57 protein-coding genes (2 of these 57 cut by a window edge) are annotated in these 57,671 nt (G+C 46.5%); 17 read left to right on the forward strand and 40 right to left on the reverse strand.

Translation table 11 applies throughout. From position 1 onward, the window contains the following. Positions 1-273, reverse strand: the start of a protein-coding gene (locus BGO59_RS10380) for a GH92 family glycosyl hydrolase (protein WP_293683554.1). Its footprint begins 2,064 nt before the window's first position; the window shows 273 of its 2,337 coding nt (coding positions 1-273); the start codon lies at positions 271-273; the stop codon falls past the left edge of the window. A gap of 126 nt (positions 274-399) precedes the next feature. Between BGO59_RS10380 and BGO59_RS10385 the strand changes: the two genes are divergently transcribed. Continuing rightward, on the forward strand, positions 400-819 hold the full coding sequence (locus BGO59_RS10385) for a hypothetical protein (RefSeq protein ID WP_293683555.1): 420 nt from the start codon (positions 400-402) through the stop codon (positions 817-819). A gap of 35 nt (positions 820-854) precedes the next feature. On the opposite strand, the gene BGO59_RS10390 is transcribed toward BGO59_RS10385, so the two are convergent. From BGO59_RS10390 to BGO59_RS10445, 12 genes are all read right to left on the reverse strand, one after another. Next, a complete protein-coding gene (locus BGO59_RS10390; protein ID WP_293683556.1) occupies positions 855-2,447 on the reverse strand; it encodes a glycosyl hydrolase family 28 protein in 1,593 nt (530 codons plus the stop codon). Between the two features lie 6 nt (positions 2,448-2,453). After that, the gene (locus BGO59_RS10395) at positions 2,454-4,154 is read right to left on the reverse strand and encodes a hypothetical protein (RefSeq protein ID WP_293683557.1); all 1,701 of its coding nucleotides are present in this window, start codon (positions 4,152-4,154) and stop codon (positions 2,454-2,456) included. A gap of 158 nt (positions 4,155-4,312) precedes the next feature. Further along, positions 4,313-5,686, reverse strand: a complete 1,374-nt coding sequence (locus tag BGO59_RS10400; RefSeq protein WP_293683558.1) for a DUF1080 domain-containing protein — start codon at positions 5,684-5,686, stop codon at positions 4,313-4,315. A 316-nt stretch (positions 5,687-6,002) separates the two neighbouring features. Further along, entirely contained in the window at positions 6,003-7,874 is a 1,872-nt protein-coding gene (locus tag BGO59_RS10405) for a RagB/SusD family nutrient uptake outer membrane protein (protein ID WP_293683559.1), read from the reverse strand. Between the two features lie 27 nt (positions 7,875-7,901). Continuing rightward, positions 7,902-11,243: a TonB-dependent receptor gene (locus BGO59_RS10410; protein ID WP_293683560.1), complete on the reverse strand. Its 3,342-nt coding sequence runs from the start codon at positions 11,241-11,243 to the stop codon at positions 7,902-7,904. 99 nt (positions 11,244-11,342) lie between these two features. Further along, on the reverse strand, positions 11,343-12,443 hold the full coding sequence (locus BGO59_RS10415) for a FecR family protein (RefSeq protein ID WP_293683561.1): 1,101 nt from the start codon (positions 12,441-12,443) through the stop codon (positions 11,343-11,345). A gap of 40 nt (positions 12,444-12,483) precedes the next feature. Beyond that, a complete protein-coding gene (locus BGO59_RS10420) occupies positions 12,484-13,152 on the reverse strand; it encodes an RNA polymerase sigma-70 factor (protein ID WP_293683562.1) in 669 nt (222 codons plus the stop codon). 492 nt (positions 13,153-13,644) lie between these two features. Then, positions 13,645-14,070 carry a response regulator gene (locus BGO59_RS10425; RefSeq protein WP_293683563.1) on the reverse strand — a complete coding sequence of 142 codons (426 nt, stop codon included), beginning with the start codon at positions 14,068-14,070 and terminating at the stop codon, positions 13,645-13,647. A 101-nt stretch (positions 14,071-14,171) separates the two neighbouring features. Then, positions 14,172-14,654 carry a response regulator gene (locus tag BGO59_RS10430; protein ID WP_293683564.1) on the reverse strand — a complete coding sequence of 161 codons (483 nt, stop codon included), beginning with the start codon at positions 14,652-14,654 and terminating at the stop codon, positions 14,172-14,174. Between the two features lie 250 nt (positions 14,655-14,904). Further along, entirely contained in the window at positions 14,905-16,320 is a 1,416-nt protein-coding gene (locus BGO59_RS10435; RefSeq protein ID WP_293683565.1) for a HAMP domain-containing sensor histidine kinase, read from the reverse strand. A gap of 100 nt (positions 16,321-16,420) precedes the next feature. After that, entirely contained in the window at positions 16,421-17,098 is a 678-nt protein-coding gene (locus tag BGO59_RS10440) for a response regulator transcription factor (protein WP_179950501.1), read from the reverse strand. Positions 17,099-17,596: 498 nt separating this feature from the next. Then, positions 17,597-20,695, reverse strand: coding sequence for a CusA/CzcA family heavy metal efflux RND transporter (locus BGO59_RS10445; protein WP_293683566.1), 3,099 nt, complete (start codon positions 20,693-20,695; stop codon positions 17,597-17,599). Between the two features lie 257 nt (positions 20,696-20,952). On the opposite strand from BGO59_RS10445, the gene BGO59_RS10450 reads away from it, so the two are divergent. Both BGO59_RS10450 and BGO59_RS10455 read left to right on the forward strand, forming a co-directional pair. Further along, positions 20,953-21,162: a heavy-metal-associated domain-containing protein gene (locus tag BGO59_RS10450; protein ID WP_293683567.1), complete on the forward strand. Its 210-nt coding sequence runs from the start codon at positions 20,953-20,955 to the stop codon at positions 21,160-21,162. 4 nt (positions 21,163-21,166) lie between these two features. Further along, complete coding sequence (locus tag BGO59_RS10455; protein WP_293683568.1) at positions 21,167-23,452, forward strand: heavy metal translocating P-type ATPase; 2,286 nt, start codon at positions 21,167-21,169, stop codon at positions 23,450-23,452. 95 nt (positions 23,453-23,547) lie between these two features. Here the strand turns inward: BGO59_RS10455 and BGO59_RS10460 are convergent, their stop codons facing one another. From BGO59_RS10460 to BGO59_RS10475, 4 genes are all read right to left on the reverse strand, one after another. Continuing rightward, entirely contained in the window at positions 23,548-24,111 is a 564-nt protein-coding gene (locus BGO59_RS10460) for a 50S ribosomal protein L25/general stress protein Ctc (protein WP_293683569.1), read from the reverse strand. A gap of 91 nt (positions 24,112-24,202) precedes the next feature. Then, positions 24,203-25,144, reverse strand: coding sequence for a ribose-phosphate pyrophosphokinase (locus BGO59_RS10465; RefSeq protein WP_293683570.1), 942 nt, complete (start codon positions 25,142-25,144; stop codon positions 24,203-24,205). Positions 25,145-25,239: 95 nt separating this feature from the next. Then, positions 25,240-25,695: a hypothetical protein gene (locus BGO59_RS10470; protein ID WP_293683571.1), complete on the reverse strand. Its 456-nt coding sequence runs from the start codon at positions 25,693-25,695 to the stop codon at positions 25,240-25,242. Then, complete coding sequence (locus BGO59_RS10475; RefSeq protein ID WP_293683572.1) at positions 25,692-26,999, reverse strand: DUF3696 domain-containing protein; 1,308 nt, start codon at positions 26,997-26,999, stop codon at positions 25,692-25,694. Before BGO59_RS10475 ends, BGO59_RS10470 begins: the two co-directional genes overlap by 4 nt. A gap of 89 nt (positions 27,000-27,088) precedes the next feature. Between BGO59_RS10475 and BGO59_RS10480 the strand changes: the two genes are divergently transcribed. Next, positions 27,089-28,585 carry a glycine--tRNA ligase gene (locus BGO59_RS10480; RefSeq protein ID WP_293683573.1) on the forward strand — a complete coding sequence of 499 codons (1,497 nt, stop codon included), beginning with the start codon at positions 27,089-27,091 and terminating at the stop codon, positions 28,583-28,585. 292 nt (positions 28,586-28,877) lie between these two features. Here the strand turns inward: BGO59_RS10480 and BGO59_RS10485 are convergent, their stop codons facing one another. From BGO59_RS10485 to BGO59_RS10590, 22 genes are all read right to left on the reverse strand, one after another. Beyond that, positions 28,878-30,143, reverse strand: coding sequence for a GTP-binding protein (locus BGO59_RS10485; protein WP_293683574.1), 1,266 nt, complete (start codon positions 30,141-30,143; stop codon positions 28,878-28,880). After that, complete coding sequence (locus BGO59_RS10490; RefSeq protein WP_293683575.1) at positions 30,144-30,587, reverse strand: HepT-like ribonuclease domain-containing protein; 444 nt, start codon at positions 30,585-30,587, stop codon at positions 30,144-30,146. It lies immediately after the preceding gene. Next, positions 30,571-30,858: a nucleotidyltransferase domain-containing protein gene (locus BGO59_RS10495; RefSeq protein WP_293683576.1), complete on the reverse strand. Its 288-nt coding sequence runs from the start codon at positions 30,856-30,858 to the stop codon at positions 30,571-30,573. Before BGO59_RS10495 ends, BGO59_RS10490 begins: the two co-directional genes overlap by 17 nt. Before the next feature lie 61 nt (positions 30,859-30,919). Beyond that, positions 30,920-31,822 (reverse strand): sulfate adenylyltransferase subunit CysD, encoded by a 903-nt coding sequence (gene cysD, locus BGO59_RS10500; protein WP_080056804.1) that lies wholly within the window; start codon positions 31,820-31,822, stop codon positions 30,920-30,922. Between the two features lie 72 nt (positions 31,823-31,894). After that, positions 31,895-32,629, reverse strand: coding sequence for a phosphoadenylyl-sulfate reductase (locus tag BGO59_RS10505; RefSeq protein WP_293683577.1), 735 nt, complete (start codon positions 32,627-32,629; stop codon positions 31,895-31,897). 34 nt (positions 32,630-32,663) lie between these two features. Next, complete coding sequence (locus BGO59_RS10510; protein ID WP_293683578.1) at positions 32,664-33,872, reverse strand: aminotransferase class I/II-fold pyridoxal phosphate-dependent enzyme; 1,209 nt, start codon at positions 33,870-33,872, stop codon at positions 32,664-32,666. A 76-nt stretch (positions 33,873-33,948) separates the two neighbouring features. After that, positions 33,949-35,016 (reverse strand): sulfite exporter TauE/SafE family protein, encoded by a 1,068-nt coding sequence (locus BGO59_RS10515; RefSeq protein WP_293683579.1) that lies wholly within the window; start codon positions 35,014-35,016, stop codon positions 33,949-33,951. Positions 35,017-35,260: 244 nt separating this feature from the next. After that, entirely contained in the window at positions 35,261-36,460 is a 1,200-nt protein-coding gene (locus BGO59_RS10520) for a S8 family serine peptidase (protein WP_293683580.1), read from the reverse strand. A 169-nt stretch (positions 36,461-36,629) separates the two neighbouring features. After that, complete coding sequence (locus BGO59_RS10525; RefSeq protein ID WP_293683581.1) at positions 36,630-38,480, reverse strand: hypothetical protein; 1,851 nt, start codon at positions 38,478-38,480, stop codon at positions 36,630-36,632. A gap of 351 nt (positions 38,481-38,831) precedes the next feature. Then, positions 38,832-39,200, reverse strand: a complete 369-nt coding sequence (locus BGO59_RS10530; RefSeq protein WP_293683582.1) for a hypothetical protein — start codon at positions 39,198-39,200, stop codon at positions 38,832-38,834. After that, entirely contained in the window at positions 39,197-39,415 is a 219-nt protein-coding gene (locus BGO59_RS10535) for a hypothetical protein (RefSeq protein ID WP_293683583.1), read from the reverse strand. Before BGO59_RS10535 ends, BGO59_RS10530 begins: the two co-directional genes overlap by 4 nt. Positions 39,416-39,530: 115 nt before the next feature. Next, complete coding sequence (locus BGO59_RS10540) at positions 39,531-40,238, reverse strand: PD-(D/E)XK nuclease-like domain-containing protein (RefSeq protein ID WP_293683584.1); 708 nt, start codon at positions 40,236-40,238, stop codon at positions 39,531-39,533. Further along, on the reverse strand, positions 40,235-40,741 hold the full coding sequence (locus BGO59_RS10545) for a YopX family protein (RefSeq protein WP_293683585.1): 507 nt from the start codon (positions 40,739-40,741) through the stop codon (positions 40,235-40,237). The genes BGO59_RS10540 and BGO59_RS10545 overlap by 4 nt, the downstream gene beginning before the upstream one ends. 4 nt (positions 40,742-40,745) lie before the next feature. Continuing rightward, the gene (locus BGO59_RS10550; RefSeq protein ID WP_293683586.1) at positions 40,746-40,946 is read right to left on the reverse strand and encodes a hypothetical protein; all 201 of its coding nucleotides are present in this window, start codon (positions 40,944-40,946) and stop codon (positions 40,746-40,748) included. Beyond that, a complete protein-coding gene (locus BGO59_RS10555) occupies positions 40,946-41,149 on the reverse strand; it encodes a hypothetical protein (RefSeq protein ID WP_293683587.1) in 204 nt (67 codons plus the stop codon). The genes BGO59_RS10550 and BGO59_RS10555 overlap by 1 nt, the downstream gene beginning before the upstream one ends. Positions 41,150-41,457: 308 nt before the next feature. Beyond that, positions 41,458-42,423, reverse strand: coding sequence for a hypothetical protein (locus tag BGO59_RS10560; RefSeq protein WP_293683588.1), 966 nt, complete (start codon positions 42,421-42,423; stop codon positions 41,458-41,460). Between the two features lie 58 nt (positions 42,424-42,481). Continuing rightward, a complete protein-coding gene (locus BGO59_RS10565) occupies positions 42,482-43,135 on the reverse strand; it encodes a hypothetical protein (protein WP_293683589.1) in 654 nt (217 codons plus the stop codon). A gap of 76 nt (positions 43,136-43,211) precedes the next feature. Then, on the reverse strand, positions 43,212-43,631 hold the full coding sequence (locus tag BGO59_RS10570; protein WP_293683590.1) for a hypothetical protein: 420 nt from the start codon (positions 43,629-43,631) through the stop codon (positions 43,212-43,214). A gap of 192 nt (positions 43,632-43,823) precedes the next feature. Continuing rightward, entirely contained in the window at positions 43,824-44,087 is a 264-nt protein-coding gene (locus BGO59_RS10575; RefSeq protein ID WP_293683591.1) for a hypothetical protein, read from the reverse strand. Continuing rightward, the gene (locus BGO59_RS10580; protein ID WP_293683592.1) at positions 44,087-44,443 is read right to left on the reverse strand and encodes a hypothetical protein; all 357 of its coding nucleotides are present in this window, start codon (positions 44,441-44,443) and stop codon (positions 44,087-44,089) included. The genes BGO59_RS10575 and BGO59_RS10580 overlap by 1 nt, the downstream gene beginning before the upstream one ends. A gap of 92 nt (positions 44,444-44,535) precedes the next feature. After that, on the reverse strand, positions 44,536-44,781 hold the full coding sequence (locus BGO59_RS10585) for a hypothetical protein (RefSeq protein WP_293683593.1): 246 nt from the start codon (positions 44,779-44,781) through the stop codon (positions 44,536-44,538). A 59-nt stretch (positions 44,782-44,840) separates the two neighbouring features. Beyond that, positions 44,841-45,131: an SH3 beta-barrel fold-containing protein gene (locus BGO59_RS10590; RefSeq protein WP_293683594.1), complete on the reverse strand. Its 291-nt coding sequence runs from the start codon at positions 45,129-45,131 to the stop codon at positions 44,841-44,843. A gap of 147 nt (positions 45,132-45,278) precedes the next feature. Between BGO59_RS10590 and BGO59_RS10595 the strand changes: the two genes are divergently transcribed. Both BGO59_RS10595 and BGO59_RS10600 read left to right on the forward strand, forming a co-directional pair. Continuing rightward, positions 45,279-45,887, forward strand: a complete 609-nt coding sequence (locus tag BGO59_RS10595; RefSeq protein WP_293683595.1) for a terminase small subunit — start codon at positions 45,279-45,281, stop codon at positions 45,885-45,887. A 154-nt stretch (positions 45,888-46,041) separates the two neighbouring features. Beyond that, entirely contained in the window at positions 46,042-47,331 is a 1,290-nt protein-coding gene (locus BGO59_RS10600; protein WP_293683596.1) for a terminase large subunit, read from the forward strand. Positions 47,332-47,344: 13 nt separating this feature from the next. Here the strand turns inward: BGO59_RS10600 and BGO59_RS10605 are convergent, their stop codons facing one another. Continuing rightward, positions 47,345-47,605: a hypothetical protein gene (locus tag BGO59_RS10605; RefSeq protein ID WP_293683597.1), complete on the reverse strand. Its 261-nt coding sequence runs from the start codon at positions 47,603-47,605 to the stop codon at positions 47,345-47,347. Positions 47,606-47,811: 206 nt separating this feature from the next. Between BGO59_RS10605 and BGO59_RS10610 the strand changes: the two genes are divergently transcribed. From BGO59_RS10610 to BGO59_RS10660, 11 genes are all read left to right on the forward strand, one after another. After that, on the forward strand, positions 47,812-48,435 hold the full coding sequence (locus tag BGO59_RS10610; protein ID WP_293683598.1) for a hypothetical protein: 624 nt from the start codon (positions 47,812-47,814) through the stop codon (positions 48,433-48,435). Between the two features lie 56 nt (positions 48,436-48,491). Continuing rightward, positions 48,492-48,698: a hypothetical protein gene (locus BGO59_RS10615; protein WP_293683599.1), complete on the forward strand. Its 207-nt coding sequence runs from the start codon at positions 48,492-48,494 to the stop codon at positions 48,696-48,698. A gap of 6 nt (positions 48,699-48,704) precedes the next feature. Beyond that, positions 48,705-50,543, forward strand: coding sequence for a hypothetical protein (locus BGO59_RS10620; protein WP_293683600.1), 1,839 nt, complete (start codon positions 48,705-48,707; stop codon positions 50,541-50,543). Between the two features lie 587 nt (positions 50,544-51,130). Then, complete coding sequence (locus tag BGO59_RS10625) at positions 51,131-52,042, forward strand: hypothetical protein (protein WP_293683601.1); 912 nt, start codon at positions 51,131-51,133, stop codon at positions 52,040-52,042. A gap of 143 nt (positions 52,043-52,185) precedes the next feature. Then, entirely contained in the window at positions 52,186-53,190 is a 1,005-nt protein-coding gene (locus BGO59_RS10630) for a hypothetical protein (RefSeq protein WP_293683602.1), read from the forward strand. Between the two features lie 81 nt (positions 53,191-53,271). Next, complete coding sequence (locus BGO59_RS10635; protein ID WP_293683603.1) at positions 53,272-54,528, forward strand: hypothetical protein; 1,257 nt, start codon at positions 53,272-53,274, stop codon at positions 54,526-54,528. Positions 54,529-54,533: 5 nt separating this feature from the next. Beyond that, complete coding sequence (locus BGO59_RS10640) at positions 54,534-54,980, forward strand: hypothetical protein (protein ID WP_293683604.1); 447 nt, start codon at positions 54,534-54,536, stop codon at positions 54,978-54,980. 181 nt (positions 54,981-55,161) lie between these two features. Next, positions 55,162-55,716 (forward strand): hypothetical protein, encoded by a 555-nt coding sequence (locus BGO59_RS10645; RefSeq protein ID WP_293683605.1) that lies wholly within the window; start codon positions 55,162-55,164, stop codon positions 55,714-55,716. A 257-nt stretch (positions 55,717-55,973) separates the two neighbouring features. Further along, the gene (locus BGO59_RS10650) at positions 55,974-56,390 is read left to right on the forward strand and encodes a hypothetical protein (protein ID WP_293683606.1); all 417 of its coding nucleotides are present in this window, start codon (positions 55,974-55,976) and stop codon (positions 56,388-56,390) included. Positions 56,391-56,395: 5 nt separating this feature from the next. Then, positions 56,396-56,752: a hypothetical protein gene (locus BGO59_RS10655; protein WP_293683607.1), complete on the forward strand. Its 357-nt coding sequence runs from the start codon at positions 56,396-56,398 to the stop codon at positions 56,750-56,752. Between the two features lie 50 nt (positions 56,753-56,802). Continuing rightward, positions 56,803-57,671, forward strand: partial view of a tape measure protein gene (locus tag BGO59_RS10660; RefSeq protein ID WP_293683608.1) — the 5' portion only. It continues 2,890 nt past the right edge of the window; 869 of the gene's 3,759 nt are visible here — the first part of the coding sequence; it begins with the start codon at positions 56,803-56,805; its stop codon lies beyond the right edge, outside the window.

Genomic DNA, 57,671 nt, shown 5'->3' on the forward strand with positions numbered 1-57,671 from the left:
CGATAGCTGCCAGCCATGAATATGGCTAAAGCACTTGATACTATCGAGGTGGTAGCGATAGCCTGCGCCCCAATCAGCGTTGACGGCATTGTCGGGACTTAAATTGACCATGCCAAACGGGCGACTCGCCGAGTTGAAAAAGAACCACCGCGAATTAGCCGCATCCACAATCGGGTTCACCAGGTCAACTGGCTGCTTTGCCGGTTTCTGCGCCTGAACCTGTAGGGTAAGTCCGGTGAGGCAGAGGAGTATGTACTTATACGTTCTTGTCATGTTGGTAATCACTAATTCACTCAAATGCTTTATTGGTGGTGGCTCCGTTTAGAGGTCTTTGCCGTTTAATAGCTTCAAACGCTAAGGCACCTATTTTTAAACCATTCTATACTTAACGTCTGTACCATGCGAGAAACTATGCTAATCCTGCACTTCATTGGCCTTACTATGGGACTCGGAACCAGTTTTGCCCATGCTTTTCTGTCCATAGCCACCTCAAAAATGCAGGAAGACGAAGCTCGGCGGTTTCAGCTACATAGTCTGGTGTTAAGCCGAATGGGTTATATAGGAATCGGCTTACTTATTGTCTCGGGTCTGTATTTAATTACACCCTATTGGCAGACAATCACTTCGTTACCTTTGCTAATTGTCAAGCTGATACTCGTTCTTGTATTGCTTGTACTCCTTATTCTGATAGGAATTCGCTCAAAAAAGGCCCAGGAAGGTGATGTTTCGGCTCAACTAAAAAAGATTGAACCATTAGGGAAAATGACAATGCTTATTGGCATCATTATCGTAATTCTTGCTGTAAGTGTTTTTCATTAGAATTATGCCATTGAAGCTGCTATCCACATAGTTAATCACTGAAAATTCGATTTCTGGATGGCATTGGCCTCCGGTGCTGGCAGTTTTAGGTTATGCGTACTAACATTCGTCGAATTATTGAGCAGGATAACGGGCATCTCTTTGGCCGTTGGAATCTGCACCTCCGTCAGCGTTGTATTCTTGACATCGTCCAGGACGACAGCGGGGCGGAAATCTGCCTCCTTGTACTGTAAGCGCACATTTTTAAGTTGAATGCCCTCAGCATGGCGCATATAAAAACCCCAGGCCGGTAACTCACCGAACATCGAAAAATCGGGGTAATTGGCTTCATTTTCGGGTACGGAGGTGACCTTATCGAGCGGAATGTGGGCAATGTTTTTATCGGCCCGACCGCCATAGGTGATGGTAATATCTTCGAGAACGACATCCTGAACGGGGTAACCGGGGATGCCGACGATGGACGAAGGAATTAAGTTATAGGGCAACCACGGATGCCCGTAAATATGGAAACTGGATGGCCGTTTGGGCATCTTGTCTTCGCCGGGGCGCAGGTGGTCGGGTGGGCCTTCAATCGGGTAGCCCTGATCGGGTTTGTGGAGGGGCGTTTCAACCGTAACATGGGCGATATACACGCCTTTTAACGTACCTACATGGCCGGTTTTGTTACGATGGCCCCGGCGGATAAAAATGGCGTTTCCGGTATTTTTGGCGTTGACATACTGAATGTCGATACCTTCGAGCGTTCCTCCATCGACCGACTCCAGCGCAATGGCCGAGCGGTAGGTATCAAAAACGGTCAGGTGGCGGACTTTAATGTTCCGAAAACCGCCGTGTGAGGCTGTTCCCAATTTAAACCCGTTGGCACTTGACCGAAGAATGCAACTATCGATGGTGACATTTTCGCAGGCCATAGCTGGATTCTCTGATTTCAGGCAAATGGCATCATCGGAGGCATTAATGAAACAGTTGGTTATCCGAACGTTCCGGCTGTCGGTAATATCCAGACCATCGTTGTTCCAGTAGGCGGTACTCTGCACAGTCATGTGGTCGATGGTTACGTTGGTACACTGCCGATAGTCCTGCACCCACTCCGACGAATTCTTGAGGCTGATCCCCGAAATCCGTACGCCCGTACACCCAAGCATAAACACAAGAAACACCCGGTCGTTGGGGCGTTTCACCCGCCAGATTGTGTCCTGTACCATTTCACCACTGCGCAGCAGCTTAAAAATGTCGAGCATGAGTTCCTGGCCCTGCCCGTCGATGACACCCTGCCCTGTGATGGCTACGTTGGTTTGGTTCAACGCCGAAATCAGGGCGGGTCGACTGGGTTTATTGCTATAGTCGTTGCGTTTGGTAGAGCCAAGTAGCCGTCCTCCTTTCTCAATATGAAGCTCAACACCGGATTTGAGGTAAATAGAACCTGTCATGAAGTTCCCGGCGGGGACAATGACACGACCACCGCCCGTTGAAGAAACCTTATCGATGAGTTTTTGGATAGCAGCCGCGTTGTTGGTTTCGCCATCGGCTACGGCCCTATAAGCGGTAATCCGATAGTCTTTGCGCTGGCTGAAACCATCGGTTGCATACAGTAATAAAGCGAGTAAGAGTAGGTAGTGGGTTTTCATGAAGAGCTAACGTAGGTAAATACGATGGTTAAAGGGCGTATAGCCAGTTACGTAAACCGTTGGCGCGTCCATTGCCGGTAACGCTCCGCGCAACTGAACACCTTTATGTTCGGCTTTGCCGGGGCCGAATTGGATCGTATCGGAGCCAACGGTATACGTGCCTGATTCGCCCGAAAGCAGGTACGCGTTGTCGCGTTTTGGGTGTTTCATAACGCCCGACAGTGTACCTCCCGGCCGGAAAATCAACTCCAGAGCAACGGGAACGTTGTCAGTACCGCCCATAGAGACGTCGATTTCGAGGCCGTTGGCTACTTCCGTTACCTTCACTACCGTTTCAAATCGCTGCACTTCGCTTTGCTGGCGATTGGTTCGAGGCATTTTATCCCAGTCGCCGTTGGGGTCGATCTTATCGGAGGGGAGTGGTTGGAAGTAAGGGCCATCCAACGTTCGGCGCATAACCCAGCTATTGCCCTCCTGTTCAATCTTTTCGGTCTGAAACTGCCCTTTTCCGAAGAACGAAGCCGCTACCCGCATACCTTGCAATACGGCATTGCCTTTGTGGAAGGTAAGCCAGGTTGCGTTGTTCGACAGGAGCGTGCTGTCCCAGTTGCCACGCCGAATGCGTACTACACCCGAATACGGAAAAGCTTTGGCGTAGTTGGTGGGCATGGGTTTGCTGGCGGGTAGCTCTTTCCAGAGGGTTGGGTCTTCCAGGAAATAATCGAGGTATCCGGCCAGTTGCTCTTTGGGGCAGGTTTGTTCAATGAGTCGGCACATGGCGGCCATTTCGCCGTTATTGTCGCGTAGGGCCATGTAGCGGTAGCAGTAATAATACCGCGACATATTGCCAATGGTGCCTTTATCCTGCCGATTGGAGGCTTCGGTGACGACTTCGCCATTGGGGTGAACATAGTAGAGCGTCATCATCAGGTTTCGTCGGACGGGTTCAAACAGTTCGGGTTTATTCAATCCACGGGCCATGATGATTAATGAACGGTCGACAACGGGCGAGTATGTATTCGTACTTTTTTCGTTGAACTGCCCATCTGGGTCAAGGTCGATGTGTTCGGCCAACCACTGATTAATACGGTTGATATAGCGCGGGTCAGGAAATAGTTCATTCAGTTTGGTTAACGCGGCTGACACTACCCAGCGGTGATTGGGTGTATGAATGCCGCCAACGCTGAGCGCATTTCCGGCTTTCGTTAGAAAGGCTTTAATGGCGTCGGTTGCCGAATCTGTACCCTTAAATGGCTTCAGAAACTTATAGGTTGGAACAATATTCTCCAGAACGAATGCTACATCGGGCGTCGAGTGAAAGTTGGTATCCAGTAAATCGATGGTGCCGTCGTCGTGCTGCATGTTCAGTAACGCCCTGGCGGCTGCTTCAATTTCCTTCAATAACTCTTTTGACTGGTAATGACCCGATTCTGGGGTTGCAAACAACATACTGGCCTTCATCAGGAAACCGCTTGTGGTATGCGGATTGGGCATTTCGTAATCGTTCATGTAGCCACCCACAAACCGATTGGCCGGGTCTGTAACCTTCAACGGCTTGTAATTGGCCAGTTGCTGGTCATTGATCGTAATCCAGTCGAGGAGCCAGGCTGGTTTGGTTTGACTTGTACGAGCAAAGCCCTTGAAACCTAGCATTGGAGTAATGGCGAGGGTGCTTGCTCCAAGGGTTATAAAATTTCTTCGGTTCATAATGAAAAGTACACAGTAATTCGATTCCTAGAGGCTTACGAATTGTAGCGGACAGCATCCTGCTGTCTAGCCCTGTGGGCTATAAGAACATTTACAGCTTTCTTAGCCTGACGGCTGAACAGCAGGATGCTGTCCGCTACGGCGACCAGAAAGTGCTACTACAACTCTCTGATCTTGATACTCCTGAACTGCACTTCATCGCCATGATCCTGAAACAGGATGTGTCCGGCGGGGGCCTGTGCAAAGTTGGGGTAGGTGTTGTATTTACTCTTGGCCACCAGATTACGAAAGATCTGCGAATGCCGGTCATACTCCACCATTTTGAGGTTATTCAGCCAATGTTCAACGTGTCCGTCTTTGGCTACGATGCGTAACTTGTTCCACTTGCCGGGCACATTCATGCGTTTATCAGTGCCGCCTTCCGAAAGATTTTCGGCCGTTATGAGGTCATAGAGCGAAGCGGTTGTGCGGTTGCCGTTGACACCCTCTTTGGCGTCGGGATGGACTTTATCGTCCAGAATCTGGTATTCCGGCCCCGCGCCCGTGCCAGGACGTTTCTTCGGATCATCGACCACAAAGTATTTTACCCCGCTATTGGCCCCGGTTGTGAGTTTGAAATCAAGCTCCAGTTCAAAATTGGCAAACTCCTTGACGGTTTCGATGTCACCTCCTTTGCGGACACTGTCTTTTTTAGAGCCCAGCACTTTCAGTACGCCATCCTGCATGGCCCAGCCTGCCGTTGGGAAATTATCGGCATTCGCCAGTTTCCAGCCGTTCGACGTTTTACCGTCCCACAGGAGTTTCCAGCCTAGTTTCTGCTCGCGTTCGGTCAACTGGTTTTGTAAATAACTCACCTCCTGAATGCCGTCGCCACCCTTTATGATAACGCTTTGCAGATTTTCGGTGGCAATTCGGATGTTTCGCCATTGAACGGTTAGCCCGTTTTGTTCCTGACGTTTAATCTGGTGTACCTGCAAGGCGATGAACCCGCGAGCCGTTTGGTTGTCCCAGACATCGGCGCAGGGTATACCGTTGATCCAGGTCTTGAGATGCGGACCAATGGCTTCGATATGGTAGCGGTTCCAATCCCCACTTTTGAAGGCTTTTTGCCCTTTCGGGTTGATCGACAACGGATAGAGCCAGCCACTACGGGCTTCGTCGTAAATACCCCCACTCCAGGCACGATTGCCGGGGTCAATCTCGACCTGATAGCCGTGAACGCGCCCGTTATTCTGGTTGGGGTCGCTCAGGCTTCGGATCTGAATGCCCGAATTAAGTCCTTTTTCGACTTTGACGTCCATTTCCAGCACAAAATCGCCATAGGTTTCTTCGGTGCAGAGAAAAGTATTGGGCGTGTTAAGCTGCGAAACGCCCACAATGGTTTTATCGACGATCTTGTATTCGGCATTGCCATTGCGTTTGACCCAGCCTTTCAGGTCTGTTCCATTGAACAGGTCTTTCCACCTGGCCTGACCAAACGAGGGTATGGTGGACAGTACAAATAAAGAAATAAGAAGACGGTGCTTCAGCATAGCGGTTATACTAAGACAGTAGATGCAGGGGGAGTTGTAGAAAGGATAGGTCAAAAAAAGGGGAAGAGAAAGTAAATTCTCCCCCTTTCTGAATCATTCGTGACGGCTGGAGTTCGAAAGAATTTGTCCAGCCCTCCCAAATTGTGGCCGTTTCCGCAAAGGCGGTCTGGTATCGGATGGATATGGGTTCCGTCCTGGTTTCTGACCCGATAAGGGACAGGTCAGGGTATTGTCCACAGAGGTCCAGAGCTATGACACTCAACCAACCTTTTACATAGGCTCTGTACCTCTGGGGACAATACGATAAGACGGCTGCCTAGTACCCTTCGTTTTGGGTCATTGGCGGATATGATAAGTCAATTTCCCCCTGCGGAATGGGTCGTAGATAATGTTTGTCGGTGATGGATGCACTTTTAGCGGCCCAGGGGTTGTATTTTTTGACCCGTTCGATCAGTTTCCCCGTCCGCTTCAGATCGAACCAGCGATTGTACTCACCCATTAGTTCGCGGGCGCGTTCGTCCAGAATCAGGTCGATACTGATGTTGGCAGGAGTAGCCCGGTACGAAACCGTTTCCAGCGATTTCAGGTTCTCCGGTGATTTGGCACACTGAGGATCGATTCCTTTTTTGGTTAAAGCCCGATCCAGCACTTTGTTGTAATACACATCGGCAGTGCCCAGTTTTCCGTTTTTCGCTCCTTTTACAATGGCTTCAGCGGCAATCAAATACGCTTCGGCCGACCGGAAGACAATTTCGTTAAGCGTACCATATGCGTCGCCATAGGGGATGCCCGGTTGCCAGAATTTCCACATCATGGGATAATCGCCAGGGAAACCGCTGACGTTTACAGCGCTGCCGTTAATAAAGCCGTAGCCACCGCCGTACTCTTCCAGATTCACGACCGAATAGTTCTTTTTGCCCCCATAATCGACACCTCGTTCGGCTAGCGTCAGGGCAGGTTTGTTCCAGGGGCGGAAATAGACCACCGTATCACCAGCCTTAATGTCGACTTTGAGGTTTGCGTTGGTCGTAGGCAGAGGTTTGAAGCCCGCTACAGCCTGTAAAGCATAACCGACTTCAACGAAGTTCCAGTCGTAACGAGAGTCGTTGTCTGGGTCGAAGAAACGATAGGCAGCGGGATTGGTGACGTGGAAGGGCTGATGCCGATTGTAGTCGGACGTCCGGCCTTTCGTACCTGGGTAGCCTTCGCCACTACCGCCAAATACCGAATGAAGGTTACTGCCGCCAGCGGCATCCTGGGTAAATGAAGGGTCAGTTTTATTGGTCAGAACATCCGTGTTGTACTGTACCGCAAAGACAATCTCCGCATTTTTGTCGTTCTGGGCACCTGTATACTGCTTCAGTGGATTCTCCGAATGTTGTGGGAACAGTGCGCTATACGTAGCCGCCAATGGATAGGCATCGATGATCTTATCGGCATACTGAAGGGCCAGGTCAAAATCGGCGGCTGTTCCACCCAGCGCGTTTTTGAAGTTCCAGCCACGGGTTAGATATACACGGGCTAGCAGAAACTGAGCGGCTCCTTTCGTTGCCCGTCCGTAGTTCGATGCCGTTACGGGGAGTTTGGTTTCGGCGTCCAGTAAGTCGCTGAGAATCTGTTTGTAAATATCGGCTGAGGCAACCCGTTTTGCTTCTTTGCTGGCGGTAGTTTGTTCGGTTAACGGCATCGGTACATCGCCCCATTGCTGAACCAGGTAGAAATAGCATAAGGCACGCAGAAACTTGGCTTCACCAATACGGGCATCTTTGGTGGCCTGGGCCATCGTTGTAATGCCATCGGCACGACTAAGAACCGTGTTCGTCCGGGCAATCTCAGCGTAGAGTAGCGTCCAGAGGGTTTGCAAATCGGCCAGACTCGCATTCAGTCGCACATCGTAATGTTCCAGTGGACTGGTGGAGAGGGTGGCAAACTTGGGATCGCTAAAGCCCGATTGAGAAAAAATATCGGTCCCGTTCAGCACCAGTGTCCGGGCCTGATGAATGTTTCTAAGTAAGGGATAACAAGCCCGGACCAAGTCTTCAAAGCCTGCTTCCGTGGCATAATATACGTCGGTGGTTAAGGTAGTAACGGGTTTTTCATCCAGAAAATCTTCTTTGCAACCTGCCAGCACTGTACACATCAGGGCAAGGGCGAAAGAGGTAAACCGTTTATTGACTAATGATTTCATCGCTCTGTTCGAAGATTAGGTACAAGGTTAGAAGCTGAAGTTTACGCCAAGTGTATAGACTGCCGAAGGAACGTCGTCCTGATAAATGGCTGAATTGAATTCGGGATCAAAACCTGTGAATTTGGTAACGACAATCGGATTCAACACTTGCGTATAAATACGGGCGTTCGAGATTTTCCAGCGATCGACCAACGATCTGGGCAGGGTGAAGCCAAGGGTAATGTCTGAAATGCGTAAGAAGCTGGCATCCTGATAGTTGATGGCGCTCCGGTACGGATTCGCAGCAACAACGCCGAAATAGGTGTTGGAGGGGTTATCGCTACGCCAGTAATCGAGAGAGGCCAGTTTGTTGTACCGGGTGTTGTTCATTTCGCCGAACGTACCCGATAAGGTGCTGTTGTTATACTGCACCCCGTTTCGATAGTAGGTGAAAAACGAAAAGTCGAAGTTTTTGTATTTGAATCGGTTCGTTACGCCCAGAATCCAGTTGGGGAGCTGCGTGCCCAGAATAACCCGGTCGTCGATGGCATCGGTCGATGAAATCTGCCCATCGTTGTTCTGGTCGACCACACGAACCGAGCCGGGCTCCTGCTTGTATTTCAGCGCCAGGTCTTTATCGGCCGTTTGCCAGATGCCCGCAAACTGGTAATCGAAATTGGATTTGATTGGATAACCGACGAAGAGTTTGTTGCCTTTATCGACCGTTTGACCATCGCCATACAACGACAGCAGTTTATTTCGGTTCAGGGTAAAGGCGAACGTACTGTTCCAGTTGAAATTCTGCTTACTAATGTTTACTGTATTGAGCGTCAGCTCGATACCTTTGTTCTCGATGACCCCGACGTTGGTAACGACCTGGTTGAAGCCCGTAACGGTTGGTATTTTCTGGTTCAGAATCAGATCGACTGTTTTGCGGTGATACAATTCCAGCGAGGCTGCAATGCGGTTTTTAAAGAAACCGAAATCGATACCGAGGTTGAACTCTTTACTGCGTTCCCATCTGAGGTCTTTATTGGCCAGATTAGCGGGGGCAAACCCATAAGCCGCCGTACCATCAAAATCATAGCCCGTATTGATCAAACCAGCCTGGGTGCTGTATGGGGCCACCGTCGAGTTTCCTACCTGTCCATAGCTGATCCGCATTTTCAGGTTCGAAAACACATTAAGGTTACTGATGAACGGCTCGTCACCCATCCGCCAGGCCAACGCTACCGAGGGGAAAAACGCCCATTTGTTTCCTTCTGCCAGTTGAGAAGCACCGTCCGAACGGCCGGTTACGGTCAGCAAATACTTGTCGTTGAAGGTGTAGTTGATTCGCCCCATAAACGAGAGCAGCGAGCGTTCGGTAAGCGAACTGGCATAGGACGTAACGGTACCTGTGGACAAAGCATACCAATCCGACGCATAGGGCAGGTCTTTGGCTGCGATGGTGTAGGTTTCATTGCGCTGATAAAAAGCACTTTGCAGCCCCGTAACCGTCAGCTTATGCTTGCCCATATCCAGGTTGTAATTGACAATGTTGTCGAGGGTATAATTGCCCATGGTACGGTTGTCGTACTGCGCTCTGGGTTTGGTACCGATCTGCGATTTTGACCATTGCCCCCGAAAATCACCGATTTTGGTAGCACTGTAGGAGGCTGACAACGACGAGCGGAAAGTTAATCCTTTTACGATAGACACTTCGGCATAGGCATTCCCTAGTGCGTTCATAATTGTCGTCTGTAATTTGGAATTAGCCGGTTCAACATCGACCAATGGGTTTGGTACCTGTTTGTCGTTGATACCCATCCAGTACGCGTATCCGTCGATGTTAAAATCCGAGTTTTCGGACGGATTGGCCAGGTCTGAAAAATAAACGGTTCCAGTTGGGCGGGCGCGATACGCTCCCCGTAACGATTCCTGAGAACCCACATCCTGATTGCTATAGGTCAAATACGACGTGAACCCAACCTTTACCCGTTCGCCCAACTTACTATCCAGGCCCGCATTCAGGTTATATCGTTTAAACCCCGTATACAGCACGTTTCCATTTTCGTTCAGATAGCCGCCCGAAAATCGATAGGTTGTTTTTTCACTACCACCCGATACGCTCAGGTTCTGGCTCGTCTGAACGGCGGAACGGGTAATCAAATCGACCCAATCGGTGCTTCGTCCACTTTTAATATTGTCCAGTTCCGCAGCGGTGAATGTGGCCCCCGTAGCGCCTTCGAGCACGCGGTCGGTATACGTTGCTTTATAAAATTCCTGCGCATTCATCAGGCGGGGAATGTGGGCGGGCGTCTTTATGCCGATGTAACTATCGTAACTCACGCGGGGCTTACCCGATAACCCCTTCTTAGTCGTTACGATAACCACCCCATTGGCTCCCCTCGCTCCGTAAATGGCGGTTGATGAGGCATCTTTGAGGACGTCCATCGACTGGATGTCGTTCGGGTTCAGGTTATTCAAATCGCCCCCGATTAATCCGTCGATTACCACCAGTGGTTCTGTCGAGTTGTTGATCGTATTTTCACCGCGAATGGTGATGCTGTATCCGGCGCCGGGTTTATTGCTCGACTTGGTTACGGTGGCACCGGCTACCTGACCCTGAATGGCGCGCGCTGCTACAACCGGATTGGCCCGAACAATATCTTTCGACTGGATCGACGCAACGGCCCCTGTCAGATCCGTTTTTTTGATTTCGCCGTAACCAACGACAACAATTTCGGTCAGTTGTTTTAAATCGTTCTTTAAGACAATGTCAAACAAGGTCCGATTGCCCACTTCAATACTTTGAGTTTCATAGCCGATAAAGCTAATAATCAACGCTGCACTTTTATCGGCAACTGAAAGCGAAAATTTACCATCCGAATCGGTTGTTGTGCCTCTCGTTGAGCCTTTTACGATCACGCTGGCCCCAACAATTGGCTCGCCTTTTTCATCTCTGACACTTCCTTTAAGGGGTATATCAGCCGAATTGTCGACGGATAAAACAGGCGGTTGTTGCTGAATAAGGCTCGTCTTAGGTTCAGATCGGTTCAATACAATTTGTTTACCTAAAACTCTATAATCCAGTTGCAAAGGCTTAAGCAAACTTTCCAGAATAGTTCCTAGAGTGGTGTTATCGAGATTGAGCGTTATTTTACGTTCAGAACGAATGAGGCTTGAACTATAAATAAAGCGGATCTCGGCTGATTTTTCGATTTCACTAAGTACTTTTTTTATAGACTGGTTCTCAACTTTTAAGCTGATTCGCTTATTCAGTAATTCCTGTCCATAGCCATCATGGGCTACGGATATACCAAAGAAGAGCATTGATAGGGCTAACTGAGTCAGAAATACCTGAAACAATCTGGGAGGGACCCTAAATAGTTGTACATAATTTTTCATCGGTTATACACGGGTTTATTGGGGGTAGGAGTAAATACAGTTACAAATAAATTACTTTCCTGTAACGCGATGCTGCCCGGTAAAAGCAGTCTGTAGTGTTCAGGGGCAACCTTTAACCTGAAGGATTATTTTGTTGTCGACTTCTTTATACGTAGCCTCGAGGGCAGCACAAATTAACTCTAGTTTTTCCATGAGCGGCTCATCCGACAGATGTGCAGTTAATTTGCAGTTAGTGAGCTTATTTTTTTCAAAAACTATATCGATACCGTATGCTTTCTCCAGTTCTGTAAGTACATCAACAGCGGGCGCTTCGTCAAAATTGAAAGTGAGTTTTTGAATCGGTAAGCTGAGTGATTCCTGGTCAATCCGGGTAGGTTTTTTAATACTAAACTCAGCCCCATTTACTTGTACGCGTTCATTCGCATTTAGGACTAGTCCGGTAAGAGAAGTAGTCGTTAATTTTTTTAATTTATTGGCGTCATGTTGTAAAAAAACCGCCACCCTTCCTGTTTTAACAACAACCTCCATATCCGCACTTGTAGGCTGACTTTTAATGAAAAAGCTTGTGCCTAATACTTTGGTTACCAGTTCATTGGCGTATACGAAGAACGGTTTTTGACGATTTTTCTGGACTTCAAAAAAGGCTTCTCCTGAAAGGATTACTTCTCGTTTTGACTGGTTGTATTGCTTCGGAGAATAACAGATTTTACTGTTTGGCTGTAAAATGACAGAACTTTTATCGGGAAGATTTATCAGTATAGGTAGTTTCGTTAAATTAACTTTTTCGTAAATTTCTCCCGTTGAATTTTTTGTCAATTTGACCAGTTTTTCATAAGTGACAGGTTTCGGCTTTTTGAGCTGATTCCAACTGAGCCAACCCGCAACCAAAATAACCAGCGCTGCCGATACCCAACGGCCAATTCTGTAAAAATCAGATGAATTAAGTACGCGTATAGAAGGCGATTCTGCCGGTATGTCAATTATAGGCTGATCTAGTTGTTGATGTACTTTTGATAATCCAGACTCTATATCAAAGAGGTATTGTGGGTGTTGCTGTTCCCATTCATCCAGATATTGATAATAAACTTCTTTATTCTGTGGGTTATCAAGCCATTCTTCGACCATTTTACGTTGAATAGACGTACTTTTTCCATCAAAATAGTCGAATAAGATTTTTTTTGTTAATGGTGTATTATCCATGATTTTATTTATCAAAACCGCTTTATTACAGTGATGTCTATTAACTTAAATAGAAAAGGAAAATAGATAATAAATAGTGAGCTTTAAGTTCTTCTCTGATTTTAGCTAATGCCCTGCTAATAAGCCGCTCTACGGCACTTACAGTTAGGCCCATTTCACTGGCAACTTCTGCATATTTTTTACCTTCCAGCCGATTTAATTGAAAGGCCTTTTTAGCCTGCTGTGGTAAACCCTGAATGGCTGCATCCAGCTTTTGACTTAATTCATGAAATTGAGTGATTTCATCAGGTCGTAAAACCGTTGTATTGTTAACATCCTGAAAGTCGATGGAACTGCTTTCGAAGGTAACATTTCGATTTAATTCGAGTTTCAAACAATTATGGGCCCGATTCCTAACCGATATGTATAGATAAGCCCGATACGACATGGTAATCTGTTCGTAGGCTTTATTCTTCCAGAAGTTCGTAAATACCTCGGCCACAATGTCTTCAGCTAGTTCCTTTGAATACACATAGCGAATGGCATGGTTACAGAGATTGGTGTAGTATTTGCGAAAGAGCAGCTCAAAACCTTCTCTCGGCGATTGGTCAAAACATTTTTTTATAAAGTATTCGTCCGAAACCACTTTCGTTTCTGGTAGATCCTTCGAAACCCGAACGTAATGCTTTCCAACAGTAAAATCATCGCTCTCCTGATTCGCCTGTATCATGATTTGGTGGGTAAGCTCAATGGTCAATACTTGTTTACTTATTCGGGCAACTATGCGTTAGAAAGGGTATTTTAGTAAACCAGGAATAGTCGCCTTCAATACCAAAGCTCTACTTAGCTAATCTTGTGTACTGACTGACAATGGGTCACATAATGCAATGATCAATGTCGATACGTCAACAAACAAGGACGGCCAGCTATCAGCTGGAGTAGAATACTGTTTGAAAATATTCTAATTCAAAGACAAAGTTTTATTATTTCACCCCACACTCTGGTGAATATTTTTTTCTCTTTGGCAAGATTCTCTAATTGATGGCCTTATGTCTGAGTATTTACAGACTATGAAGATGAGTTGGGTAAGGCTTCCCATGCAGGCAGCAAAGGGCTGATAATTTGTCTTGGAACAGCTTTATGTGAAAGCTTTAAGTAGGCTTCTTGCGTTACTATTCGTTAGTTACCAGTGTAATGAGTATTTATATATTGACTAATAGGCTTATGAAGCAGGCAATGTATTGATCTCGTACCAGTATGATTTTAATGTGTCCATATACGTTTTCCAATCCTGTAAATTTGACGGCTTGGTCGTAAAAGCGGTGGCTCCATCAGCATAGGACTGCCACACATGTTGCTGATTCTCTGAATTAGTGAGCATAATGATCGGAACCTGACCATTGAAATGGGTACGTAATTCCTGCAATAAGATAAAGCCATCGGCATCACTACATAAGGCAATATCTAATAGAATCAGCTTTGGACGCTTTTCAGGATTTGAATTCAAATACGCTAACGTAGTTGTGGGAGAGGCCAAAGAGATAAATGTTGCCTCTGGAAAATATTGCCCTGCAAGCCGCTGTAGTAGCTCAAAAGTTAGTTGATCATCCTCGACAACTAATACATCGAATGATTGTTGAGTAAGCATGATGTTGCCCTGTTTAAAGACTAACGGGAAAACGATAAACAAATTTAAAAAGTTTATGGGCTTAAATGAAACGATCTTTCAATGATTGCCGCCCTTTATTCCTAAAGCCTGTAATTAACATTGGGTAAATGTACCGTTTCCCACCAGTATTGACGAAGATGGGTAAAAACCCGGGTCCATTGTTGGGCATCTTGTGGTTTAATCATATACGCTGATGCGCCTGATTGATAAGCAGACTGTATATCGCTTCGTGCTCCTGATGCGCTGAATATGACCACTGGAATTGAGCTAATGGCAGGTTCCTTCGATTTTATTTTCTGGAGTAAAGAAAGGCCATCAGATTGGTGGGGCAGGTATAAATCGAGTATGATCAACTTCGGAAGCCCTAGTTCCTGCTCTGTCCATTGGTTAATCAGGCGTAGCGCTTCTTCGGCTGTGGCAGCATGCTGGCAAGTCACTTCATGCAGCGAAGATTTAAGAGCCTGTTGAATCAATTCCCAGTGGGAGTTATTGCTTTCGATAACCAATAGCTTGGCATTATTAAAATTAGTAGTGAGATGCAGCTGACCCTGAATAGGTTTCATAACGGCTAAAAAACTGGTGTTAACCAAGGTAACCGAATGAATAATGAGTTGGTTATCAGTTTTTTTGTTATTCAATAGCGCATACTCTTTTTTACTCTCTTTACTATAAAGCGAGCTGAGCCCCTGGCAGCAACTACTTATGCGGCTGGATTTCGGTGCTGGAAGCGCAATTGAGTGTTCAGAAGTTGGCTAAATGTGCGGCTTGTACACACCTTGGCCGTGGAAATGCTTAAACTAAGCGGACGTCGAACTACGAGAAAGACTTCACAGGTTTTTCATCAACCGATCGACCATCGTTGGGAGTAGGTAAAATGACATGAGCACTTGGTAGAGTGATTCGGAAGGTAGTGCCTACACCAACTGTCGATTCTACTTTAATCTGGCCTCGGTGAAGTTCGATAATACGTTGCGTAAGGGCCAGGCCGATGCCATGTCCTTTTACAGTCATCGTCGTTTCAGATCGGTAGAAAGGCTCGAAAATATGCGGCAAATCGCTGGCAGGAATGCCGAAACCATTGTCGGCAAAGGTGAGTTGCACTTGCCCAGGTTCAAAGGCAATACGAACCGATACACGCTGATCCGTTGAGTACTTACACCCGTTTTCTATTAAGTTCTGGAAGGCTGTTTGCAATAGTGATTCTTCGCCGTTAATAACTAAATCTTCTTCCTGGTCAGGTAAATTATCGAAGTCGATATCGATTTGGTACTCCGGTTTTTTATTGACTAAAAGACTTTGAGCCTGCCATAACAACTCGTCGATTCGAACAGGCTGATAATTCAGCGTTACGACGTCAGAACTGGCTCTGGCTAATTCAAGCAACCCATTAACCAGGCGAATCATACTTTTTACTTCATCCAGTAATGCATCGAACGCAACTTCATATTCATGGGTTGAGCGGGCTTGTAGACGGGTGACTTCAATCTGACCCATCATTACTGTTAGAGGGGTTCGTAGCTCGTGAGAAGCATGTGATACAAAACTCTTCTGAAAGACAAATGCTTCTTCAAGCCGGGTAAGCAGATCATTGAATGTACGGGCCAGATCAGCTAATTCATCGCGCTGCCTACCCACGCGTAATCGTTCGTGGATGTTCGTAGCGGATATGGCGTTTACCTGCGTGATGAGTTCAGATACAGGGCGCAGGGCGTCAGTGGCAAACAGATACCCTGCAATCCCGACAATAAACAGACTTAATAACCACCCGAAGAACAAAATCTCCCGCAGTCGATCCAGTTTGCTAAATCCGTAGCGATCATTTGCTGAGGCAACAATAAATAAAGATTCGCCCCGTGAGTTGATGTGTCGTACACCAATGGCTTCAAGATCGCCAGCACGGCCATATTGAGGATGATGTAGGGTTATTTTAGAGAGGAAATCAGGTGAGATCGGGAAGCGAGGGCGTTGATTATATTGATTGTATAGGATAACTCCCCGCGAGTTATAAACAGTAACCTGCTCGTCGGCCATGACGGGCAAATCATTCTGGGGAACTTCGCCAACATCTTCCCGTAACCGAACGGTTGTCAGCGCTTTTTCTTCGAGTCGTTGCTCAAACTCCTGTTGACGGAATTGATCGTACAGGTAATACACGGAGATGGTAAAGAGCAGCATGATCGAAGCGACCAGCAGCACAAAAAGCAGCGTAAGACGAGTACGGATGTTCATGTTAGTAAGGAGTTAGGATTGAGAAGCAAGGAGTGAGAATGGCTGACGCATTAAGAAAAGTTTGCGCCAGCCATTCTCACTCCTTGCTTCTCAATCCTAATTACTCTTCTTTAAGCATATAGCCCATTCCAATTACTGTGTGAATGAGTTTTTTCGGAAAGTCCTTGTCGATTTTCTTACGCAGGAAATTTACATATACATCAATTACATTGGTGCCTGTATCGAAATGTATGTCCCAAACTTTTTCCGCAATATCGACACGCGACACAACGCGACCACGGTTGCGAATCAGGTATTCGAGTAAACCAAATTCTTTGGCTGTCAATTCAATTCGTTTAGATCCCCGGCGGGCTATTTTTTCGTTCAGATCCAGTTCTAAATCGGCCACTTTCAACACGTTCGCCTGCATACTGCCTTCGGTGTTACGCTTGGTGAGGGCACGCAGGCGAGCCATCAGTTCACGAAACTCAAACGGTTTGACCAGGTAATCGTCAGCTCCGGCTTCGAATCCAGTTAACTTATCATCCACAGAGCCCATAGCCGTGAGCATGAGGACAGGGGTGCGATTTTTCTCCTGTCGGATTGACTGAACGACATCGAATCCGTTCATTTTTGGTAGATTAATGTCCATAATAATCACATCATAGAGATTATTAAGGGCCATTGTACGGCCAAGTTGACCGTCGTAGGCGACATCGACTTCACAGGACTGCTCCTCCAATCCTTTTCGGACAAAGGATGCTAATTTGGGCTCATCTTCAACTACCAGAATCTTCATGTCGGCAACATACATAGCTCTTGTCTGATTTAAAAACCGCAGAACAAATTATTAGTTTCCAAAAAGCAAATTGCACGCTGATTTGGTAATTCGATCAGAAAGAAAAAGTACGTGCCTGCTTATAGGTTCAAGGTCGGCTGAGCGAATTAAAAGCAGTTGAAAAGGCTATTAAAAAGATGTTAAAGACTCTGGAAATATGATTAAATGAACAAGTCGAAATAAAACAAAAAAGCCGCTCCGAAAATCGGGGCGGCTTTCCGCTTCTATCCACACCATTTCAAGATTGACGACCGGGCGGCCGCCAGATCTTGATGTTCAACCTTCCCTTTGTAAAGGATTGTTATGCGAAACTACGCAATTTCTTTAAATACAAAGCAAGTTTTTATCAAAAAGACTTTTTTGCTCTCAAAATCCTGCTTTGAACTAATAGCACAAATGTTAAATAATATTTGAAATAAAACGGAAAAGCCTGGTATAAAATTACCTAACGGCGTGTTTTTAATTCTCATCTAATTTCTGACGATAAAAACCATAGAAAATAAGTGGAAATATAAACAGGGTCAGCAACGTAGCCGTGATCAATCCACCGATAACAACGATCGCCAGCGGACGGGCTGTCTCTGAGCCTATGCCGTGCGATATAGCTGCTGGAATCAGGCCAATACCAGCCATCATGGCGGTCATCACAACTGGCCTGATACGAGACACTACCCCTTCCCGGATGGCGTTTGTCAGGGTCAAGCCACTTCGAAGGTTTTTCTTGAAAACCGAAATTAATATAACGCCATTCTGGATGCAAATACCGAAAAGGGCGATAAAGCCAATACCTGCTGATATGCTGAAATTTACGTGTGTGACGAGTAAGGCCGCAATACCCCCAATGATGGCAAAAGGAACATTGAACAGAACTAATCCCGCATCCTTCACATTTCCGAATAGCACAAATAAGATGAAGAAGATAGCCAGCAAACTAATGGGGACGACCTGCGCTAACCGGGCAGTTGCCCGTTGCTGGTTTTCAAAGTCACCAGCCCATTTTACGGTATAGCCTGCAGGCAGCTTCACATTCGCCTGAACTTTTTGCTGAGCTTCAGCTACCGCACTACCCATATCGCGTCCACGAACCGAAAACTTCACCGCACCGTACCGCTGATTGGCTTCCCGGAAAATCAGGACCGGGCCTGTCTGCGTGTATACATGCGCGATTTCTTTGACGGGTATCATACTGCCCGTCTCGGTTGGGACCATCAAACGGCTAATCTGCTCTTCATTCGAGCGGAACGGCAGATCATAGCGTATTCGCAAATCAAACTTGCGTTCACCTTCGTAAATCTGAGTAGCCGCTTTGCCACCAATTGCCATTTCAATGACAGCTTCGGCATCGGACTTATTCACCCCATACAGGGCAAGCTTTCGTTCGTCCAGTTCTACGCGCATTTCAGGTTGCCCGGTAGTTCGAATAACGCCCAGATCTTCGATCCCGTTGACAGTTGCTAACTGCTTCTGAATTTCAGTGGCTTTCGTTTCCAGTATTGTCTGATCGGGGCCATAGATTTTTACGGCAATAGACCCTTTTACACCCGAAACGGCTTCTTCCACATTGTCCATGATCGGTTGCGAGAAATTGAAGTTTACCCCCGGGAATACCGACAACTTTTCCTGCATTCGATCGACGAGTTCCTCTTTGCTAATTTGGCTTTTCCACTCTTCCTGCGGATAAATATCAACCAGAAACTCAATGTTGTAAAATCCGGTGGGGTCGGTGCCGTCGTTCGGTCGGCCCGTTTGCGAGATAACTCCTTTGACCTCGGGAAATTGTTCGAAGATGTGTCGCATCTGTACCGTCTGCTTTACCGATTCGGGCAAGGATATGGCCATAGGCATGGTTGCCCGTACATAAATGGAACCTTCGTTCAGCTCGGGCAGGAATTCGGTACCGAGCAGACTAAAGCCAGAGAGGCCCACGATTACTAACAGCGTTGTAACAATAAGGCTGATCCGTTTATGGGCGAAGGTGAACCCAAAAATCTGCGTGGCGTATTTAGTGACGAAATTGACGAATGGATTGTGCTTTTCCCGTACATTTTTATTGAGGAGCATGCTTGCCAGCACGGGCACCAGCGTTAAGGTAAAGAGTAGCGCACCCAGGAGAGCGAAACCAAGAGTCCAGGCCAGGGGCGAAAACATTTTACCCTCTACTTTCTGGAACGAGAAAATAGGAACCAGACAGGTGATGATAATGAGCTTGGAAAAGAAAATAGCCTTCCCCATTTCCGTACCTGTTTTACGAAGTATCCCCAGTTTGGCCAGCCTGTTAAATTTGGGCATTCCTTCTTTATGGGCTAGTTCATCGAGCGTTACGAAAATACCTTCTACCATCACCACCGCTCCATCTACGATAATTCCGAAGTCGATGGCACCCATCGAGAGCAGATTGGCCGACATGCCTTTAAGGCGCAGACAGATGAACGCGAATAATAAAGCCAGCGGAATTACAATCGATACCGTGACGGTGGTTCGCCAGTCGGCCATGAAAATAAAGACGATAACCGTTACGAAAATGATACCCTCAATCAAATTGTGGGTTACCGTATGTGTGGCAAAGTGAATGAGCGTTTCCCGGTTATAAAACGTGTTGATCTGGACATCGGAGGGCAAGATATTGTTGTTCAGGTCATTGATCTTGTCTTTAACCCGTTCAATGACTTCGCTTGGATTCTCGCCTTTACGCATGATCACAATACACTCAACAACATCATCCTGCCGATCGCGCCCTGCCTGGCCCAGTCGGGGTAATGCCGATTGCGAGACCTGAGCCACATTCCGCACCATAATGGGTGTTCCGTTCACATTCTTGATGATGATATTCTGGATATCCTGCTGATTACGCAACAGGCCAATCCCCCGAACGACATAGGCTTCAGAGTTTTTCTCAATCACATCACCCCCTACGTTCACATTAGAATTGGCAACAGCCTGATACAATTGTAGTGGCGTAATATTGTAATCCATCAGCCGGCGGGGGTCTACCGAAATCTCATAGGTTTTCACTTCCCCACCAAAGCTCACCACATCAGCAACCCCCGGAACGCCTTTCAACTGGCGATCAATAACCCAGTCTTGTAAGGTTTTAAGCTCGCGGGCTGTACGGGTTGGCGACTGAAGCGTATACCGGAAAATTTCGCCGGTTGGCCCATAAGGCGGCTGAACATCTGGGCGGATGCCTTCGGGTAACTCAACGCCACTCAGCAGGTTATTGACCTGTTGGCGGGCAAAAGCATCATCAACACCATCGTCGAACATCACTTTCACCACCGATAAGCCAAAGAGTGAGGTCGAACGAATATCGGTCCGTTTCTGAACGGAGTTGAGGCCAATTTCAATGGGAATGGTAACGAACTTCTCGACTTCTTCGGCCGACCGGCCCGGCCATTGCGTAATCAGCGTGATTTGTGTATTGGTAACGTCTGGAAAAGCCTCAATGGGGGTATTCTGGTAACTGATAATTCCCGCTACTATGGCCAGGGCCGTCAGAAAAAAGATAAAAAACTTATTCTTAAGCGAGAAGGACAGGATACTTTTAATGAACTTATTCATGCCGGTGGCGATGCGAGTACGGGTATTTTTACATGGGCAAAAATGCTCTACCGGACTTAAATTGGCCTTAACGAATTGTTAAAAGGACGTTAAAAGAAACAGGAAGTCTGAAGTGCAGCCTATAGATCGTAATCTTATACGCTCCGCCAACAATTCTGTAACAGCATTGAATGGACTGCTTACGACCTTTGTTATGCAAATAGAAAAGTCAACCCGAAGGGCATGATAAGCCCGACGGATTTATATACCAATTAATTATGAATCAGTCCATTCAATTTAAGACCAATATCAAGTGTGGTGGTTGTATTGCCACAGTGACCCCTTTTCTGAACGAGGCCGTTGGTGAAGGTAACTGGAAAGTAGATGTTCAAAATCCAGATAAAGTCCTGACCGTAGAAACTGCTGATTCTTCCCTTGTGAAACAGGCCGTCGAAAAAGCGGGCTATAAAGCCGAGCAGTTGGCGTAAGGCAATGACGACTAACGATCTAGCTCCAATCAATAAAGTCGCTGGTAAAGCACTATCATCGGACATTCGGAAAACGTTTCCGGTTCTGGAGATGAGTTGTGCGGCTTGTGCCGTTAGTGTAGAGTCGATGCTGAAGAACACACCGGGAGTAAGCGATGCCGGGGTTAATTATGCCAATCAAACGGCATGGGTCGCTTTTAACCCGAAGCTCGTAACCGAAGCTGGTCTGCAACAGGCTGTTCGTTCCATTGGATACGATTTGGTAGTTGAAGCAGAAGACCCTCAGCAGGTTCAGGCAGAAGCCCAGCAACAGCACTATCAGCAATTGAAACGGCGAACGCTGTGGGCGTTAGGGCTTTCGTTGCCGGTGGTGGTACTGGGCATGTTTCTGATGGATTGGCCCTATAGCAATATCATTTCGATGGTAGTAGCCGCTGTGGTTGTCTTTGGTTTGGGCCAGCCGTTTTTTGTCAATGCCTGGAAACAGGCTCGCCATGGCAAAGCCAATATGGATACGCTGGTGGCCTTAAGCACAGGTATTGCCTTTTTGTTTAGCGCATTCAACACGCTCAACCCTGCATTCTGGCACGATCGGGGGCTCCATCCGCATGTGTATTTCGAAGCTGCTTCGGTCGTGGTTACGTTTATTCTATTAGGCAAATTGCTGGAAGAACGGGCCAAATCGAACACATCATCGGCCATCAAAAAACTGATGGGGTTGCAACCAAAAACGGTACGAGTAATTGACGGAAACACCGAGCGCGAAATCCCTATATCGGCGGTTAAGGCCGGGCAACAGATTCTGGTACGTCCGGGCGAGCGGATTCCGGTTGATGGTAAAGTTGAAGCAGGGCATTCCTTTGTCGATGAAAGTATGATAAGCGGAGAACCTGTACCCGTTGAAAAGCAGGGAGGCTCTTTTGTTTTTGCCGGGACGATTAACCAAAAAGGTAGCTTTCAGTTTCGGGCCGAAAAAGTGGGATCGGATACATTGCTGGCTCAGATCATTCGTATGGTGCAGGAGGCACAGGGCAGTAAAGCGCCTGTGCAACAGTTGGTTGATCGGATTGCCGGAATTTTCGTCCCTACCGTGTTAGGCATTGCTTTGCTGACCTTTGTCTTCTGGCTGGCTTTCGGGCATTATTTCGTACCCGATGCTGATCCGTTTACGACGGCGTTGATCACCTCGGTTACGGTGTTGGTTATTGCCTGCCCCTGTGCGCTGGGACTAGCCACGCCTACGGCTATTATGGTTGGCGTCGGAAAAGGGGCTGAAAACAACATCCTGATAAAAGATGCTGAAAGCCTTGAACTCGCTCATCGTATTAATGCCGTTGTGCTTGATAAAACAGGTACGATAACTGAAGGGAAACCCGTGGTAACCGACCTCAAATGGCTTGGCCCTGAGCGTGACCGTACAATGCTTCAGGGGATTCTACATTCGATGGAGTCGCGTTCTGAGCACCCATTGGCTGCCGCCGTTTCCTCGTTCCTGTCCAGTGCAGAATCGGTAACGCTCGACACATTCGAGAGCTTAACGGGTCAGGGTGTCCGGGCCACCTATCGACAGCTAACCTATCTGGTCGGTAATCGACGTTTGATGGATGATAGCCGGATTCGGTTATCGGATTCGTTGTTAGAGCAGGTGGCTGAGTGGCAAAATCAGGCGAAAACGGTCGTCTTTTTTGCCTGCATAGGCGTGGATAGAGAAGCCGAAATTTTAGGGATTATTGCGATTGCTGATCCAGTCAAGCCAACATCGAAACAGGCCGTACAAACCCTCAAAAGCCGGGGAGTTGCCGTATATATGCTTACCGGCGATAATGCCCAGACGGCTGCCGCTGTGGCCAGACAGGTTGGTATAGAGCAGGTCGAATCGGAGATGATGCCTACCGACAAAGCCAATTTTGTGAAGCAGTTACAGGCAGAAGGTAAACTGGTAGCCATGGTTGGCGATGGTATTAACGACTCACAGGCACTGGCCCAGGCGGATGTAAGCATCGCCATGGGAAAAGGCTCAGATATTGCCATGGATGTTGCCCGGATGACACTAATAACGGCCGACTTGAATAGTATTCCGAAGGCCTTACAGTTGTCGGGGCAAACGGTACAGGTGATTCGTCAAAATCTATTCTGGGCGTTTATCTACAACGTGATCGGTATTCCAGTTGCGGCTGGCGTTTTATACCCTGCCTTCGGATTTTTGCTCAATCCGATGATTGCCGGAGCGGCCATGGCCTTGAGTTCGGTATCGGTAGTGAGCAATAGTTTACGGCTCAGAGGTATGTAAAGCGGACATCTCGGATTACAACAAAAATGCCCTCCTGAATATCGGGAGGGCATTTTTTTGATCTATTAGTAATAAAAAAGGCTGTACTGCTGCGATTACTTGAGTGAACCCCGCAGTGCCCGTGGAATTTCGATGCTGGCAACTGGGTTTGACGCCTGCTCAAGCATTTCGATATTTTTAACTGGAATCTGACCTACGCGAACCGATTTGCCCAGATCAAGGCCTGATACATCAACATCGATGAAATCAGGGATGTTACTTACGGTACCTTTCACGCGCAGTTTACGCACGCGGGTTACCAGTTTACCGCCTTTCTGTACACCCGGAGCCGAACCTGTCAACCGTACGGGAACCGCCATTTTAACAGGCTTATCATCGGTAACAAGTAGGAAGTCAGCGTGCAGCAGAATGTCGCTAACAGGGTGGAACTGGGTTTCCTGAAGGATAGCCCGGTATTCCTCGCCCTCGATGTTCAGGGCAACTTCAAAAATATTAGGCGTGTAAATTAAATCACGGAACAAAATAACAGGTGCATAGAAATGAACCTGATCAGCGCCACCATACAATACACAGGGAACATTGCCCTCGGCCCGAATCGCCTGTGATTCTGTGCGGCCGAGATTCGCTCTTTTATACCCTACAATCTCGATTTTTTTCATGACAAAATAATTTAAAGAGTGAAAGAGCGCATGAGCGAAAGAGTGATAAGCGCTGAAATCACGCTCTTTCACTCTTTCACTCTTTCGCTCTTTAATTTTTTATAAACAGTGAACTAATAGATTCATGGTCTCGAATGCGGCCGATGGCTTTGGCAAATAACTCAGCTACCGACAACACGCGTATTTTAGAGTTCGGTTGGCTGAGGGGAAGCGTGTCGGCAACGACCAGCTCCTCCAGAACCGAATTGGAAATGTTTTCGTGCGCTTTCCCCGACATAATCGGATGCGTACATACAGCTCGTACAGATTTAGCCCCCTTATCCATAATGATCTGGGCTGCTTTGGCCATTGTTCCGCCCGTATCGATCAGGTCATCGACCAGTACGACGTTTGCTCCTTCCACATCACCAATGACCTGCATTGACGCGATTTCGTTGGCCCGTTTCCGGTGTTTATCGCAGAGTACAATATCCGCATTGAAATGCTTGGCAAAAACACGAGCGCGGTTGGCCCCACCTACGTCTGGGGAAGCGATCACCAGGTTTTCCAGATTAAGGCTACGGATATAAGGTACAAACACCGACGTTCCTTCCAGGTGATCAACCGGAAAATCGAAAAAGCCCTGAATCTGACCAGCGTGCAGGTCGATCGTCATCAGGCGGTCGGCTCCTGAGGCAGCCAGCATATTGGCAACCAGTTTGGCGGCAATCGATACACGGGGTTTATCTTTCCGATCCTGACGGGCGTAGCCGAAATAAGGAATTACGACCGTAACGTAGTGGGCAGAAGCACGACGGGCTGCATCGACCATCAGCAACAATTCCAGCAGGTTATCGCCGGGAGGAGGGGTCGATTGAATTAAGAACACATCACAGCCCCGAACCGATTCTTCAAAGCTGGGCGACATCTCGCCATCACTGAATCGGCGGCAGGTATAACCGCCTAAGTCTTTGCCGTAGTAATGGGCAATTTTTTCGGCCAGGTAAGTAGATTGACTTCCCGAAAAAATCTTAACCGGATTAAACGATGCCATAGGTGCCTGCCAAATTTTCCGCAAAGGTACGGAAAAATCCGCCAAGTTGCCGGGATAGGCTAAAGTTTCTTTTTAGCTGAGCTTTTACAAGTTTTTTAAATTGTACTATTCTCATAGTCAATCTCCTTAGGACGAGCAACGGCGTAAGCTTGAACTCCGTCAAATTTTGGGTGACTATTTACGGCGTCCCTAAATCGCTGGTCGATGATAAGAGCCATTTTTCGATTAGAAAGTAAAATAGCTTTCAGATGCCAGTAATCCTTATCTAAACGCTGGCACTTCTCATCCAATTTTTTAGGAAAGTTCAGAGCTTTCAACTGTTCATTGGAGATCATAACTATCCGTTCGTCCTTTGTAAGGCGAGCAATGATACTCAAAATGCTTTGCCCATAATTACCCCGGTTGCTATCGTGATATTCTTTCAGCAGTTTTTGTGAAAGTACCAGGTACCCTTCATTGTATAGCCACTGAATCAGTTTTTCGTACTGGGGATCGGCGGGATTTTTAAAATTCTTGGCAACGTTATTATCAACAAATAAATCTTTTATCATCCGATAGCGTGCATTGCAATATCCATAACATCCATTTCATAGGTGTCGAAAAAACCTTGTGGCGCACCCTTTACAGCGCCTTTCGTTGTAAATTCTATTGGATGAACTGTACTTTTTATTCCGTCGTTTTCAAAATAAAGTACACATACATCTTCTGGCTTTAATTCACCAGTAACTAACAAAAGACGAATACGATTAATTAAGTATTCACTATGTGTTTCAATAATGTATTGTTTCTGTGTGTGTTTAATCTGATTTACCAAGTAATTCCCAAATTGTGCTTGAACTTTGGGGTGAAGATGAATTTCAGGTTGAGAAACTGCAAGACAAGATTCGTTTGAGAGTTGTAAATCTGCCACTATAATTGGTAAAAATTGGCTAATACCAAATCCAACATCGTTAAGCGCAACGTGTTTACTTTTTTTGTGTGTCTTTACATTTAATTCAAAACGACCACTTTTGAATTTAGCTGACTTAACATCTTGAAATAATCCCAGTTGGCTGGTAATTGAAATGAGTGATTGATATTCGTCCGATTCTGATTCCTCCCAATCTATAATCTGATCTACGTAACCCTCACCTGATACTTCAAGCTTAAAGTCCGGTTTAGATTGACGGTAATAAGTACGACTGGGTGGGAGTCTGAAAGAACCGATATAATTAAAGTCAAATTTTCCATTATATTTTAAATCTCGAAAATACTCTGATATATCGTTTCCCGTGATTTTCTCTACTTTGTATATGACATCAACTGGATGTAAATCATATTTGAATAATAGATTGCTTACCTCGACAGATGATGTATCATGATGTTCTAATGTGAAATTAACTATTCCATCTGTTTCAGAGAGACGTTTTTGTATTTCTTCTGGAGTCTCATGAAAAAATCTGTTAAATTTCAACTTAAAATCAACTCTATGTACTTCATCTTCCAGTCTGTATGATAGCTCAAGCCATGTATCTTTGAAATACAGTGATACAATAAACGGCAAGTCATTATTGGCAGCCATCCAAACCGATTTGATATTAATCTCATATGTTTTATTAAAAGAAATATTTATTTCAAAAACTTCCTCTTTGCTATTTCGCTTAGCCATCTCATGATAGCTGCCTAAGTTTGCATATTGACCATTAGGAGATAGAAAATATGGAAATTGCTCAGTTTGTAATACTGCCAGAATTGCATTTATCAAGGAACTCTTGCCGCTGCTGTTGGCACCCGTTAGTAAGGTAATGGGCGCAAACTTGACGTCGAGTTCTTCAAAGCATTTGAAATTCTTCAGGCCGAGGGAGTTAATGAGCATAATTTTTGTCAGAAAAGCTACTGCCGAAAGTTAGCCAATTTCGGGGATTTTCGGTGTAACCTCTATCTTTGCGGACTTAGTAACTGATTATGACAGAGCAGAAAGTTTCTCCCGCGACCTCTCTACAGGATATTATCGCGCACGCCAAAGAATATGGCTTTGTATTTCCATCTTCCGAAATCTACGATGGCCTTCAGGCAGTGTATGATTATGGCCAGAATGGCGTTGAACTCAAAAATAACCTTAAAACGCTGTGGTGGAAGGCTATGACCCAACTCCACGACAATGTAGTCGGGATCGATGCGGCCATTTTTATGCACCCGCTCACCTGGAAAGCCTCGGGCCACGTTGATTCGTTCAACGACCCGATGATCGATAACCGCGACTCAAAAAAACGCTACCGTGCCGATCAACTAATCGAGCTGAAGGCCGAAGAAATTGAAAAAGCGGGTGATACGGCCCGTGGTCAGGCCCTGCGCGATGAATTGGGTCGCCTGCAAAGCGCGGACGATATGGAGGGGCTGCGCAATCTAATTATTGCGGAAGGAATTAAAGATCCGGTTTCGGGAACAGCCAACTGGACCGAAGTGCGTCAGTTTAACCTGATGTTTTCGACTCAGGTGGGGTCAGTAGCTGAAGATGCCAGCCTGATCTACCTGCGCCCCGAAACGGCTCAGGGTATCTTTGTTAACTTCCTGAACGTACAGAAAACGGGCCGGATGAAGGTCCCGTTTGGGATTGCCCAGATCGGTAAAGCCTTCCGCAATGAAATTGTCGCCCGACAATTCACCTTCCGGATGCGCGAATTCGAGCAGATGGAGATGCAGTTTTTTGTGCGCCCTGGCACCGAAATGGAGTGGTACGAACGCTGGCGCGATACGCGTATGAAGTTCCACCAGGCATTGGGTCTACCCGCCGAAAAGCTGAAATTCCACAAACATGAAAAACTGGCACACTATGCCAATGCGGCCGTGGATATTGAATATGAATTTCCGTTCGGTTTCCGTGAAATGGAAGGGATTCACTCGCGTACCGACTTCGATCTGAAGTCGCATCAGGAGTTGAGTAAAAAGAAGCAACAGTATTTTGATAACGACATCGACGAAGCGACGGGTAAACCATATGGAAATTACATTCCTTACGTGGTGGAAACGTCTGTTGGTGCCGACCGTCTGTTTTTAGCTACGTTCTGCAACGCATTTACCAAAGAAACCGTTGGTGAGGGCGATCAGCAGAAAGAACGGACATACCTCAAGCTGCATCCGGCATTAGCACCTGTAAAAGCGGCTGTGTTCCCGCTGGTTCGGAAAGATGGGCTGCCTGAAAAGGCAGAGGCTATTGTGAAGAGTCTGCGTTCGGAGTTCCGGGTGATCTATGAAGAACGGGATGCCATTGGTAAACGCTACACCCGTCAGGACCTGATTGGTACGCCCTTCTGTATCGCTGTTGATTATCAGACGCTGGAAGACGATACCGTTACAATTCGGTACCGCGATACCACCGAACAAATCCGTATTCCGATTAGTGAGCTAAAAGCACGCATCGGGCAGGAGGTTTCGATGGAGCGGATTCTGGAGCAGTTGTAAATTAACGTTTCGGAAGCTTTAGAAGTTGTTTGCGTTAGTGCGGGCAGGTTCTTATAACCTGCCTCGTGAGGTTTCTCAAAACGAACGGTATGTCTGGCTCAGTTTTGAGAAACCTCGCTAGGGCAGATTTAAGAATCTGCCCGCACTCTACTTAGGCAAAACGTTCTGAATTGACTAACTCAAACAACTCTTAGGCTGTTTCGTCATTTGAAAAATAACAAACAAAAAATCCCCAACCAGCGCTGGTTGGGGATTTTTTGTTTGTTATGGAGCGGGTTTCCACCCGCTTTACTTAGGCTTCACCGATGAGCATGAGCGCTCCAACGGTTACGTTTGAGGTTTCATCGATGAGAATAGCTCCGCCCGTAGCCCGATTTTTTTGATACGGATCGAAACTGATGGGTTGGGCAGTCCGTAAAACAACCTTCGCCAGATCGTTCAGTTTGAGGCTGTCAACGTCTTCGATTTCTTCGTAGGTATTGACGTTCAGTTGGTAAGCAATGTCACGTACTGAGCAACGCGTACGGAAGGTACCCACCTGAAGAAGGTATTTGTTACCCACTTTGAACTCTTTCGTATCCATCCAGCAGAGCATGGCTTCAACCGTCTGGCTGATGATGGGCTGACTATCCGAACGAACGATCAGGTCGCCCCGGCTGATGTCTACATCTGTAGCCAGATGCAAAACGACCGACATGGGCGTTGCTGCTTCATCAAAATGTGTTTCGGCAATTTCGATGGCGTCAATCGTTGAGGTTTCGCCAGAAGGAAGTACGGTAATGGCATCGCCTTTCCGGAAAACACCGCTTGTGATTTTTCCGGCATACCCCCGGTAATCGTGCAGTTCAGCCGTTTGTGGGCGAATGACGTATTGAACCGGGAACCGGGCCGGATGATGATCTTCGGTTTCGCCATTGGCATCATCATCAATGGTCACAGTTTCCAGATGTTCCAGCAGTGTAGCACCTTCGTACCAGGGCATCGCCGACGATTTGTCTACGACATTGTCACCATTGAGGGCGCTCATTGGAATGTACGTTACCTGATGTACATTCAGTTTTTTGGCCAGTTCGGCGTACTGGATACAGATATCGGAAAACACATCCTGCGAGTAATCGACCAGGTCCATTTTATTGATCGCTACCACAATGTGCGGAATCCCCAACAGGGAGGCTATGAGCGAGTGCCGACGCGTTTGTTCCACAACGCCATGCCGTGCATCAACCAGCACAATAGCCAACTGACAGTTCGACGCGCCCGTAACCATATTCCGGGTGTACTGTATATGGCCTGGTGCATCGACAATGATAAACTTCCGCTTAGGCGTCTGAAAATAGCGATAGGCAACGTCAATTGTGATGCCCTGTTCGCGTTCGGAACGTAGCCCGTCTGTCAGAAGGGCCAGGTCGATTTCGCCGTCGTCGCGGCTTTTGCTGGCTCGTTCAATAGCTTCGAGCTGATCGGCCAGAATGGATTTGGAGTCGTAGAGAAGCCGGCCGATGAGCGTACTTTTGCCGTCGTCAACGGAACCGGCAGTTATAAATCGAAGGAGATCCATTTATCTGATTTGATTGAAGTCAATGTGACGATAATAGTCACTGGCTTTTGAAATGTCGTATTCCGTATTGTCGAAATTATTCTGGTCGAGTTCGGTACGAATAATGTGTTCGATGGCTTGTTTAAGTTCAGGAAGACGATCTGTAATTGTCTGGAAAACAATTAGTTTATCAACTCCGACATAATCGTGGGCAACTATATTGCGAAAGGTTTTGATACTTTGCCATGGAATTTGTGTATAGACTGTTTTCGTTTGCTCGCTCATTCGATTAACCTGTTCGCCAATATGTAGCAGTTGCAGAAGACTGGCGTTAAAATCTTTCTGGTCATTCGCTTCAAAGAAAACAAATGGGTCATCGAAACCTGTCGCATATACATCGATTTTGCCAATAGCTTCCAGAATTCGCAGGCAATAAACAAGATCTGTTTTATGATTTGATGGCATACTTTACATCTTTCAATGCCCGATGCAGAATAATTGGTTCAGCATATTGTCGGAGCATCACATCAATGGGAATTTTCAAGTCATCCTGAAGTTGTTCCCTTAACGCGATGAGTTGCTGGTAGGGGATGGGTTCTTCAAGTAGAATGTCAATATCCTGGTAGGCTTCACCACGGGCAAATGAGCCGAAGACACCAATCCGACTTAGGCCGAAACGGTCAAATATGTTCTCCTGCGTCAGGTATGCCTGAAAAGACTGAAAGTTATTGACCATCAAATTGAGTTATTGAGTGAAGAGCGTCATAGCAGCGATTCGTTTAATTACTCAATCTCAGTTAAAAATACCCGCCTTTCTTGCGGTCTTCCATAGCGGCTTCGGAAAGCTGGTCGTCCATGCGGGTTTCGCCCCGTTCGGAGATGCGTGTAGCCTGAATTTCGTTGATAACTGCGTCTAAGGTATCCGCTTCTGATTCGGAGGCTGCTGTACAGGAGATATCGCCGACGGTACGGAACCGAACCCGACGGGTCACAAGCTGGTCATCTGGTTCGGGTTTGATAACACCACCCGCCGTAGCCATCAGTTTGCCATCCCGCACGAGTAGTTCGCGTTCATGCGCAAAATAGATGCTCGGCAATTCGATTTTTTCCCGACGGATATAATTCCATACGTCGAGTTCGGTCCAGTTCGAAATGGGGAATACGCGGACGTTCTCACCTTTATGAATCCGGCCGTTGTAAAGGTTCCAAAGTTCGGGGCGTTGGCGTTTGGGGTCCCAGGAGCCAAATTCATCCCGTACTGAAAACACCCGTTCTTTGGCCCGTGCTTTCTCTTCATCCCGACGAGCTCCACCGATGCAGGCATCGAACTCAAATTCTTCGATGGCATCGAGCAACGTAAAGGTTTGCAGACCGTTGCGGGTTGCATTGCGTCCGGTTGGTTCTTTGAGTTTCTTTTCGCGGATGGTGTCTTCTACATACCGGACGATGAGTTTTTCACCAATCCGTTCGGCCAGATTATCCCGGAAGTCGAGTGCTTCCTGGAAGTTGTGACCCGTATCGACGTGAAGCAGTGGGAATGGAAATTTACCCGGCCGGAACGCTTTCAAAGCCAGATGCACCAGCGTAATGGAATCCTTACCACCCGAAAAAAGAAGGGCCGGACGTTCAAACTGCCCCGCTACCTCCCGCATAATGTGGATGGCTTCCGATTCAAGCTGATCTAAATAATCGAGTTTCATTTCAAGGATTGACTTGTTGAAGGATAGAATGATTGAATAAGTCAACAAATCAATCATTCTATCCTTCAATCATTAAGCTTTAAACACTTCTTCGTGCGTATGTAAACCGCATTCTTTCTTGGAGTTATCCTCCCACCACCAGCGTCCCGCCCGGAAATCTTCTCCTTCCTGAATGGCCCGGGTGCAGGGCTGACAACCAATACTGACAAAGCCCCGGTCGTGAAGGGGGTTGTAGGGGACGTTATGCTCTTTTACATATTGCTTTACCTGATCAAATGTCCAGTCCATTAGCGGATGGAATTTGAAAAGCTGATGAGCTTCGTCCCATTCGAGTTGGGTCATGTCCTGGCGGTTGGCCGATTGCTCGGCGCGTATACCCGTAATCCATATTTTCTGACCTTTCAACGCCCGGTTCAGTGGCTCAACTTTACGAATTCCGCAACACTCTTTCCGGTTTTCGACTGACTCATACATGCTGTAAGGCCCTTTACCAGTCATCAGCTTTTCAACAGCATCGGCCTGAGGATAGTATGTTTCGATGTTGATCCCGTACCGGTCGTTGGTTTTTTTCCAAACTGAATACGTTTCAGAAAACATCCGGCCCGTATCGAGTGTGAAAATACGAACTGGTATATCGTTTGAGGCAATCAGGTCGGTAATAACCTGATCCTCATAGCCGAGGCTGGTCGAAAAGACGATCTGGCCAGGGAATAGTTCGGCCAGTGTCCGTATAGCTTCCACATTGCTCAGGCCGAGCAATCGCTCGCTAAGACTTTCGAGCGTGTGTGAGGTAGGTTCAGCAATCATACGAGTGACTATATATAAAAAACATGGCCCTGCATCAGGCTACTTTCTCTTTGAGTACCTCAGCCGACTTTGTGGCAGCCTGGGCAAAATCGTCGATCAGGTCTTCAATGGCTTCCAGACCTACAGAAACCCGAATCAGACCGGGCGTGATGCCTAATGCCGCTTTTTCCTCTGGCTTCAGTTTGGCGTGCGTAGTCGTGTTCGGGTTGGTCACAATCGTACGCGAATCCCCCAGGTTAGACGAAAGCGTAGGAATGGTTAAGGCATCGTAAAAGGCTTTTACCCGCTCAAAACCACCTTCGAGTTCAATCGTAACAATGGCACCACCCGCACTCATCTGTTTCTTCGCCAGGTCATACTGTGGATGCGATGGCAAAAATGGGTAGAGCACACGGTCGACATCAGGATGACTTTCCAGGGCTTCGGCCAGTTGTAAGGCATTGCGACAGTGCCGTTCCATGCGCAGATCCAGCGTTTCCAGACTCTTTGATAACACCCACGCATTAAAGGGAGAAAGCGAAGGTCCTGTATGACGGGCAAAGAAACGGATAGGTTGTATCAGATCGGCCCGACCCACTACAATACCTCCTAACACACGACCCTGTCCATCCATATATTTTGTCGCTGAATGTATGGACAGATCAGCACCATAATCGAGTGGAGTTTGCAGGATGGGTGTCGCAAAACAGTTATCGACGTTCAGGATGAAGCCGTATTTCGCTTTCAGACGGGCCAACATTTCCAGATCCACCAGTTCCAGGCCGGGGTTCGATGGGGTTTCCAGATACACCATTTTTGCGGCTGGCGTTCCGGTTGTTGGCTGAATGGCGGCTTCCCAGTCGGCTTCAGTAGCGGTGGCATCTACATACGTATGGGTAATTCCCCACTTACTCAGAATCTGCGTGATGATCTGATGGGCTGAACCGAACAACGCCCGGCAGGCTACAATATGATCGCCCGATTTCAACAAACCTGCCATACTGGCAAAAACCGCAGCCATTCCCGTCCCCGTTGCAATACCATCTTCAGCATTTTCTAGCATACATACCTTCTCCACAAATTCCGAAACGTTCGGGTTCGAGAAGCGTGAGTAAATGTTGCCTTCTTCGGTTTCATCGAATAGCGCTTTGCCCTGCTCAGCACTGTCAAAGGCAAAGCTCGATGTGAGGTATAACGGGACAGAGTGTTCGCGGTTCAGCGATTTGGCCGTTTGGATGCGAATGGCTTTGGTTTGTTTTTTCATAGACTTATTTCGACAGTATTAACAGGTTGTACAAGTCTGCTTTTACGCCTAAATCCTGTAGCCCCAGTTAATCCTATCAGAAAAACTTAATGATTTTCCGCAAACTTACGATGATGATAACAATCCCTACCAATATCATCATAGTTTTAACAGGTAGTTTTTGTGCCAGCCGGGCGGCAATCGGAGCGGCAATCATACCGCCAAGAATTAGACCGATAATAACCAGTCCGTAATTATCGAGACCTGCGTATAGGGCGAAGACAACCGACGAGGCAAACGAGACAAAGAACTCCGCCAGATTGACTGACCCAATAGTATAACGCGGATGACGACCAGCGGCAATAAGTGTCGAGTTGACGATAGGGCCCCAGCCTCCACCACCAATGGCATCGACAAACCCACCGAACCAGGCCAGCAATCCAATCTGACGAACCGGCTTTTTCTTCTGACGTTTAACGAGGGCCTTTTTGAGAATCAAAATACCAAGAATAGCCGTGTAAACGGAAATAGCAGGACTTAAGTAGTTGGCTACCAGTTCCATATCGGCCAGTTTCGTAATGAGAAACGCGCCTAAAGCCGCACCTATAACTCCTGGAATCAGGACGACTTTGAACAAGCGGCTATTCACATTCCCGAACTTAAGGTGCATATAGCCCGACACACCACTGGTGAAAATCTCAGAGCTGTGTACACTGGCCGTAGCAAAAACCGGACTGATTCCTACACTGGTCAAAAACGTTGTAGCCGTTACGCCATACGCCATGCCTAGGGCTCCATCAATCATTTGGGCCACAAAACCGGCCATAATGAAATAGAAAATGTCGGGTGTAACATGAATAGTGTCGGCAATGATCGTGAGCCGGTCGAGGGTGAAATAGCTAAAGAGCAAATGCCCGACAATCATCAGGGCAAGTGCTGCAAAAACATAAATAGCGATTTCGGTTCGGTTCCGACGCCGAAGCAGGGGTTGTGAGCTGCCGGTTTCAATAGTAGCCGTTGGATAGGCTGCTCGCAATACCTCCGCCTGTCTGGCAGCGTTAGTTCCTTTTAACGTAATCGTAAGTCCATTAAGGTCGATTTCTGGGCCTGTTAATGTAATTGAATTACCTGCCGCATCAGGCGTGGGGGCTAGGGGTTGGCTCATACAGTATAAAACCTATCGAATTAATGGAGTAATGTATTTATGAAAAACGGCACATCCACGTGCCGCTTGTTCCAATTGATTTTCGAGTTTGTAACGTCAGACAAGACTTGAAAGTGCCACAAAGATACGGTATGAATGCGGAAAGTTGCAAGAAAACGATTAGACGTCGTCAAGAGTGGTGCCTAATCGTTTTCTTTTTAGCTGAATACCGTATCCCAGATGGATGTAGAGAGCCTTTCGCACATTAGTTGCCTTCCCCCGCCATTGGGTCAGCTTTTCCGTCTGGATCACCCGTAACGGTGCCGTGAGTAGGCAGGTTAGCCCCCCGAATATACAGTAAGCCCGCTACGTGTGGAGCAGCCATGGATGTACCACTTAACGTAGCATAAGCCGCATTTTTATATGTAGATGTGATTCGTACCCCGTAGGCGCAGACATCTACGCTGGTGCCAAAATTCGAGAAGGAAGCAAACTGATTTTTACTGTCCATCGCCGACACCGTAAATACATTGGCGTGATTAACCCGCGACGGTGAGTAATTATTGGCATCTTTGCCGTCGTTGCCAGCCGCTATAGCAAAGAGAATGCCCAGATTAGCCGCTCGGGTTATGGCTGCATCGAGTGTCGATGACGTACTTTCTCCGCCCAGACTCAGATTGACCACATCGCCCGACTTCCCATTTTGTGCTACGTAATTGATAGCCTGAATAATGCCGGAGAGCCGCCCTTCACCGTCATCATCCAACACACGAAGCGAAACCAGTGTAGCGCCAGAAGCAATACCCGTTACGCCAATGCTGTTGTTTTTAGCACCGATGATACCCGCTACATGCGTGCCATGTCCATTTTCGTCATCGGCAGAGGTATTGCCGCTAACGAAGGATTTGCTTCGACTGACATCTACATTCAGATCGGGATGGTCGAGGTCGATGCCGGTGTCGATAATCCAGACGGTTTTGCCGGTTTGTAAATCGCCCCGACCGTAACCCGTCTGTTTGATATTCCAGGATAATGTCGACGTAGTGGCTACATCCACACAACTACAGATCGACATAATCCGGTCGGGTTCTACCAGCAGTACATCGGGGTCCTGGCGTAATTGCTCGGATTCGTTCTCGGTAAGGTGGGCCAGAAAGCTGGTTTGTTCGCCAGATACTAAAAGATCGGCCTGTGTATCGGCAATCTGATAATCGGCCAGGAGTTGTTCGAAGCGAGCTTCGGTTGCTGCTACTCTGGCCCCCGACACCCCTGACAGCGTTTGAGTGGGCTGATAGGTAACAATGTATGAACCTGCTATGGCAACCCCGCTATTGGAAGAGGCTTTTACCAGACAGTCGGCCGAGATACTGGTAGGCTCTACACTACTATCAGCCTGACAACCAAACAAACCGATACCGGTTACGGCGACGTGGATAAGTGTCGCGAACGGGAAAAAACGTCGCATAACGTACGTACGAAAATAGATTAGGAAAAAGCTGAATCGTAGAACGTTAGGCCATAGAAATAGAAGAATCGCTGCGGTTGTACGTGAACGATGCGTTGGGCGTCAAATCCACTTTATTGGTTATACGTATAAAACGAAATGGCCGTTGCAACTCTTGCTGTTGAGTAGACTATTTTTTGGGTAAAATGGGGAGAAAAACAACCTGCCCGGCACCGGGAAAATGCGTTCGAGCGATGGGGTTTCCATATCGCTGGTAGAATTGAGCAACCTGATCAGAGGTCAGTAAGTCAGGATATAGGTTTATTCCGGCGAAATGGTTCTTTTGGAGGAAATTATCGAGAAATTGCCAGTCTTGTTCGGTAAATCGTCGGCCTGGCGTTAGGAGCCGGGGCCAGCCATCCCGAAGTAAGGGCTGAATCTGATCGGGGTGGAGTCGGCCAAAATATTGCCCAACACCATTTTTATCGTAAAATCGCCGGAACGTAAATACGGCATTTTGCTGGTCATAATAGGGGCAAAGCCCTTCGGGACCACCTGGTCCATTGGCCCCTATGGTACAGAAAGGCCAGTCGAGTACAGCTACTCCTGGTTGCCGACGAACCACGTTACAGTACTGCAATACCTGATCTGAAATAACATGGCTTGGGTATCGAAAGCGCGGATAATAGCCTGTAAACCATTCAATGAGCATCAAGGCAATTGTCAGAAAAAGAAACAGTTGTCTGGATAAGTAATGGGGCCATTTGATAGGTAGGGCCAGCAGGCAAAAGAGAACGGGGTAAATCAGGCTGGCTCTGCCGCCATGTCGATTAAAGCTGAACCAGGGGAAAATTTTCAACGTAGGAATGAGCACTGGATGATAAAGCAGGCATAAAACCAGCATAACTACAATAGGTAGCCAGATCGTAGCCCGCCGTCGAATCTGCCAGAAACCGATACCTCCAGCTATAATCAGGTAAAGCCCCGGACTGCCCTGGCCGTAGCTTTCGTACGCATCCTCAAGCCATTGATCGTATGGTTGAGCATAGGTATGTAAGCCCGGTAAATGGGGGATGAATAAGCGGAGCGGATGCGACCAGGCCCGTATTTCAGGTACATCGGTAAAGTCGAACTCCCAGGCTGTAAAGGCGATCTGTAAGGTAAGCGGTAAATACAGATAAAGGCTGATGCCGATGAGTACCAACCCGGCTACAATACCCAGTTTGTGATGACGCCACTGTTCTTGTACATAGCTGGTCAGGAGGGTAAACCAGCGTATAGACTTTCCTTGTCGTGTTGTGGATTGTCGGGTATTGCGGAATAACGCCAGCGCGATGAATGGAGCAGCCAGCGTTGTGAACGTCAGGGAGAAGCCAGCTACATAACCGAGTTCCTGGCTCAGCACCTGCACATGAAGCCACACCCAGACTAACACAAACGGGGCTGAAACGGGTTTTTGATCAACCGTATCGTACAGCAGCCGATAAGTGGCTACCATGCACAGCGTTGTCCAGTGGCCCACCCCTACGTTCATGTGAACAGGGAATTTATAGATCGCGTAAAAGTTAAATACTGATACGATTAGCCCCGCAACAAAGCTTTTCAATCGGCCAAATCGGGGTTCCAGCAACAGAAACGTACCGATAGCCGCTGTCAGAAGCGTATATAAGTAATAGGATTGAAGATAAGGTCCCGGTCCATCCAGGAGTAGGTAGCAGGCCCTATACCAGTAATCGCGCTCAAACCCCCAATCCAGAAAAACCTGATTTGTACCATATGGATAAAACGTTTGCGTGTTAACCAGATTCAGGTGCGGAAATGGATTGAAGGATAGGTTCTTTGTGAAGAAATAACCTACGTATTCAAACTGATCTGTATCGTTGCCATCGGAGAGAGGATGACTAAAGTCACCGATAATTCCACAGCCCAGTAGGGTCGTCAGTAATCCTAAACCAATCAGCAACAGCCAATACGATGGATCTGTGGGCGCTAAGGATGAGTTGGTTAGGGCAGGAGAAACAGACGGACGGACGCGATTCATCAGGAAGTTTATGCATTCATCGACACAAGCGATAGACAAAAGTGCTTGCAAACGGCTATTTTTTACGGTGGTTTACCTTAACTAGCTGTTTTGTAGTCGTTTAAAGCCTATATTAGTAGGTTTCAGGAAAACAATAGTAAAACTTAGTGTCAAATCAGTTCAACGGCAACAGAAAAACCTTGTTATAGGTCGGGCCTACTCGTTCGTAGATTGTGCCAACCTGGACACAGAATCGAAGCCCGATAAATTGGGGTTCGATGACTAGCTGCCAATCACTGTAATAGTTCATTTCGCAAAGGTAAGGCATAGACAGCAAAACACCCGGTTCGTTGGCCGGGCGTTTTTGTTTGACTAGATCAGCATTCTACGTAATACGGAAATTCTATTCCGCGAAAACCGGGCGAATTTTTCGGAGTACTGCCAACTATCCGGGTTTATATCAAATACTAACCGTTCTTTTGGCGAAGTGCTATAAGTGACTAAAAGTGTTTGCCAAACTTCTTTATTGCTGAAATGATATAATAAAATCCTACCTCTATGTAAAATCCGGCTCTGTTTAGGCGATAAGTCTTGTTTGTATTCCGGCTGTAGTATGTCGGGCAACGATAAGGCGCACGATTCTGGATTTATTTGTTTCAACAAAAATAGGCCTAATTCTACGTCAATTAGTTGCCGAATGCAAAGGGTGTTGCTATAAGGGAATGTCCTAGCGGTATTCATTTTAAAAGTTGAATGATAAGGCCCGTTAAAATACTGAGAATACCAACAACAGCAAACGCGCTACCTAGTACAAAAGTACCCGTTTCCGATGCGTCAATAAATGAAGCCCAAACCTGTTTGTTGCCGAATAATCTAACAACAGAAACGAAAATAATAACGGCCAATATAAAGGCAATTGCGCCCACTTTGGCCCCGCTAATCAGGTAATTTGTCATTTTTTGATTTTGATAAAAATTGAACCATAAAACCGGACTTTACAGCCCGGTTTTGTTTGTGTGTGTTTGATTACTGCAACCGACGCGGCAATTACCAAAAGCCAAAAGACAATTCTTATGCGACTAGCTCAGGTTTGCGGCTCCAACTACTCGGTTTCCAGCCGTTCGGCTTCTTCGCTTCTTCGGCGGCTTTACGCAACCAAAACGCATTTTTTTTGCGGCCTTCGTCAACGATCTTTTTACGGTCAGCAGACAACGCTAGATTGATTTCAAAAACAGTAAATGGGCTATTCTTTTGAACGCAAACAAAGCGAAAATTATAATTGCGTTCAATGCCTAGCGAGTCCAAATAAAACGCGGCTTGCCTATCGTACCCGTATTTGATAATACTGTCGTAGAAATCTTGTGGGTTTCTATAGGACGTTGTTTTAAGGTCAATAATTAACGGCCCTTGTATCGGTAAGTTAGTCCCTGCAAAAACGTTATCTAACTTAGCCTTTAACGGTAATCCGGTAATTGGACAATCCCATAGCTTAACAACTTCGGATTTGCCTTGCTTGATACAATCTAAAGTAAATTCATCTACACTCTTAACGAAATTTTCAACCATTTGCATCAGTTTATAACGCTCTTTTACGTGTATCAGGCTCCAATCTAATTCCTTTTCGGGTTCGAGAATCATAGCGTGAAAGAACGTCCCAAATAGCGCGGTTTTGGGGTCGATTGGCTTGTTTTTCTCGAACGTGGGTAACATTACCCGGCTCAACTCTAATAGGTCGCTATTCGAGTAGCGGGGTAACTGGCGGTAGGCTTCGTCTGTCATTGGTTGAGTAGTTCAGGGTTTTCGTAGATATTACCGATTACTTCGGTTTTGTCGGTTTCGTCAGCAAATACGCCGTAGGTTTCCTGTAGAATCCAATCTAACGTATCATCCTGACGGGGTTCTAAGCCTGTATATTGGCGGTATTCGTCCAACATTAACCAAGAAAAACGCGACCATTCAGTTATATAAACACAAACGAAATAATGTAAGTCCTGACCTTCACCCATTGGACGATCTATTAGGTCGGCTTTTATGTCGCCCTCGTAAATTTCTTTACCGTTTTTGTCGATCAATCCAGTAAACTGCATTAGAATAGCAGAATGGTTATCTGAATTTAACCAGCCTGATAGCGCGTTTTCTTTATGAGCAACATTTGCAGGGATATACAATAAATTGGCTTTATATAATATGTCGGCTTCATCGTTATTACCCGCCATTACATTAAAATTCATCGTACATCTATGTAAATCCCAAGCTCTAAATTTTATAATTCGTTGTTTCATTTTGTTATAAAGTTTTAGGCTTATCTGCCCGTTTTTTAACGTTGTTACTGCTTACATTTTTAACGGTTCCGTCGTTGGCGTTTTTGACTTTTAATAAGCCGTTGGGCGTCCAATTTAAAACCGTAGCGTTGTATTTTCCGCGCTCGTAACCTTTAATAATTCGGGTAACTTGTACCCGGTCGCCTTCGCTAATTACTTGGTTCATTAGAGGTCTTTAAAATGTTCGTTCAATAAATCCGAAAACGTACAAAATTCATCGGCTTCACCGTCTTTGAGTTTTATACACCAATTGCCAATGTGGTCGGAATAGTAAACGTCTTCTACTTTATCGTTATGCTCTAACAATTCTTCCAGAAGTTGAGCGAAAGAAATAGCGTTACTTTCCTGTATTTGTTTTTTAGTTGCCATAGCTTTAGTATTCGTCTTTATGTCCGCAATTTCTACAGTGATACCAACCGGGGAAATCCTGTTCACCATGAACCCCGTATCCAGTGCCGCCCGGACTACTAAAAACGTCTGTAGAGCCGCACTTTTCGCAAACTTTAGCCCCGCCGTAAAAGGCGTTTACATATTCTACGGGCGCGTCTGGTGAATTGTCCGCGTGTTCGTTACAGGACGGGCAATGTTTAGTTGCCGCGTCCTGTTTAATAAAATCGCCTTCGCACTTGCAGACCCAAAAATGAGGGGTAGTTACTTGCTCTAAATTTGGCATTGGATTAACGGATAGAGGGTAGGGGGTGAATTGAGTTATAACAGGCTAAATCTTGTTCCAACGTCGGGCCGTAATTGACTAACTTAGGCATAAGCGGTTTTACGGTTGGTTCGACAATTTGATTAAGCCGATCACGTACAAACCCTTCGCGTAGGTAGTTGGGTAAACCGTTTATTAGAACCCGATACGTGTCTAAGCCAATCGCATACGCTATATATGCTTCGTGAATCCCGTTAATGTGGTTAACGATATTAACCAATGATTGATGAAAAGCCCGAACGTCGATTGTGTCGGTTATATACCGTTCTATTTCTCGATTCGTTGACGATATGCGAAGCCGACAAAGTAGGTCGAAATAGGTTGTATAGCCTAAATCCTTGCAGATAACCCGTAATTGGTCGTTGTTGACGTTTTCCAGTACTTGCCCGGTCGATTGATTGCGTAGGGCAATACGCGGGTTTGTCTGGTAAACCTGAAATTGTTTCTTTACTGATTTTCGTCGGGTATCAGCTACGAAGTCGTTTAATGTCTCCGCGCTGTCGGCATTGTTATCTATTCGCCAAATCTGGAACGGTTTAACTACCCCATATCCATAAAAATTAATTGACTTGGGGTAATATCCAGCTACAACCAATGCGTTAACCTTACGCCGTATTTGGTCTTCATTGGCTAAATAAAACCCTTGTGCGGCTAAGAACGCCCGCGCTGAAAAGTAAACGCTGTAGTAGGCTTGTGGGAATATCCAATGTAACGACGATTGCAAATACTGTTCGTCGTTTACAACCGGCGTAATCCGTAACGCGTATTCAGCCGATAGGCCATTACTAAGCAGTTTAAACGCGTTTTTGTGGATCGACTCAACGTTAAACGGCTTGAAATTCGGAAAATTCGGATTAATGCGAACCGGGCCGGGTATGTGCTTACTTTGGATGTAGCTATCTAAGGCCCGAAAGTTATCTAGGAATATCATACAGGTAGAAAAAAGGCCCGTTGACGCCCTTTCGACGTTAACGGGCCGGGTTAGTGGATTAGTTGGATTGGGGCAACATTTCCGGCTCAAACGGTGGAGCCGTAAACGGGTTATAGAAGTTGTAGGCCGACTTAATGTTTGCTATGTCGGTTAGTGTTTCGACCCGGAATATTTTACGGTCTTGTGCGTATTCTTTCAGCGTAGCCGTCGTAACCGCGTCGGCAATCTTATAGGTGAATGAAGCAATGTAGTAGGTTGCTTTAGAGCCGCCTTCGCCTTTGTTATTCTCTTTCCTCTCAGCGATTGCCGTTATTACTACGTCGGCTAACGTAAGGTCGTCATAGTATAACGGCTCGATCAGACGAAAGATATTATCCACACTGTAGCCGTGAAACAGGATAGCCGAAACACAATTCTTTTCGTCTATAAAAAAGATTTCCGCCCAATTCTTAGTACCCATATTCAGAATGTTGTCGGTGAAAATCCGCCATGCAATCGGCTGGAACGTAATCATACGGCCTAGTTTTTCCGTACCGTTGATGTTAAAAACCCCTTCTTTGGCATCAAATCGGTATTGGCGGGGGTGTCCTTCCAAATAGCGGAATCGGTCTACTACTTCGCCCGTCAGTTCGTGTACTTTCTGATAGGCTTTTAGATTACCTTCGGCTACAGCAGTAGCGAGTGCGTTGGTTGTCAAATGGTCAGTACGCATAATTGTACAAAAGTTAGAAAGTGAAAGTAAAAAAAATTGAAAAGTCTCGAAAAAGGCCGGGTTTATACTTTGTGTATTAGCCCGATATTGTACTATTTGAAGATTTCGCCCTTTGAAGCATTTTGGTTAAAGGTTCGGGTTCTGATTTCATCCCTTTTATCATATTCGCAGATGCTTCTATGATTCGTAGGTTAGAAATATCCGCTATCCAATCACAAGGCAAACCGTACCTAAATCCATCGGTAACGGATACGATATGGTCAAGTTGATAAGTGGTAAAGTCGCGCTTATCATAATTAGGTAAGGTGTGTAAAGGCTGTGCCTTTGTTAGCTTCCATACCGTATCAGAATAGAGTTTCCAAGCCTGTTTCTTTTCACGCATTAGCCGCGCTTCTTCGGCTTTTTTGGCTCTATTCTGCTCAATTTGAGCCGTCCTCTGTTTCTCTTTTTGGTGCTTATCGTGCTGTAGTTGATACCAGCCTTTAAATCGTTCCATATAATATTTTAATTGAATAGGCTGGAATATTGCCCGGTAAAAAACTTGTGATAGTGCCGTAGATTGGCCTTTGTGACGTTGTTTTTGACTTCGACAAAATCAATACTCGAACCATCGGGGAAAAACGTTCTATGTTTAGCCTTTCCCTTTGGGACTAATTGGTTAGAATCGTATAGGAGCGTAGCCATAGGGTTAGTTTTGCGGTAAATCGTCGGCGTATTCCTGTTGCCGCCGTTCCCATTCTACCGGCAACATTTCCAAAATCATTAGAAGCGTTTCTAAGTCGATGCCGTTAAACTCGCCAAATGGCTTTGTATCGGATACGCGCAAATCGTAGGACTCTACGTTAAACAGTCCCTCTATGGCTAAGTCGGTTATAACGATCTTAACCGATTGCCCAACCGTTACAACCTGTTCGCGGCCGGGGGTGTGGGGGGTAGGGGTAAAGCCGTCCATTAGGGTATTAATTGAATGCCTATAGACGGCCACCAAAGGCGTTCGGCAAGTTTTTTATTAATAAGCTCCGTAATTGCGTCAAACTCAGACGTTGGAATCTCTTGCACCAATTCAACTAAAAATTGGTCTTCGTCTGCTACATCGCTTTGGTCGGCTACATGGTCGATAACCATTTCTTTTATACAATCAGGCGAAATGGAATAGGTAGTAGGCTCGTTATCTAAAATCCAATAAGTCCGCGTAGCCAGATATTCGGCGGCATCTTCAAACGATTCAGCCCGACAGCCACCATCCACAACGCATTGGCTGTACCCTTCGGCGGTCGCTTCGGCTACGGTCATTTTCAGGCTTTCCATAGTAAAGGGGTTGATTTGATGAATTGGCCGGGGGAATAGACCCGCCCCGGCTTTCGGGTTGCTCTTATGTATGGGTTAGGCTTAAACGCTGGTTAATTCCACTCTTTGAAAAATTGCGCGGCTGATTGGTCAGGCGTTAACCCCGCTTCGTAATCATTCAAAACGAGTTCTCGCATAGGCCAAAAGGAGTATTTACGATGTTCCCCCATTGCGCGTAATTTCTGTATAGTCAGCGTGAAGAACTTATAGGGGTCCATTTCGGATTTCTTTTTGGCCTTTGGATAGGCCATATAGCGTTCTGAAATAGATGTAGCGTAAGCAAGTGACTGTTTATTCATTGTCGTAAGGTTGATTTATTGGCCCGACCGTAAAGCCGGGCCGTATGTGAACGGATTGATTAAGCGATTATCAGACGATCAGCGCGGAACGAACGCCAGCCGCCTACGGTCATATCGTAGTATTTAATCACAAGGCCCGTTATAGATAGGTCTTTAGGGGCGTGTTCTTCGCCGTAAAATCCGATTGCTTCGCGGATTTCGCCCGTATCCTTTACGTAGGAGAATTGGACGGGTTCAGTAAACATTTTATAGCGTAGGCGAAGGATTGCCCAGGCTCGTTTAAACGCTTCTCTCGATTTAAAGCCTTTCCCGCGTAGGAAGTTGGCTAAGGTAAACAAAGACTTTTTCATGTGTTTTTTCTGTTGTTGAATTACGGTACTAAGTACGGTATAGTTCGGAAAATATGCAAGAAAATAAACAAGAATTTTGTAAAAGATCGGTACTTAACTAACAGCTTCGTATTATTGTGGTAATGACAGGCTTTACAGGACTGAGCTATGGAATCTATAGACCCCGACTTTGCGCCGGATAATGAGGACAACGAAGACACTAACGAGTATAAGGGGCCGGACTACTTTAACGCGCTCAATGTTCGCCAACGGTTATTTGTAGAGGAATTTGTAAAATGTGGCAATGCGACGAAGGCCGCGAAGAAAGCCGGGTATTCGACTAATCTAGCTTCGGCGGCTACTATTGGCTACAGATTGTTGAGAAATGTTGAGATTTCTAAGGCAATCGAACAGTATTTAGACGACAGGACGCTAAAAACAAATCAAATACTATTTAAGCTGTCTCAAAAGGCCGAAGCGTCAATAGAACCGTTTGTAGAGTCCTACGGCCGGGGAATGATGTTTGATTTTTCCTCAAAAAAGGCGCGGGCCGCGTTCCATACGATCAAGAAGTATAAAACTGGAAAGTACGGGGCTGAAATTGAATTTCACGACCCTATACGCGCTATGGTAGCTATAGAACAGATACGTCATAGAGCATTTGATAAAAAGATAGTACCCCCGGCAAATAGCCCAATTACTGACGATGTAAGCCAACTTACGGACGATGAACTACAACGCGAGATTGAGGAACTTGCACGAAGAACGGCTTCGTAGATTGCGGCTATTGGATTCTAGCAACTCAAAAGACCGTTTCTATCATTATTTATCACACATAGATTCAGCCTATAAATTGCAATGGTTTCACCGCGTTATTGCGGAAAAACTGCAATTGGTGCATGAGCGTAAGATTAAAAAACTTATGATTTTCATGCCGCCCCAACACGGCAAAACGTCAGCGTCTACCCGAACGTTTCCCGGTTGGGTATTAGGTAAAAAGCCTGATACAAAAATTGCTGTAGTCTCTTATTCTGCAACCATTGCCCGCCGTTTTAATCGGGATATAAAACGCCGAATGTCTACCCAGGCATATAGGCAACTATTCCCCGAAATTTTATTAGGTGATACAAAAAACGGTTATACCAATAATAATGATATAGTTGAAATTGTCGGCAAAGATGCCGCTAAAGAGGGGTTTATCTATACCGTTGGCGTTGGCGGTTCTCTTACGTCGGTAACGGTCGATTTAGGGATTATTGACGACCCAATTAAAGACCGGAAAGATGCACTAAGCCCAACGATACGCGAAAATATTTGGGGTTGGTATTGTGATGTTTTCGAGACTCGCTTACACAATGATTCCGCCCAAATACTTATACAAACGCGTTGGCATGAAGACGACTTAGGCGGGCGATTGCTCGAACGTGACGGCCTGTATTGTGAATCTAACCCGACCGGCTGGGTAGTTGTATCCTTTCCCGCGCTTCGTACTCCTGACATTAACGACTTCGACCCCCGGCCCGTTGGCGCGGCTTTATGGCCCGAAAAACATAGCCAGGCTAAAATAGAAAAAGTCAAAAAAGATAATCCGGTAACGTTTAACGCGCTTTATCAGCAAGACCCGAAACCCTCGCCCGATTCGCTGGTTTTCCCGAACTGGATAGAAATAGATGAATGGCCCGAACATTTAGAAACACAATACGGCATCGGTGGTGATTTCGGTTTTACCAATGACCCGACAACCTTTATACGGATTGCCCGCGAAGGCTACAAACTGTATTTGGACGAACTTGTATATGAAACCGGATTAACCAACCAAAAGATTTTACAACGCTACTACGAAAAAGGAATACCCGCCGAAATACAAAGCATATGGGATAAGGCCGAACCGAAATCTATTGCAGAATTAAAGATTGGTACGTTAATCGAAACGTCCGAAGGTATATATAGTTTACCGGGTATCAATGCGAAGGGTAGCGACAAAGGGCCGGGTAGTGTCGAAGCCGGTATAAGCAAGCTAAATGAATTTGAAGTCTATTACACGGCTCGAAGCCTTAATATAAAGCGGGAAAAGAACCATTATCAGTACGTCATGCACAACGGCGTATCGACTAACATTCCTATAGGTGAACATAATCATACTATGGACGCTATACGCGGGTATGTATTTACAAAATGGGGCCGACCGCAACGGGTTATGTCCGGCCCGAATAACGATTAATAAAAAGGCCCGGTTAGTTGCCGGGCTTTGTTGCGTTTCGTACCTCTTCAATCAATCTTAGTAACGCGGCTTCGTCTATCAGTTCGTTGTAAAACGTATCGGCTATAATTCCTTTGCCGATTAGGTAGGCTTTCAGTTTGGGCAAAAAATACGAATTGATTAACCGACCCCGATTTAGTAAGTCGTGCAAAATATCATTCATATCCTTAGCGATATACTCGAAATCGCCGTCGATAATATGCCACATTATAACAGGCCGTTGCTCTAGTGTCATTGGTTGATTATAGGTTTTAGCTCCGTCAAAGGTAAAATAATCCTTCCTATTTACTTGCATATTATACGTACAATAAAACGGTATATTAGCAATTATTTTGTAAAAAATATTTTGCCGTTTCAGATTCTTTCTATTTTTGTCGCAAATAGGTGAAACGACTACAGGCCCGTCGAACAACCTACCATCTGTTTTTATCTCGTTATACGATGATTTACCAAGATTGTAGCGCAATCGCGGCGGCTTTACAGCTAGTAACAGCCGACCAATGTAGTACGCTCATTCAACAGGTTAGACGGGTTATTATTCAGCGTATGGGTAACGCGGCCGTAACGACGGCCAACGCCAACACGCTTGGAACCTGGACAACCCCGTTAGCCGCTTCGGATAATACCCGAATGGTTTCCATTATTAACAAGTTCTACGACCCTGCTATTACGGGTTCTGAGCCTGTTAAGATTGGCAACAACGATAACACCACGCCGGGGGGCAAAACCCAAATTGTAGGCGAAACGACGCCCGACTTTAGCGGGATGTTTACCGGCCTATCGGTTCAGGCATTTACCGACCTACGCACCTTGTTTGCAGAGGGGCAAAGCTCGGTTGATATTGACCGGCTGGGGGCTTACATCATTTGCGGTGACAATCAATTACTGATGCACAAAAACGGCGGGCCTATCCCTATTCATATGCCGTTTGTCGGTACGCCATCGGGCGGCAAACTCCATGAACTAACCCAATTCCGGGTAACATGGGAGTTTGACAAGGAATGGTACACAAACGCCGGGGTTCAGAAATTGACGTTTAACCCGGCCTTGTTGGTGAACCCCTAAACCCGGCTCTACTAACCTGTAAATAGTTGTAAAACGCTTTTAAACCAAGTAGAACAATGGTTAAGATTCAGGAAGCCGATAGCGGCCACGGTCAAAACTTAGGCCGGGTTCAGGAAGTAACCGAACAGCATTTTGAGGACTTGAAAAAGTTGGACAAGAAACTAGGAGTTACTACATGGGTAGAAGTCCCCAAAGACGCCAAAGTTACCGACGAAGCCGGAACCCAGGCCGTCGAACCAACCGAACCCAAATCTAAAAAATAACCGGCCTTGCTTTCACCTAACGACGATATTGTAGCAAAAGCCGACGTAAAAGCGTTACGGGCGGCTGTTTATGACGATCAGAGACACAGGCTACACGCCGAATCTGCTACGTCAGAAGCGGCCGCTTCTCCCTATTTCAAAAGATGGGTTCGGGAGTTTGTAACGCCCGTTATTACGTCCGCGTCGAAGCGTCGGCAGGTGCTTAAACAAATGGTTTGGCCCCCGGTAACGGTTGAACTCGTTGACGAAATCGTAGATATGGCGTCGGCGGTACACCATGCCGAAGACCGTTTTGTTAAGCTCGATTTTACCGACGCGTCACTAGAAGCCGATTGGAATGCCTACGCAGAACGGGCGGGTATCTGGCAGTTCATTACCCGAAATTGCCATAGTGCGTTATTTTCCCGGCCTAACTCGCTGGTTGTTGTCGATCTGCCTAAAGTCCAAACTACGGACTTTCCAGAGCCTTACGTATATCTATTACCGTTGGAACGGGTTCGGGCCATGAAAGCCCTAAACGGGCCGTCTGATTCGGGACTACTCGAATTTGTTTGGTTCGATACCGACCAAAAAGACGTTACCGCGCTGTTTGATACGGTCGATATATCGTTTTGGAAAAACGACGGCAATGGTAAATGGGTACAGGTAGGCGAAGACATACCGCACAATCAACCGATTTGCCCGGTTTTCAAGATGTGGGACGATGTAGAGGACAGCAACCCGCTAACCTCTAACACGATGTTACGCCCGGTTTTAGGCTGGTTAGATAGGTTGATGTTTTGGGATTCGGGCGGGGAAAGTAACGACCTAGCGGCCGCGTTTTTGATGTTTTGGTACTATGAAGCAACCAAAAAGCAGGAGCCAGCCAGCCAACCGACTGTAGGATTATCCGGCCCCAAACCCGGCGTTCTAAAGGGTGGTAAGATGATCGACGGTAAGCCCTATACGCCAAAGGACGATAAAGGCGGCTGTGATGAAGAAGACAAAGAATCTATTTACGGCCCCGGTACAAAGTTAGGCGTTCCGGCTCCATTGGCGAAGGATGAAGCCGACCTACGGCCCCCGGCCGGTTGGATTGCCGCCCCAATCGACAATTTGGAGTATATCGCTAACAAGGTGGTTAACATCCGGCAACGGGTACGGCAAACGGCAACGGGTTACGACGGTGGGGCGTCCGGTCAACCGATGAACGAACGGCAAATCATGCAAATACTAGAGCGTTCGCGGATAATCTACAACTATTTGGCAGAACACTACGAAGTATTAACCAAACGCGTTTTAGAGGTATTCGGCCGCTATCGGTACGGCCCCTATTTCGTCGGTGCAACCGTTTCGTTAGGTCGTCGGGTTTCAATGCTTACCGGCGATCAGTTGATAGCTCTTTACCAGACGGCGAAGGATGCCGGTTTAGGTGCATGGTTACTCGAAGAACTTACGCTAATGCAACAGGAATACTTCGCCCGTACCGATGCCAGCCGCAAACTACGCTATAAGGTTCTAAGGGATTTAGACACGTATTCAAATTACAGCCCCGACGAACTTTACAATTTAGGTATCAATACCAGTGACCCCGAAGGGTACGCTATCAGCGTCGGCCTTATGGGGTTTGTCTACCGATTTGAACGCGAAGCGGATATACTGATAGAACAGTTCTGCAACGCGCCCGACTACGATAACCGGATTTCTCAAATTAAAACTTCTTTTAAACGCTATGTCTCAGAACAAAAGCCAATCCAGCCCAACCCCGCTAACGACCCCAACGCCCCCGGCAACAACCCCGGAAAGTCAGGCAACAGCAACCCAGGCAACGGACGCAAACGCAAGCCAGCCAACCCCGGAACCTGAAAAAACGTTTACCGCCGATCAGGTTAAAGCCATTGCCGCCGAAACCGCTAAATCGGTATTGGATGCCTACAAAGCCGAAGAAGCCGAAAAAGCGAAGGCGCAACGGGCGTATATGGTTGGTACGCCAATTGAACAGCCAACCGTAGAGCAAAAAACCGATGAGGTTAAGCCAGCTACGAAAGAGTTGTACGGCAATAAGGATAAAAAGAAACAGTTCAACATTTCCCCGTTGATTCCTTCGCTGAAAGGGTTGCCCGACGATAAGTTTATTATGATTGGGTTAAAGTATCATAAAAACGCGGACGGCACATTAGTAGAGGACGCAAGCGGACGACGGGCGCAAATTGTCGCGCCGGGCGATTATCAGAACTCTACCCAGCCGATTACGAAAGGGGCGTCTGATAATTTCTATGATGTGATTTATGGCAAACCCGGCGACGGGGGCGGCTATGTCGTCGTACATGAGCCGACCAAAGTAGAGCAATAAGATAACAACCCCGATAGGGGCGGTCGGTTTCTTTCGGGTTTCTGACCGCCCCGTAACTAATCAATCAACCAGTTTAAAACCATAGCCTACAGGCCCGATTATGGATATTACAGTAGAAAACATTGCCGGGATTGAGATTCCCGAAGACTTACAGGCCGCTATTTTCGCTAAACTCGAAGCGAAAGCCCCGGATTATCTAACCGGAAAAGGCTTTATTGTAAAGCCAAAAACCGATTACGATAACGAGTTATCGACCTACGCCGAACAAGCCGTAACCAAAGCTGTAGGCGAAGAATCGGCTAAGTTGTACGGCAGTATCGACGGTCTGTTAGCTATTGCGCTGGATGAAGCCAAACCTGATGGTATGAGAACCGCCGTTTGGGTGAAACAGCTACAGGACGCCGGTAAGTTGCCGCTTTCGGATGAAGCTATGAAGGCTATCCGGGACAAAATAAAAGGGTCGGCCGCAACCAAAGACGCGGTTATTGACCAACTGAAAGAGCAACTTAACACCGAAAAAACCGCCCGCGAAAACGATAAAGTAGAAACGGTAAAACAGGCCGTTCGTTCTACCGTTAACGCCGATTTGCGTACCGCCCCGGTTGTTATTCCTGGCGATCTGAAAGACGAAGCCGCCAAAACAGCCGCCAAAAATACCGCAATTGCCGACCTGAAAGAGTATTTTAATACGCTCTACGAAGGCAAACGCAACGACGACGGCGACATTTATTTTGTCAAAAAAGGGACGGATAGACCCCTAATGAATGCCGCCGAAAACCGGCCAATGACGCCAACCGAAATTATCCGGGCTAACCACTCTATGTATTTGGCTCCGGTTAGCCATAAACAGGAAGGGGGCGGAACAGGCAAACCCGATACAGGTGGTCAACCCGGCGCGTTTACGTCGTTGACGGAAATTCGAGTTTATGCTATTAACAAGTTGGGTTACGCGCCAAATACGCCGGAGTTCTTCAAGTTTATTGATGAGGAACGCAAGAAAGCCAAACTGTAATAAATCCTTAAAAATAACAGGTAGGATTCCCGCGCAGTTTCGCGCCTACCCGTTGCCTACAGGCCCGGCAACAGCAACAGGGATAAAAAATCCTTTTTACTGCTATGGCTAACGTCATAACAAATTTGCTCTTACCTAACGTCATGTTAGACGTTAACCCGGCCGGGTTTGGTCGTCTGGAAAACCGTATGTCTCATTACGGCGCGTTGAATACGTTCTACAACAATACCCCGTTGTTGTTCGACGCTGAAACGCTTGCTAAAATCCGGGCGATTCCCTACACGCGGACAATTCAAATTCCTGTGTTGAACGGGGTTGATTGGACGATTATAACGGTTCGGACTTGTGCCATTACAACCCAGGCACTAGGCGCAACGCTTAAAACGGTAGTGCGTTTTCACGTTGAATTTGACGTAGATATTATTCCTTCGGAATACCAAAATAACTACGTTACCTACCAAGCCGCGTTAGCCGCCAAAATTAAAAACGCCAAAAAAGCGGTTTACAAGTATCTCGATCAAATGTGCGCTACGTTCCTAGATGCCAACAAGGAAACGACGCAAACGATTGGGGCAAACCTGCTCTATACGGGCGTTGCCGGGGAGTACCAAGTACCGAAGCTGATTGATTTCTATAATAACCTCGGCGCTATTATGGAAATGATGGATACGGAAGGCCCGTACTTCGACATTGCGAATACGGCGGCTTTGGCAGACCAAAACTGGTTAAACAATCCGGGCGGGGGTGCAATCTACGATACGGCGGCAATCAAAAAGGCGGCTAATATTGCCGAATTTGATTATACAAACCGGATTAGTCCGGGGGCCGGTCAACGGGGTATCCACTACGTCGGGCCGATGGGTTCGATTGGTATTGTGAACTTTATTGACTTCGACTATCAGGGTTTGCCCGACCTGAACGCTATTGACGTAACCGACGAAAAGGATATTTCGGACGTTCGTTTTTGGGGCCGAATCAATGATAACGTTTACCCAACTTGGGAATGGGGAACCCAACAGCTTTTAGACTGTACAGGCGGGGCAAAATCGTATGGTGTTAAACACGCTGCCGACTTCGCACTTTTTGCCGACTTTACCCGCGTTGCCGGTGAATCGCCTATCAAGCGGTTTAGCGTAATGAACGCGTAATCTTTGCTCAATTGAACGTGGATTGTCTAAAATCCCTCTCCGAGTTGTGAGGGGGATTTTTTTTTAAACCTCAACTAGAACATGGTCGATACTATTTCACTTTCTAAACTGTTGGCCGGGGTGGTTGGCCTTTACCCAGGCTTCGCGGCTGGCTCCGATCAACCGGCCGGGTATCACCGTGAACCCGTCGTTTATCTGTCGGACGCCCATAAGCTACTAAGGCCCGATATATTGCACGATTTAGGGCCGAATCTGGCTAAAATCGACTACCCGGCTTACAGCCCAACTAAAACGTATTTTCGATACGATGTGGTAAAGGGTAACGACGGCAAACTTTACGAGAATCAGGTAAAGGGCAATTTAGGCCATGCCGTCAGCGAGTCAGATTACTGGCAACCGACAACCGCGCTAAGTGCATGGTATAGCCGAATTGAACGCGGGGCAATTTCTAAACTGGCTTTACTGCTTGCGTCGGGTTCGGTTCCGCTTCTGGATAATCAGGCTATTTTTAGCTTAGAGGGTAACGCGTCCGATACGATCAACAAACAAAATCGGTTTGTTGGTTGGCGTATCTACGTATCTGGCAACGATACCGCGTTAGAGGTATTGAAAGCCGCGTTACAACTTTCCGGGGCCGTCGAAAACTTTCCGTTATACCTCTATCATTCGACACAGGACGCCCCGCTAACAGTTTTGAATCTTACAGGTAATACGCCCGGTCGGTCGATCTGGAAGGACATTAACGAAACGCTCTATCAGCGTATCGGCGGCTATTATCTGTTTGGCTACTACGAAAACGACCTACCAACAAACGTTTTTGCAATCGGGGCGAATCGCTCGTTTGCTGTAGGCGCGGCCTGTCGTAGTTGCGGGGGTGGGGTGGATGCCTATTTGCTCGAAGGTCGAAGCCCGTTTATTGCCATTGAGCCGGTTTACATCCCGAACGTTTCGACCCCGTTAACGATGGATTTAGCCGAACTGTCGGCGGTTCAGGTTTCTTCTCAAACATGGGGGTTAAATCTGGTTATATCGGCCAAATCTGACGCAACCCGGCCGCTAATTGCCAATAAGGACAATTTGGTTAACGCGCTTCTGTATTCGATTGCTTGCGACGTTCTGGAAGAAATTTCTACCTCTGACCGGGTAAACGCTACGGCTAAGAATATGACCAATCAAGCCTATATAGCTCTAAACGGCCAGAAGGACACCGACAAAGGACTAAAGGCCGAACGTAACAAAATCATTGCCGATACAAAGGCAACGTTTTCGACAATTTCACCCGCAACGCCCCCCGAAAAACAACGGCCCGGTATTTCTATCGGTAGCATGTGGGATTAAACACGATGGACGGGATAACGCTACATAACTGTTTTGTGGCTCCGCTTTTGCGGATAACGCCCGATATGCTCAACCGGGTTTTATCGGATGTAATAGCGGCCAACGCCGTATTAATAGCCGATCTGAACCGGAAACAACTTGCGGCCGGTATTCGCGCCGATAACTCAGCAATAAGCCCGTACTATCGACCGGATACGGTTCAAATAAAACGGGATAAAGGTCAACGAACCGACCGGGTTACGTTGCACGATACGGGCGATTTTTACGAATCAATTTTTACGGCTGTGTTCGATCAGGCTTTCGACTTAGAAGCAACCGACCCCAAAACCGAAGAATTGAAAGCAAAATACGGTGACGACATTTTAGGGCTAACCCCCGAAAACCGGGCCGTACTGATTGAAGTGATTAAACCGCAATTTATCGACCTGTTAAAAAAAGAAATTGCATTATGAAGCTCTTAAAAAAGATAACAGACTTTGGGGTTATCTCACTATCTGGCACATATGTAAAATATGCAAAGGAATATCCATTCTCACTGAATATAAACCTTTGGTATATATCAATTGCCATGGTAGCATGGGAAATAGGCGCGTATATCGGTGAAAAGCTAATGGATTTAATCAGTAGTTTCTAATGAGCCAGAACCTAACCCCGCCCGTTGGTATCGTTACCGATCAAACCGGCATAGACGAAGTAATAGCAATCATTCAGGAGCGATTAACTACGCTCGATTGGCTGGAAGTATCGTTAGGCCGCGTTCGACCGGCTATCAAAACGGCGGGCGGATTGCCTGAACCCTGGATTTACAAAGAAGACGGCGAAAGTTACCGGGCTTACCCGAACGATACGCTAAAATCCTTTACGTGTCTGTACGCACACGACGACGAAACGATTAAAAACGAGGTTTTCGGCATTCGGACGCTATCTGTTATCTGTTGGGCCAACCTAAAAACGTTAGGTATCGAACCGCCAACGGTCGAAGGCTTAAAACAGCAAGTTATTAGAAAGTTACTCGATTTGTATTGCGTCCTATCGGTTAATAAATCGTTCGACCAAACGACAGCCGGGGCAACTGGTATTTACCCAGGCTTCGACGTTTCGGGGCTAGAAAGCTCGTATCTATCGTATCCATACGGCGGCTTTCGTATCGAATTGACCGTCCATTATACCAACCTGTGTAACTCTTAGGCCATGTACCAATATTTAGTCCTTTGCTCTCTAATTGGCGTTACGGGCGTTATCCTAGTCGATAAATGGAAGGTTGATAATTATATGAACGTTCGCGGGGTTCGCTGGTGGCCGCGTGAACCTTGCCGACTTTGCCGGGCTTTCTGGTTTGGTGTAATCTGCTACGTCAGTCTACTACTTTGGCCGTCGATCATTTACCTGTGGGTTCCGTTGGCCTGTATTCCTATTCAAAAAATCGTCGGTAAACTATCAACCTAATGCAAACTATCACACTACCGGGCGGCTCTATCGTATTATACGATTCGCCCAGCCGTTTACCAGAATCCCGACGCGTGTTATACACCTACTATATGGCTTTCCATAGTGGAATAGGGTCAACAATGGGCGATGTGGATAGGCATTTTGAGCCAATAGTAAGTTTAATTGGCGCAAATGAAATCGAATCGGCTATAACCGAAATCAACAACCTTCGGTATTTGCTCTTTGGGCTTATGAATAAGCAAACAGCCCCTAACGCCTTAGCCTTTTGCTGTTGCATTCATTCGGTAAATAATGTTCGTTGGGACGATTTCGTAGAAGAGGGATTAGAAAAGCTTTTAGGCCAATTAAGCGAGTACGGGCTTACACAAGAACATATCGTTTCCTATCATCAGCTATACGAAAAAAAGTCTTAGGCCCGTTGCAAAAATCGTTTCCTAGGCATTTCGTAGACACAAAAACGGAATACTATGAGTTACTGCAACGGGCTTTTTTGGTTCAGGCAACCGAACTACTCAACCCCGAAGACCCAAGTTTAGAAGTTAGGCGACAAGGGGTAGAAAGAGAGTTTATTGAGCGCATAAAGCCTACCGTTTTAGTTGGGTCAAACAATATGCCCGATATGATTCTAAAAGCGTACAGAAAGAATAAATTTTTGCTTATCAGTGAAGGTCTGCCAGTAAATGACGAAACCTCAACACATGAGTTTTGGGGCTTTATGACAGACTTAGAAGATAAGTTTTACAGCCAAATTAACGGCAATAATAGTAACGACTAAACTACAGGCCCGTATAGTCGTCAGTAACCAAACCCCTTATTTCTACGGGCATGAACACAATTCAATTTGAAGACGTATTCGGTTATTCTAAATGGTTAGAGTGCATAAAAAACCTTACAGTTGCCAATGATAAATTAGGCGATAATTTAGAGGGCACTAGTAGCCGGGTTAAAAAATCACTTTCTGAACAACTTGCCCTTTTAGAGCAGTATGCAAAACAAATAGAGAGCCTTCAAAAAGCGGGCAATATTGTTGGCATTGCCCCGGACTTCCAAAAGACATACGAAGCGGTTAAGAGCAACAAAAAGATTCTTCAGGACAATAAATCAATTGTCGATGAAAATAACGAGGTAATACAGTTAATGCAAAAGCGATTAGCTGAACTTCGTGCCGAATACGGAAAGTTAGACTTAGCCCAAAAAGAAGACCAAAGACGGGCGAAAGAAATTAGTCGAGAGTTAACACAGACTACGAAATCAGTTAACGGATTAATAGTAGCTACAGATTTAGCTGGTAGAAGTGTAAAAGGAGCCGAAGGGTCGTTTAATGCGTTTAAACAGCAAACACGTGATCTAAAACGCCAGCTCGACGGACTTCCCAATGCTTACGATAAAATAACGGGCAAAATCAATGAGCAAAACCGGGCGGCTGTTGCTCTAAATGAGCAGTATCAAAAAAATATAAAGTCCATTAATGACATTAAGCGAAATCAGAAAGATTTCACTCCCAATGTCGGTAATTACCCACAGGTATCTAACAATAAAGGGTCTGGACTATCCACGGTAGGCGCATTTGCAGCCGGGGCGGTTGGTATAGGTTCGGCAAGTATTTTAGCTGACAAAATACTATCAGGAATCAAAAGTGCAGGTGAAATAATCCTACAATTCGATTCCCTTGATTCTGCTTTACAAGTCGTTTC

The organism is Spirosoma sp. 48-14 (assembly GCF_001898575.1).
In the GTDB taxonomy this organism is placed as follows: domain Bacteria; phylum Bacteroidota; class Bacteroidia; order Cytophagales; family Spirosomataceae; genus Spirosoma.

Bases quoted from the DNA above. Each gene is read 5' to 3' on its own strand.
- BGO59_RS10510 (WP_293683578.1), bottom strand. From the start codon at position 33,872: ATGAAAAAACAAACCAAAGCCATTCGCATCCAAACGGCCAAATCGCTG.
- BGO59_RS10480 (WP_293683573.1), top strand. From the start codon at position 27,089: ATGACAGAGCAGAAAGTTTCTCCCGCGACCTCTCTACAGGATATTATC.
- BGO59_RS10410 (WP_293683560.1), bottom strand. From the start codon at position 11,243: ATGAAAAATTATGTACAACTATTTAGGGTCCCTCCCAGATTGTTTCAG.
- BGO59_RS10440 (WP_179950501.1), bottom strand. From the start codon at position 17,098: ATGAAGATTCTGGTAGTTGAAGATGAGCCCAAATTAGCATCCTTTGTC.
- BGO59_RS10515 (WP_293683579.1), bottom strand. From the start codon at position 35,016: ATGAGCCAACCCCTAGCCCCCACGCCTGATGCGGCAGGTAATTCAATT.
- BGO59_RS10615 (WP_293683599.1), top strand. From the start codon at position 48,492: ATGGTTAAGATTCAGGAAGCCGATAGCGGCCACGGTCAAAACTTAGGC.
- BGO59_RS10650 (WP_293683606.1), top strand. From the start codon at position 55,974: ATGCAAACTATCACACTACCGGGCGGCTCTATCGTATTATACGATTCG.
- BGO59_RS10560 (WP_293683588.1), bottom strand. From the start codon at position 42,423: ATGATATTCCTAGATAACTTTCGGGCCTTAGATAGCTACATCCAAAGT.
- BGO59_RS10530 (WP_293683582.1), bottom strand. From the start codon at position 39,200: ATGAATACCGCTAGGACATTCCCTTATAGCAACACCCTTTGCATTCGG.
- BGO59_RS10425 (WP_293683563.1), bottom strand. From the start codon at position 14,070: ATGCTTACTCAACAATCATTCGATGTATTAGTTGTCGAGGATGATCAA.
- BGO59_RS10555 (WP_293683587.1), bottom strand. From the start codon at position 41,149: ATGGCAACTAAAAAACAAATACAGGAAAGTAACGCTATTTCTTTCGCT.
- BGO59_RS10540 (WP_293683584.1), bottom strand. From the start codon at position 40,238: ATGACAGACGAAGCCTACCGCCAGTTACCCCGCTACTCGAATAGCGAC.
- BGO59_RS10550 (WP_293683586.1), bottom strand. From the start codon at position 40,946: ATGAACCAAGTAATTAGCGAAGGCGACCGGGTACAAGTTACCCGAATT.
- BGO59_RS10570 (WP_293683590.1), bottom strand. From the start codon at position 43,631: ATGGAACGATTTAAAGGCTGGTATCAACTACAGCACGATAAGCACCAA.
- BGO59_RS10585 (WP_293683593.1), bottom strand. From the start codon at position 44,781: ATGAATAAACAGTCACTTGCTTACGCTACATCTATTTCAGAACGCTAT.
- BGO59_RS10625 (WP_293683601.1), top strand. From the start codon at position 51,131: ATGGATATTACAGTAGAAAACATTGCCGGGATTGAGATTCCCGAAGAC.
- BGO59_RS10535 (WP_293683583.1), bottom strand. From the start codon at position 39,415: ATGACAAATTACCTGATTAGCGGGGCCAAAGTGGGCGCAATTGCCTTT.
- BGO59_RS10470 (WP_293683571.1), bottom strand. From the start codon at position 25,695: ATGATAAAAGATTTATTTGTTGATAATAACGTTGCCAAGAATTTTAAA.
- BGO59_RS10450 (WP_293683567.1), top strand. From the start codon at position 20,953: ATGAATCAGTCCATTCAATTTAAGACCAATATCAAGTGTGGTGGTTGT.
- BGO59_RS10545 (WP_293683585.1), bottom strand. From the start codon at position 40,741: ATGAAACAACGAATTATAAAATTTAGAGCTTGGGATTTACATAGATGT.
- BGO59_RS10465 (WP_293683570.1), bottom strand. From the start codon at position 25,144: ATGGCATCGTTTAATCCGGTTAAGATTTTTTCGGGAAGTCAATCTACT.
- BGO59_RS10590 (WP_293683594.1), bottom strand. From the start codon at position 45,131: ATGAAAAAGTCTTTGTTTACCTTAGCCAACTTCCTACGCGGGAAAGGC.
- BGO59_RS10610 (WP_293683598.1), top strand. From the start codon at position 47,812: ATGATTTACCAAGATTGTAGCGCAATCGCGGCGGCTTTACAGCTAGTA.
- BGO59_RS10475 (WP_293683572.1), bottom strand. From the start codon at position 26,999: ATGCTCATTAACTCCCTCGGCCTGAAGAATTTCAAATGCTTTGAAGAA.
- BGO59_RS10525 (WP_293683581.1), bottom strand. From the start codon at position 38,480: ATGAATCGCGTCCGTCCGTCTGTTTCTCCTGCCCTAACCAACTCATCC.
- BGO59_RS10495 (WP_293683576.1), bottom strand. From the start codon at position 30,858: ATGGTCAATAACTTTCAGTCTTTTCAGGCATACCTGACGCAGGAGAAC.
- BGO59_RS10600 (WP_293683596.1), top strand. From the start codon at position 46,042: ATGCCGCCCCAACACGGCAAAACGTCAGCGTCTACCCGAACGTTTCCC.
- BGO59_RS10520 (WP_293683580.1), bottom strand. From the start codon at position 36,460: ATGCGACGTTTTTTCCCGTTCGCGACACTTATCCACGTCGCCGTAACC.
- BGO59_RS10605 (WP_293683597.1), bottom strand. From the start codon at position 47,605: ATGACACTAGAGCAACGGCCTGTTATAATGTGGCATATTATCGACGGC.
- BGO59_RS10420 (WP_293683562.1), bottom strand. From the start codon at position 13,152: ATGATACAGGCGAATCAGGAGAGCGATGATTTTACTGTTGGAAAGCAT.
- BGO59_RS10435 (WP_293683565.1), bottom strand. From the start codon at position 16,320: ATGAACATCCGTACTCGTCTTACGCTGCTTTTTGTGCTGCTGGTCGCT.
- BGO59_RS10395 (WP_293683557.1), bottom strand. From the start codon at position 4,154: ATGAACCGAAGAAATTTTATAACCCTTGGAGCAAGCACCCTCGCCATT.
- BGO59_RS10635 (WP_293683603.1), top strand. From the start codon at position 53,272: ATGGTCGATACTATTTCACTTTCTAAACTGTTGGCCGGGGTGGTTGGC.
- BGO59_RS10565 (WP_293683589.1), bottom strand. From the start codon at position 43,135: ATGCGTACTGACCATTTGACAACCAACGCACTCGCTACTGCTGTAGCC.
- BGO59_RS10645 (WP_293683605.1), top strand. From the start codon at position 55,162: ATGAGCCAGAACCTAACCCCGCCCGTTGGTATCGTTACCGATCAAACC.
- BGO59_RS10505 (WP_293683577.1), bottom strand. From the start codon at position 32,629: ATGATTGCTGAACCTACCTCACACACGCTCGAAAGTCTTAGCGAGCGA.
- BGO59_RS10580 (WP_293683592.1), bottom strand. From the start codon at position 44,443: ATGGAAAGCCTGAAAATGACCGTAGCCGAAGCGACCGCCGAAGGGTAC.
- BGO59_RS10415 (WP_293683561.1), bottom strand. From the start codon at position 12,443: ATGGATAATACACCATTAACAAAAAAAATCTTATTCGACTATTTTGAT.
- BGO59_RS10455 (WP_293683568.1), top strand. From the start codon at position 21,167: ATGACGACTAACGATCTAGCTCCAATCAATAAAGTCGCTGGTAAAGCA.
- BGO59_RS10490 (WP_293683575.1), bottom strand. From the start codon at position 30,587: ATGCCATCAAATCATAAAACAGATCTTGTTTATTGCCTGCGAATTCTG.
- BGO59_RS10430 (WP_293683564.1), bottom strand. From the start codon at position 14,654: ATGAAACCTATTCAGGGTCAGCTGCATCTCACTACTAATTTTAATAAT.
- BGO59_RS10460 (WP_293683569.1), bottom strand. From the start codon at position 24,111: ATGAAAAAAATCGAGATTGTAGGGTATAAAAGAGCGAATCTCGGCCGC.
- BGO59_RS10640 (WP_293683604.1), top strand. From the start codon at position 54,534: ATGGACGGGATAACGCTACATAACTGTTTTGTGGCTCCGCTTTTGCGG.
- BGO59_RS10575 (WP_293683591.1), bottom strand. From the start codon at position 44,087: ATGGACGGCTTTACCCCTACCCCCCACACCCCCGGCCGCGAACAGGTT.
- BGO59_RS10485 (WP_293683574.1), bottom strand. From the start codon at position 30,143: ATGGATCTCCTTCGATTTATAACTGCCGGTTCCGTTGACGACGGCAAA.
- BGO59_RS10445 (WP_293683566.1), bottom strand. From the start codon at position 20,695: ATGAATAAGTTCATTAAAAGTATCCTGTCCTTCTCGCTTAAGAATAAG.
- BGO59_RS10400 (WP_293683558.1), bottom strand. From the start codon at position 5,686: ATGCTGAAGCACCGTCTTCTTATTTCTTTATTTGTACTGTCCACCATA.
- BGO59_RS10630 (WP_293683602.1), top strand. From the start codon at position 52,186: ATGTTAGACGTTAACCCGGCCGGGTTTGGTCGTCTGGAAAACCGTATG.
- BGO59_RS10390 (WP_293683556.1), bottom strand. From the start codon at position 2,447: ATGAAAACCCACTACCTACTCTTACTCGCTTTATTACTGTATGCAACC.
- cysD (WP_080056804.1), bottom strand. From the start codon at position 31,822: ATGAAACTCGATTATTTAGATCAGCTTGAATCGGAAGCCATCCACATT.
- BGO59_RS10385 (WP_293683555.1), top strand. From the start codon at position 400: ATGCGAGAAACTATGCTAATCCTGCACTTCATTGGCCTTACTATGGGA.
- BGO59_RS10405 (WP_293683559.1), bottom strand. From the start codon at position 7,874: ATGAAATCATTAGTCAATAAACGGTTTACCTCTTTCGCCCTTGCCCTG.
- BGO59_RS10595 (WP_293683595.1), top strand. From the start codon at position 45,279: ATGGAATCTATAGACCCCGACTTTGCGCCGGATAATGAGGACAACGAA.